This window comes from Pseudomonas sp. GM18, from assembly GCF_000282195.1.
Taxonomy (GTDB): Bacteria; Pseudomonadota; Gammaproteobacteria; order Pseudomonadales; family Pseudomonadaceae; genus Aquipseudomonas.
The window spans coordinates 57,672-113,917 of record NZ_AKJT01000005.1; the positions used below are offsets into that span (position 1 = coordinate 57,672).

The 56,246-nt window shown below is 57.5% G+C and carries 60 protein-coding genes (2 of these 60 cut by a window edge); 16 read left to right on the plus strand and 44 right to left on the minus strand.

The window, feature by feature from the left end; genetic code table 11:
• The 5 genes from PMI21_RS26245 to PMI21_RS26225 form a co-directional block, all read left to right on the plus strand.
• Positions 1-4,233 carry the 3' portion of a DEAD/DEAH box helicase gene (locus tag PMI21_RS26245; protein ID WP_007933658.1) on the plus strand. 99 nt of this gene lie to the left of the window's left edge, so the window shows 4,233 of its 4,332 coding nt (coding positions 100-4,332); its start codon lies off the left edge, out of view; it ends in the stop codon at positions 4,231-4,233.
• Positions 4,234-4,385: 152 nt separating this feature from the next.
• Positions 4,386-5,597 (plus strand): MFS transporter, encoded by a 1,212-nt coding sequence (locus PMI21_RS26240; RefSeq protein ID WP_007933661.1) that lies wholly within the window; start codon positions 4,386-4,388, stop codon positions 5,595-5,597.
• 261 nt (positions 5,598-5,858) lie between these two features.
• Positions 5,859-6,656, plus strand: a complete 798-nt coding sequence (locus PMI21_RS26235) for an endonuclease/exonuclease/phosphatase family protein (protein ID WP_007933663.1) — start codon at positions 5,859-5,861, stop codon at positions 6,654-6,656.
• Positions 6,653-7,939 (plus strand): cardiolipin synthase ClsB, encoded by a 1,287-nt coding sequence (gene clsB / locus PMI21_RS26230; protein WP_007933665.1) that lies wholly within the window; start codon positions 6,653-6,655, stop codon positions 7,937-7,939. Before PMI21_RS26235 ends, clsB begins: the two co-directional genes overlap by 4 nt.
• The gene (locus PMI21_RS26225) at positions 7,936-8,922 is read left to right on the plus strand and encodes a lysylphosphatidylglycerol synthase domain-containing protein (RefSeq protein ID WP_007933667.1); all 987 of its coding nucleotides are present in this window, start codon (positions 7,936-7,938) and stop codon (positions 8,920-8,922) included. Before clsB ends, PMI21_RS26225 begins: the two co-directional genes overlap by 4 nt.
• Before the next feature lie 70 nt (positions 8,923-8,992).
• Here PMI21_RS26225 and PMI21_RS26220 read toward each other — a convergent pair whose 3' ends face one another.
• The gene (locus PMI21_RS26220; RefSeq protein WP_007933669.1) at positions 8,993-9,988 is read right to left on the minus strand and encodes a GlxA family transcriptional regulator; all 996 of its coding nucleotides are present in this window, start codon (positions 9,986-9,988) and stop codon (positions 8,993-8,995) included.
• A 101-nt stretch (positions 9,989-10,089) separates the two neighbouring features.
• Here PMI21_RS26220 and PMI21_RS26215 point away from each other — a divergent pair, with 101 nt between their 5' ends.
• The 10 genes from PMI21_RS26215 to PMI21_RS26170 all read left to right on the plus strand — a co-directional run bounded on the left by PMI21_RS26215 (position 10,090) and on the right by PMI21_RS26170 (position 19,357).
• Positions 10,090-10,638 carry a cysteine hydrolase family protein gene (locus PMI21_RS26215; protein WP_007933671.1) on the plus strand — a complete coding sequence of 183 codons (549 nt, stop codon included), beginning with the start codon at positions 10,090-10,092 and terminating at the stop codon, positions 10,636-10,638.
• Positions 10,639-10,920: 282 nt separating this feature from the next.
• A complete protein-coding gene (locus PMI21_RS26210) occupies positions 10,921-11,502 on the plus strand; it encodes a YjfI family protein (RefSeq protein WP_007933673.1) in 582 nt (193 codons plus the stop codon).
• Positions 11,503-11,526: 24 nt separating this feature from the next.
• Positions 11,527-12,225 (plus strand): PspA/IM30 family protein, encoded by a 699-nt coding sequence (locus PMI21_RS26205; protein ID WP_007933675.1) that lies wholly within the window; start codon positions 11,527-11,529, stop codon positions 12,223-12,225.
• Positions 12,226-12,337: 112 nt separating this feature from the next.
• On the plus strand, positions 12,338-12,901 hold the full coding sequence (locus tag PMI21_RS26200) for a rhomboid family intramembrane serine protease (RefSeq protein ID WP_007933676.1): 564 nt from the start codon (positions 12,338-12,340) through the stop codon (positions 12,899-12,901).
• Between the two features lie 71 nt (positions 12,902-12,972).
• Complete coding sequence (locus PMI21_RS26195; RefSeq protein ID WP_007933678.1) at positions 12,973-14,007, plus strand: ion channel; 1,035 nt, start codon at positions 12,973-12,975, stop codon at positions 14,005-14,007.
• Positions 13,994-14,674, plus strand: a complete 681-nt coding sequence (locus tag PMI21_RS26190; RefSeq protein WP_007933680.1) for a DUF2491 family protein — start codon at positions 13,994-13,996, stop codon at positions 14,672-14,674. Before PMI21_RS26195 ends, PMI21_RS26190 begins: the two co-directional genes overlap by 14 nt.
• Before the next feature lie 14 nt (positions 14,675-14,688).
• The gene (locus PMI21_RS26185; protein ID WP_007933682.1) at positions 14,689-15,117 is read left to right on the plus strand and encodes a DUF350 domain-containing protein; all 429 of its coding nucleotides are present in this window, start codon (positions 14,689-14,691) and stop codon (positions 15,115-15,117) included.
• A 19-nt stretch (positions 15,118-15,136) separates the two neighbouring features.
• Positions 15,137-15,862 carry a DUF1190 domain-containing protein gene (locus PMI21_RS26180; RefSeq protein ID WP_007933683.1) on the plus strand — a complete coding sequence of 242 codons (726 nt, stop codon included), beginning with the start codon at positions 15,137-15,139 and terminating at the stop codon, positions 15,860-15,862.
• A gap of 12 nt (positions 15,863-15,874) precedes the next feature.
• Entirely contained in the window at positions 15,875-17,032 is a 1,158-nt protein-coding gene (locus PMI21_RS26175; protein ID WP_007933685.1) for a glutathionylspermidine synthase family protein, read from the plus strand.
• Positions 17,033-17,152: 120 nt separating this feature from the next.
• Positions 17,153-19,357: an OsmC domain/YcaO domain-containing protein gene (locus PMI21_RS26170; protein ID WP_007933688.1), complete on the plus strand. Its 2,205-nt coding sequence runs from the start codon at positions 17,153-17,155 to the stop codon at positions 19,355-19,357.
• Positions 19,358-19,423: 66 nt separating this feature from the next.
• Here the strand turns inward: PMI21_RS26170 and PMI21_RS26165 are convergent, their stop codons facing one another.
• Both PMI21_RS26165 and PMI21_RS26160 read right to left on the minus strand, forming a co-directional pair.
• Complete coding sequence (locus PMI21_RS26165; protein WP_007933689.1) at positions 19,424-19,945, minus strand: single-stranded DNA-binding protein; 522 nt, start codon at positions 19,943-19,945, stop codon at positions 19,424-19,426.
• A 9-nt stretch (positions 19,946-19,954) separates the two neighbouring features.
• Entirely contained in the window at positions 19,955-21,352 is a 1,398-nt protein-coding gene (locus PMI21_RS26160; protein WP_007933690.1) for an MFS transporter, read from the minus strand.
• A 180-nt stretch (positions 21,353-21,532) separates the two neighbouring features.
• On the opposite strand from PMI21_RS26160, the gene uvrA reads away from it, so the two are divergent.
• The gene (gene uvrA / locus PMI21_RS26155; protein ID WP_007933691.1) at positions 21,533-24,367 is read left to right on the plus strand and encodes an excinuclease ABC subunit UvrA; all 2,835 of its coding nucleotides are present in this window, start codon (positions 21,533-21,535) and stop codon (positions 24,365-24,367) included.
• Between the two features lie 60 nt (positions 24,368-24,427).
• On the opposite strand, the gene bfr is transcribed toward uvrA, so the two are convergent.
• From bfr to nusG, 41 genes are all read right to left on the minus strand, one after another.
• Positions 24,428-24,892, minus strand: a complete 465-nt coding sequence (gene bfr, locus PMI21_RS26150; protein WP_007933692.1) for a bacterioferritin — start codon at positions 24,890-24,892, stop codon at positions 24,428-24,430.
• A 149-nt stretch (positions 24,893-25,041) separates the two neighbouring features.
• Positions 25,042-26,496 (minus strand): catalase, encoded by a 1,455-nt coding sequence (locus tag PMI21_RS26145; RefSeq protein ID WP_007933693.1) that lies wholly within the window; start codon positions 26,494-26,496, stop codon positions 25,042-25,044.
• A 238-nt stretch (positions 26,497-26,734) separates the two neighbouring features.
• Positions 26,735-27,121, minus strand: a complete 387-nt coding sequence (gene rplQ / locus PMI21_RS26140) for a 50S ribosomal protein L17 (RefSeq protein ID WP_007924175.1) — start codon at positions 27,119-27,121, stop codon at positions 26,735-26,737.
• Positions 27,122-27,163: 42 nt separating this feature from the next.
• Positions 27,164-28,165 carry a DNA-directed RNA polymerase subunit alpha gene (locus tag PMI21_RS26135; protein ID WP_003186012.1) on the minus strand — a complete coding sequence of 334 codons (1,002 nt, stop codon included), beginning with the start codon at positions 28,163-28,165 and terminating at the stop codon, positions 27,164-27,166.
• Between the two features lie 22 nt (positions 28,166-28,187).
• A complete protein-coding gene (rpsD, locus tag PMI21_RS26130) occupies positions 28,188-28,808 on the minus strand; it encodes a 30S ribosomal protein S4 (RefSeq protein WP_003176404.1) in 621 nt (206 codons plus the stop codon).
• A gap of 18 nt (positions 28,809-28,826) precedes the next feature.
• Positions 28,827-29,216: a 30S ribosomal protein S11 gene (rpsK, locus tag PMI21_RS26125; RefSeq protein ID WP_002555466.1), complete on the minus strand. Its 390-nt coding sequence runs from the start codon at positions 29,214-29,216 to the stop codon at positions 28,827-28,829.
• Between the two features lie 30 nt (positions 29,217-29,246).
• On the minus strand, positions 29,247-29,603 hold the full coding sequence (gene rpsM / locus PMI21_RS0127825) for a 30S ribosomal protein S13 (protein ID WP_003186020.1): 357 nt from the start codon (positions 29,601-29,603) through the stop codon (positions 29,247-29,249).
• A gap of 130 nt (positions 29,604-29,733) precedes the next feature.
• Positions 29,734-29,850: a 50S ribosomal protein L36 gene (gene rpmJ, locus PMI21_RS0127830; protein ID WP_002555468.1), complete on the minus strand. Its 117-nt coding sequence runs from the start codon at positions 29,848-29,850 to the stop codon at positions 29,734-29,736.
• Positions 29,851-29,877: 27 nt separating this feature from the next.
• Positions 29,878-31,206: a preprotein translocase subunit SecY gene (gene secY, locus PMI21_RS26120; RefSeq protein ID WP_003228718.1), complete on the minus strand. Its 1,329-nt coding sequence runs from the start codon at positions 31,204-31,206 to the stop codon at positions 29,878-29,880.
• Entirely contained in the window at positions 31,207-31,644 is a 438-nt protein-coding gene (rplO, locus tag PMI21_RS26115; protein WP_003228720.1) for a 50S ribosomal protein L15, read from the minus strand.
• 3 nt (positions 31,645-31,647) lie between these two features.
• The gene (gene rpmD / locus PMI21_RS26110) at positions 31,648-31,824 is read right to left on the minus strand and encodes a 50S ribosomal protein L30 (protein WP_003176408.1); all 177 of its coding nucleotides are present in this window, start codon (positions 31,822-31,824) and stop codon (positions 31,648-31,650) included.
• A 2-nt stretch (positions 31,825-31,826) separates the two neighbouring features.
• Complete coding sequence (gene rpsE / locus PMI21_RS26105; protein ID WP_003186035.1) at positions 31,827-32,327, minus strand: 30S ribosomal protein S5; 501 nt, start codon at positions 32,325-32,327, stop codon at positions 31,827-31,829.
• Between the two features lie 3 nt (positions 32,328-32,330).
• Complete coding sequence (gene rplR, locus PMI21_RS26100; protein WP_003186037.1) at positions 32,331-32,681, minus strand: 50S ribosomal protein L18; 351 nt, start codon at positions 32,679-32,681, stop codon at positions 32,331-32,333.
• A gap of 10 nt (positions 32,682-32,691) precedes the next feature.
• Positions 32,692-33,225 carry a 50S ribosomal protein L6 gene (gene rplF / locus PMI21_RS26095; RefSeq protein WP_003176412.1) on the minus strand — a complete coding sequence of 178 codons (534 nt, stop codon included), beginning with the start codon at positions 33,223-33,225 and terminating at the stop codon, positions 32,692-32,694.
• A gap of 12 nt (positions 33,226-33,237) precedes the next feature.
• The gene (gene rpsH, locus PMI21_RS26090; RefSeq protein ID WP_003186040.1) at positions 33,238-33,630 is read right to left on the minus strand and encodes a 30S ribosomal protein S8; all 393 of its coding nucleotides are present in this window, start codon (positions 33,628-33,630) and stop codon (positions 33,238-33,240) included.
• 210 nt (positions 33,631-33,840) lie between these two features.
• Complete coding sequence (gene rpsN / locus PMI21_RS26085) at positions 33,841-34,146, minus strand: 30S ribosomal protein S14 (protein ID WP_003176414.1); 306 nt, start codon at positions 34,144-34,146, stop codon at positions 33,841-33,843.
• Positions 34,147-34,159: 13 nt separating this feature from the next.
• The gene (rplE, locus tag PMI21_RS26080) at positions 34,160-34,699 is read right to left on the minus strand and encodes a 50S ribosomal protein L5 (protein WP_003210069.1); all 540 of its coding nucleotides are present in this window, start codon (positions 34,697-34,699) and stop codon (positions 34,160-34,162) included.
• Positions 34,700-34,719: 20 nt separating this feature from the next.
• On the minus strand, positions 34,720-35,034 hold the full coding sequence (gene rplX, locus PMI21_RS26075) for a 50S ribosomal protein L24 (protein WP_007896770.1): 315 nt from the start codon (positions 35,032-35,034) through the stop codon (positions 34,720-34,722).
• 11 nt (positions 35,035-35,045) lie between these two features.
• A complete protein-coding gene (gene rplN, locus PMI21_RS26070) occupies positions 35,046-35,414 on the minus strand; it encodes a 50S ribosomal protein L14 (RefSeq protein ID WP_002555479.1) in 369 nt (122 codons plus the stop codon).
• 23 nt (positions 35,415-35,437) lie between these two features.
• Positions 35,438-35,704: a 30S ribosomal protein S17 gene (gene rpsQ / locus PMI21_RS26065; protein ID WP_003176419.1), complete on the minus strand. Its 267-nt coding sequence runs from the start codon at positions 35,702-35,704 to the stop codon at positions 35,438-35,440.
• Between the two features lie 2 nt (positions 35,705-35,706).
• Complete coding sequence (gene rpmC, locus PMI21_RS26060) at positions 35,707-35,898, minus strand: 50S ribosomal protein L29 (protein ID WP_002555481.1); 192 nt, start codon at positions 35,896-35,898, stop codon at positions 35,707-35,709.
• Complete coding sequence (rplP, locus tag PMI21_RS26055) at positions 35,898-36,311, minus strand: 50S ribosomal protein L16 (RefSeq protein ID WP_003228729.1); 414 nt, start codon at positions 36,309-36,311, stop codon at positions 35,898-35,900. The genes rpmC and rplP overlap by 1 nt, the downstream gene beginning before the upstream one ends.
• Before the next feature lie 12 nt (positions 36,312-36,323).
• On the minus strand, positions 36,324-37,010 hold the full coding sequence (gene rpsC, locus PMI21_RS26050; protein ID WP_003176422.1) for a 30S ribosomal protein S3: 687 nt from the start codon (positions 37,008-37,010) through the stop codon (positions 36,324-36,326).
• A gap of 13 nt (positions 37,011-37,023) precedes the next feature.
• Entirely contained in the window at positions 37,024-37,356 is a 333-nt protein-coding gene (gene rplV / locus PMI21_RS26045; RefSeq protein ID WP_003103908.1) for a 50S ribosomal protein L22, read from the minus strand.
• 13 nt (positions 37,357-37,369) lie between these two features.
• A complete protein-coding gene (gene rpsS, locus PMI21_RS26040) occupies positions 37,370-37,645 on the minus strand; it encodes a 30S ribosomal protein S19 (RefSeq protein ID WP_002555486.1) in 276 nt (91 codons plus the stop codon).
• A gap of 16 nt (positions 37,646-37,661) precedes the next feature.
• Complete coding sequence (gene rplB / locus PMI21_RS26035; protein ID WP_003186055.1) at positions 37,662-38,486, minus strand: 50S ribosomal protein L2; 825 nt, start codon at positions 38,484-38,486, stop codon at positions 37,662-37,664.
• A 14-nt stretch (positions 38,487-38,500) separates the two neighbouring features.
• Positions 38,501-38,800 carry a 50S ribosomal protein L23 gene (gene rplW, locus PMI21_RS26030; RefSeq protein ID WP_002555488.1) on the minus strand — a complete coding sequence of 100 codons (300 nt, stop codon included), beginning with the start codon at positions 38,798-38,800 and terminating at the stop codon, positions 38,501-38,503.
• Complete coding sequence (rplD, locus tag PMI21_RS26025) at positions 38,797-39,399, minus strand: 50S ribosomal protein L4 (protein ID WP_003228735.1); 603 nt, start codon at positions 39,397-39,399, stop codon at positions 38,797-38,799. The genes rplW and rplD overlap by 4 nt, the downstream gene beginning before the upstream one ends.
• 12 nt (positions 39,400-39,411) lie before the next feature.
• Positions 39,412-40,047: a 50S ribosomal protein L3 gene (gene rplC, locus PMI21_RS26020; RefSeq protein ID WP_003186059.1), complete on the minus strand. Its 636-nt coding sequence runs from the start codon at positions 40,045-40,047 to the stop codon at positions 39,412-39,414.
• 80 nt (positions 40,048-40,127) lie between these two features.
• Entirely contained in the window at positions 40,128-40,439 is a 312-nt protein-coding gene (gene rpsJ / locus PMI21_RS26015) for a 30S ribosomal protein S10 (protein WP_003186070.1), read from the minus strand.
• 158 nt (positions 40,440-40,597) lie between these two features.
• Complete coding sequence (gene tuf, locus PMI21_RS26010; RefSeq protein WP_007933700.1) at positions 40,598-41,791, minus strand: elongation factor Tu; 1,194 nt, start codon at positions 41,789-41,791, stop codon at positions 40,598-40,600.
• Between the two features lie 30 nt (positions 41,792-41,821).
• Complete coding sequence (fusA, locus tag PMI21_RS26005) at positions 41,822-43,927, minus strand: elongation factor G (protein WP_007933703.1); 2,106 nt, start codon at positions 43,925-43,927, stop codon at positions 41,822-41,824.
• Between the two features lie 30 nt (positions 43,928-43,957).
• Positions 43,958-44,428 carry a 30S ribosomal protein S7 gene (rpsG, locus tag PMI21_RS26000; RefSeq protein ID WP_002555493.1) on the minus strand — a complete coding sequence of 157 codons (471 nt, stop codon included), beginning with the start codon at positions 44,426-44,428 and terminating at the stop codon, positions 43,958-43,960.
• 118 nt (positions 44,429-44,546) lie between these two features.
• On the minus strand, positions 44,547-44,918 hold the full coding sequence (rpsL, locus tag PMI21_RS25995; protein ID WP_003186084.1) for a 30S ribosomal protein S12: 372 nt from the start codon (positions 44,916-44,918) through the stop codon (positions 44,547-44,549).
• A gap of 218 nt (positions 44,919-45,136) precedes the next feature.
• Complete coding sequence (rpoC, locus tag PMI21_RS25990) at positions 45,137-49,336, minus strand: DNA-directed RNA polymerase subunit beta' (protein ID WP_007933713.1); 4,200 nt, start codon at positions 49,334-49,336, stop codon at positions 45,137-45,139.
• Between the two features lie 64 nt (positions 49,337-49,400).
• Positions 49,401-53,474, minus strand: coding sequence for a DNA-directed RNA polymerase subunit beta (rpoB, locus tag PMI21_RS25985; RefSeq protein ID WP_007933722.1), 4,074 nt, complete (start codon positions 53,472-53,474; stop codon positions 49,401-49,403).
• Positions 53,475-53,694: 220 nt separating this feature from the next.
• Positions 53,695-54,060, minus strand: a complete 366-nt coding sequence (gene rplL, locus PMI21_RS25980) for a 50S ribosomal protein L7/L12 (RefSeq protein WP_007933723.1) — start codon at positions 54,058-54,060, stop codon at positions 53,695-53,697.
• Positions 54,061-54,140: 80 nt separating this feature from the next.
• The gene (rplJ, locus tag PMI21_RS25975) at positions 54,141-54,641 is read right to left on the minus strand and encodes a 50S ribosomal protein L10 (protein WP_007933724.1); all 501 of its coding nucleotides are present in this window, start codon (positions 54,639-54,641) and stop codon (positions 54,141-54,143) included.
• 198 nt (positions 54,642-54,839) lie between these two features.
• The gene (gene rplA, locus PMI21_RS25970) at positions 54,840-55,535 is read right to left on the minus strand and encodes a 50S ribosomal protein L1 (protein WP_007933725.1); all 696 of its coding nucleotides are present in this window, start codon (positions 55,533-55,535) and stop codon (positions 54,840-54,842) included.
• Positions 55,535-55,966, minus strand: a complete 432-nt coding sequence (gene rplK / locus PMI21_RS25965) for a 50S ribosomal protein L11 (protein WP_007933726.1) — start codon at positions 55,964-55,966, stop codon at positions 55,535-55,537. Before rplK ends, rplA begins: the two co-directional genes overlap by 1 nt.
• Positions 55,967-56,083: 117 nt before the next feature.
• Positions 56,084-56,246, minus strand: partial view of a transcription termination/antitermination protein NusG gene (nusG, locus tag PMI21_RS25960; protein ID WP_007933727.1) — the end only. The gene runs 371 nt beyond the window's last position; 163 of the gene's 534 nt are visible here — the last part of the coding sequence; its start codon lies off the right edge, out of view; it ends in the stop codon at positions 56,084-56,086.

Sequence of the window (56,246 nt, forward strand, 5' to 3'; positions counted from 1 at the left end):
GCCCGGGCGTGGCCGTTGATCCGCCAGCGCCGCTCAACGCTGATTGCCGCGCCCACCGGCTCCGGTAAAACCCTCACCGCGTTTCTGGCCGTGCTCGACGATCTGGTCCATCGCGGGCTGGAGAACCCGGATGGCCTGCCGGACGAAACCCTGGTGGTCTACGTTTCGCCGCTCAAGGCGCTGTCCAACGACATCCGGATCAACCTGCAAACCCCGCTGGCCGGCATCACCGAGCAGTTACGCGTGATGGGCCTGCCCGACGTGCCGATCAGCACCGCCGTGCGCACCGGCGATACGCCGCAAAAAGACCGCTCGGCCATGCGCAAAACCGCGCCGCACATTCTGGTCACCACCCCGGAATCCCTTTACGTGCTCCTTGGCTCTGACTCCGGGCGGCAAATGCTCGGTACCACGCAAACGGTAATCGTCGACGAAATCCACGCCATCGCCGCCAGCAAACGCGGCAGTCACCTGGCCCTGAGCCTGGAACGTCTGCAAGCGCTTTGCCCGCAACCGCTGGTGCGGATCGGCCTGTCGGCCACGCAAAAGCCCATCGAAGCGGTGTCACGCTTTTTGGTCGGCCGCGATCGCGCCTGCGAAATCATCGACATCGGTCACGCCCGCCCACGGGATCTCGATATAGAAGTGCCGCCGGTGCCGTTGTCGGCGGTAATGGCCAATGACGTATGGGAGCTGGTCTACGACCGCCTCGCCGCCCTCGCCCGCGAGCACCGGACCACGCTGATTTTCGTCAACACCCGGCGCCTGGCCGAACGCCTGAGCCGGCACTTGAGCGAACGCCTCGGCAAAGAGGCCGTGGCCGCCCACCATGGCAGCCTGGCCAAGGAATTTCGCCTCGACGCCGAGCAACGGCTCAAGCGCGGCGAGCTGCAAGTGCTGATCGCCACCGCCTCGCTGGAGTTGGGGATCGACATTGGCGACGTCGACCTGGTGTGCCAGATCGCTTCGCCGCGCTCGATTGCCGGTTTTCTGCAACGGGTCGGCCGCTCCGGGCACCAGGTTGGCGGCACGCCCAAGGGCCGGTTGTTCGCCACCACCCGCGACGACCTGATCGAATGCGCCGCCCTGCTCGATTGCGTGCGCCGTGGCGAACTCGACACCTTGCAGATCCCCGAAGCGCCGCTGGACGTGCTGGCCCAACAGATCATCGCCGAGGTCAGCTGCCAGGAATGGCAGGAACAGGCCCTGCTGCAGATGCTGCGCAACGCCTCGCCTTACGCCAGGCTCGACGAAAAACATTACCAATCGCTGCTGCACATGCTCGCCGAGGGCTACAACGGTCGCCAGGGCATCCGCAGCGCTTACCTGCACCGGGACGCTGTAAGCCACACCTTGCGCGGTCGTCGGGGCGCCAAGCTGACCGCCGTAACCAGCGGCGGGACAATTCCGGACAACGCCGACTACAGCGTGTTGCTGGAGCCTCAGGGGCTGAACATCGGCAGCGTCAACGAAGACTTCGCGGTGGAAAGCATCGCCGGGGATATCTTTCAGCTGGGCAATACCTCGTACCGAATCCTGCGGGTCGAAACCGGCAAGGTCCGGGTCGAAGACGCTCAGGGTCAGCCGCCGACCATTCCGTTCTGGCTCGGCGAAGCACCCGGTCGCAGCAATGAACTGTCGTTCGCCGTGGCCCGCCTGCAAGCACAACTCGATGATCTGCTCGCTGCCACACCCGGTAATCTGCAACCGGCGCTCGACTGGCTGACCGACACCCTTGGCCTGAACCTCGCCAGCGCCGAGCAACTGATCGACTACCTGGCCCGGGCCCGCCTGACCCTCGGTGCCTTGCCGTCGCAAGACACACTGGTGATGGAGCGGTTTTTCGACGAGTCCGGCGGTACGCAACTGATCATCCACTCGCCGCTCGGCAGCCGCATCAATCGCGCCTGGGGCCTGGCCCTGCGCAAGCGTTTCTGCCGCACCTTCAACTTCGAATTGCAGGCCGCCGCCAGCGAAGACGCCATCGTGCTGTCGCTGTCCACCAGCCACAGCTTCGAGCTGGACGACGTGTGGCGCTACCTGCACAGCAACAGTGCTGAACATATCCTGACTCAAGCAGTGCTCGAGGCCCCGCTGTTCGGCGTGCGCTGGCGCTGGAATGCCGGGGTCGCCCTCGCGCTGCCACGCTACAGCGGCGGCCGCAAAGTACCGCCGCAGATCCAGCGGATGAAAAGCGAAGACCTGATCGCCAGCGTGTTTCCCGATCAGATCGCCTGCGTGGAAAACCTCGCCGGCGAGCGCGAGATTCCCGACCATCCGCTGGTGGAACAAACCCTCGACGACTGCCTGCACGAGGCCATGGACAGCGAAGGCTGGCTGGCGCTGTTGCGACGTATGGAGCAGGGCGACATTCGCCTGATCAGCCGTGATTTGCCGGCGCCTTCGCCACTGGCGGCAGAAATCCTCAGCGCCCGCCCCTACACCTTCCTCGACGACGCGCCGCTGGAAGAACGCCGTACTCAGGCGGTGCTCAACCGCCGCTGGAGCGATCCGCAGTCCACCGATGACCTCGGCGCGCTGGACGCCGAGGCGATTGCCGCCGTGCGCGACGAAGCCTGGCCAACGCCAACCGGCCTTGATGAAATGCATGAGGCCTTGATGAGCCTGGCGTGTATTACCGAAAGCGAGGCCCAGGCCAACCCCAATTGGCTCGAGTGGCTGAACACCCTGGCCGACAGTGGCCGCGCCAGCCGCTTGCAGATCAATGCCGAGCATTCGCTGTGGTTGGCGCTGGAGCGGCTGACCTGCCTGCGGGCGATTTATCTACAGGCCACGTTGCAGCCAGCGCTGGAGGCGTTGCCGGGTTTCGATGAAATCTGGGAACCGGACGAAGCGGTGCTGGAAGTGATCCGTGCGCGGCTCAGCGCGTTTGGTCCGTTGCCACTGACGGCGATTGCCGAACCGCTTGGATTACCGGCGCTTCAAGTCACTCAGGCCCTGGCGCAACTGGAACGCGAAGGTTACGTGCTGCGCGGGCAATTCAGCCCGGGCGCCCGTGAAGAGGAATGGTGCGAACGGCATCTGCTGGCGCGAATTCATCGATACACAGTCAAACGGCTGCGGCGGGAAATCGAGCCGGTGGCGTTGCAGGATTTCATGCGTTTTCTGTTCGACTGGCAGCATCTTTCCACCGCAAGCCGAGGCCAGGGTAGCGCAGTGTTGCCGGCGATCATCAGCCAGTTCGAAGGCTACCCCGCCGCCGCTTCGGCATGGGACAGCGACATTCTGCCGGCGCGGCTCAAAGACTATTCGGCGAGCTGGCTGGATGAGTTATGCCGCAGCGGCAAACTGGTCTGGACGCGCCTGACTGCGCGCAACAAGAGCACCGGCACGGCATTGCGCAGCACGCCAATTCTGCTGCTGCCGCGTAGTCAGGTCGGGTTGTGGAGCAGCTTGACCGAGCAGACGCCGGTCAGCGAACTGTCGCCCAAAACACAAAAGGTCCATGCAGCGCTCAGCCAGCACGGCGCGCTGTTTTTCGATGAGCTGATGCACGAGGCCCATCTGCTGCGCTCGGAACTGGAAATCGCCTTGCAGGAACTGGTGGGTGCCGGACTGGTAAACGCCGACAGTTTCGCCGGGTTGCGGGCGCTGATCACCCCGGCCAGCAAACGCCAGAATCGTAGCAGCCGACGTGGTCGCGGGGCGTTTGTCGGCGGCATGGACGATGCCGGGCGCTGGGCGTTGTTGCGTCGTGGTACTGCCGCACCGGTTGTGGATAAGCCGATTGTGGATAAACAACGCCCGACGTCCACGCCCACAGAAACCCTGGAACACATCGCCATGACCTTGCTGCGCCGTTACGGCGTGGTGTTCTGGCGCGTGCTGGAGCGTGAGGCGGATTGGTTGCCGAGTTGGCGGGAATTGCTGCGCACGCTCCATCGGCTGGAAGCCCGGGGCGAGATCCGTGGCGGGCGGTTTGTCAGTGGTTTGGCCGGTGAACAGTTTGCGCTGCCCGAGGCGATCCCGTTGCTGCGCGAAGTCAGGCGGCGCCCGCATGACGGCAGTTTGATCGCGGTGTGCGGGGTGGATCCGCTGAACCTCGCCGGCACCCTGTTGCCGGGCGCGAAAGTGCCGGCGCTGGCGAGCAATCGACTGGTGTACCGCAACGGCTTGCCGGCCGCCGCCGAAATCGCCGGCAAGCAGCAGTTCTGGCTGGAGCTGGATCAACAGGCCAGTGCTCAGGTCCGTAGCAAACTGATCCAGCATTGATGTTGTCTGGTCCTGCCCCATCCGCGCCAACACAAATCAGCCCTCGCGATATTTGACCTGCACGCAAATATCAAATGCCCACCCCTGTATTTTTCCGCACGACCCAAACCCCGACACTGCGCTCCATCAATCAATCCACCGGAGTTGCAGCCATGCCCATTGCCTTGCTGGCGCTGACCCTCAGCGCTTTCGCCATCGGGACGACGGAGTTCGTCATCGTTGGCCTGTTACCCACCATCGGCGCCGACCTCGGCGTCAGCCTGCCGTCCGCCGGTCTGCTGGTCAGCCTGTATGCACTCGGGGTGGCCGTCGGCGCGCCGGTGCTGACCGCCCTCACCGGCAAAGTCCCGCGTAAATTGCTGCTGTTGTCGCTGATGGTGCTGTTCACCCTCGGCAACTTGTTGGCCTGGAAAGCGCCGAGCTATGAGTCGCTGATCATTGCGCGGATCGTCACCGGCCTGGCCCACGGGGTGTTTTTCTCGATTGGCTCGATCATCGCCACCAGCCTGGTGCCGAAGGAAAAGGCCGCCAGCGCGATTGCCATCATGTTCACCGGCCTGACCGTGGCGCTGGTCACCGGCGTGCCACTGGGGACGTTTATCGGTCAGCATTTCGGCTGGCGTGAAACCTTCCTCGCCGTGTCTGCATTGGGTGTGATCGCCTTCATCGGCAGCCTGCTCTACGTGCCGAAAAACATCGCCCACAGCAAACCGGCTTCGCTGTTGCAGCAATTGCAGGTACTCAAACAACCGCGCCTGTTGTTGGTGTATGCCATGACGGCGGTCGGCTACGGCGGCTCGTTCATCGCCTTCACCTTTCTGGCGCCGATTCTTCAGGACATTGCAGGCTTCAGCGCCAGTACCGTCAGCCTGGTGCTGCTGGTGTACGGCATCTCGGTGGCCGTCGGCAACATCTGGGGCGGCAAGCTGGCGGACAAACGCGGCCCGATCGGTGCCCTGAAAATCATCTTCGCCCTGCTCGCCGCCGTGCTGTTCGTGCTGACCTTCACCGCCGGCAATCCGTGGCTGGCCCTGGCCACTGTGTTGGTCTGGGGTTCGGTGGCGTTCGGCAACGTGCCGGGCCTGCAGGTGTATGTGGTGCGTCAGGCCGAACATCACACCCCGCATGCGGTGGACGTGGCGTCGGGCCTGAACATTGCGGCGTTCAACCTCGGCATTGCCGGTGGTGCGTGGGGTGGCGGTTTGATCGTAGCGAACATGGGGCTGATCCATACCGCGTGGATCGGTGGCCTGGTGGTGTTGGTGGCGCTGGCACTGACAGCCTGGAGTGGTCGTCTTGATCGGTTGGGCCCGGTGTATGCCGAGCCGGCTGAAGGTTCGACCCGGATCGTTGCCGGGCACTAACCACTGTGGGAGCGAGCAGGCTCCCACAGTTGATCGGTGGTGTTTTGTCGAACGTGTACCGTCCGTAGCCCCGTCGAAACTTTCTCGCTCGCCTCGCAGTCATCAAAAGACAGGGCTGTCCGAGGATGGGAGGCGACATGGCGGCGACTCATATCGGCATTTCAGGCTGGCGCTACACGCCCGTCGCCTGCTTGAGCGCTTCCATCTCGACAAAGACCTTGTCACCGCCCCCGGCGAGCCGGCTGCCGAAGGAGTACTGCCATGAGCATTCCCGATCCGGTCGGCACGACGGATGAACAGCAACCCATCATCAGCACCGTGAGTCGCTTCACCGTGCTGACGGTCAACACCCACAAAGGGTTCACCGCGCTCAATCGACGCTTCATCCTCCCCGAGTTGCGCGACGCGGTGCGCAGTGTGTCCGCCGATGTGGTGTTTTTGCAGGAGGTCCACGGCACCCACGAGCATCATCCCCAGCGCTACAACAATTGGCCGGCGATGCCCCAGTACGAATTCCTTGCCGATAGCCTGTGGCCGCAATTCGCCTACGGGCGCAACGCGGTCTACCCGGCGGGCGATCACGGCAATGCGCTGTTGTCGAAATTCCAGATCGTGCGTCACGACAATCTCGACGTGTCCATCAGCGGCCATGAAAACCGTGGAATCCTGCATTGCGTGCTGCGGATGCCCGGCGATGGCCGGGAAGTGCATGCCATTTGCGTCCACCTGGGGCTGCGCGAAAGCCACCGGAGGGCACAACTCAAGCTGCTGATCCGACGCCTGGAAGAGTTACCGCAGGATGCCCTGGTGGTGGTCGCCGGCGACTTCAACGACTGGCGCCAGCGCGCCGATGCGTTGCTCAAGCCTTGCGGGTTGCGTGAGGTATTCGCCGAGCGGCATGGCAAACCGGCGCGCAGTTTCCCGGCGCGCTTACCGACGTTACGCCTGGACCGTATTTACGTGCGCAACCTTAAGGCCAGCCATCCGCAAGTACTGGCGGCACGCCCCTGGTCCCACCTTTCCGACCATGCGCCGCTATCGGTGGAGATCGAGCTATGAGTAGCCCGTCGATGGAAAAGGCCACGGTCGAACAGGTCTCCCCACCGCCGCCCGTGCGCGAGCCGGCGGCGACTGACGTCGAATACAACTGGCACGGTAACAACCGGGTCCAATTGCTCGAAAACGGCGAGGCGTACTTTCCACGGGTGTTTGATGTACTGCGTCAGGCCCAGAGTGAAATCCTGCTGGAGACCTTCATTCTGTTCGAGGACAAGGTCGGCAATGAGCTTCAACAGATCCTGATTGAAGCGGCGCAACGCGGCGTACGTATTACCGTCAGTCTCGATGGATTCGGCTGTGGCGAACTGAGTACGGCGTTCCTCGTCGCCCTGAGCAATGCAGGTGTGCGCCTGCAAATATTCGATCCCGCTCCGCGTCATCTGGGCATCCGCACCAACTGGTTCCGCCGTCTGCACCGCAAGATTGTGGTGGTCGACGGCGCGATTGCGTTCCTCGGCGGAATCAATTTTTCCGCCGACCATCTGGCCGACTTCGGCCCCGAGGCCAAACAGGATTACTCGGTTGAAGTGCAAGGCCCGGCGGTGGCCGATATTCATCATTTCGCCTTGCTGCAAGGCGGTCGCCCGGCCCGGGCCAAATACTGGTGGCAACGCCGCCGGCAGCGGCATGCTGAACTGGCGGTCGACGATCATGACGGTCAGGTACGACTGGTGTATCGCGACAACGCAGAACACCCAAAAGATATCGAAGAGGTGTATTTACAGGTGCTGCGCAGTGCCCGGCGTCGCGTGGTGATCGCCAATGCCTACTTCTTTCCAGGCTATCGGCTGCTGCACGAGATTCGCAATGCGGCACGCCGGGGGGTCGAGGTGCGCCTGATTCTTCAGGGACAACCGGACCTGCGGGTGGCCAGACTCGCCGCGCGCATGACCTACGACTATCTGCTGCGGGCCGGGGTGTTGATCTACGAATATTGCGACCGCCCCCTGCATGGCAAAGTCGCCCTGGTCGACGAGGACTGGAGCACTGTTGGCTCAAGCAACCTCGACCCGCTGAGCCTGTCCCTGAACCTGGAAGCCAACGTGCTGATCCGCGACCGGGCGTTCAACCGCGACCTGTTCGAGCGTCTCGACGAGTTGAGCAGCAATCACTGCAAGGTCATGTCCACGGACACGGCGCCTCGCGGGCGGATCTGGCACATGACCATCGGCTTTCTGGTGTTCCACTTCCTGCGGCATTTTCCGGCGTGGGCCGGCTGGCTGCCGGCGCATAAACCGCGTCTCAAACCCTTCATTCATCCGACCGGGAGCGCCAAGGCATGAGCCATTCCCGAGCGCAGCCTGCCCCGCACTCCGACACGCCGGGTAAACACCACTGGCACCGCTGGAAAAGACCGCTGACGATGCTGTTTTTCCTGGCGCTAATCGTTTTGTTCACGATGCTCGCCCAGCGCATCGAATGGAACGAAGTGTTCGATACCTTGGCTGATTTCAAAGTGCGTACGCTGATCATCGCCTCCGGTGTGACCCTGGCAAGTTTTCTGGTCTATGCCTGCTTTGACCTGATCGGGCGCACCTATATCCGGCAGAACCTGACCTGGCGACAAATCTTGCCGGTGGGGATCATCAGCTATGCCTTCAACCTCAACCTGAGCGCTCTGGTCGGCGGCATCGCCATGCGTTATCGGCTTTATTCGCGGCTCGGCGTGAGCAAAGGCAACATCGCGAAGATCCTCGGGCTGAGCCTGGCGACCAACTGGCTCGGCTACATGGTGATTGCCGGCACAGTGTTCAGCAGCGGCCTGATGCGAATGCCGCCGGGCTGGAAAGTGAGCAGCAATGCACTGCAAGACGTGGGGGTTTTGTTGCTGCTGTCGAGCATGGGATATCTGGCGGCCTGCCGGTATTCCAAGCGCCGGAAATGGTCGGTTCGCGGCGTGGAAATCATTCTGCCGTCGCTGCGCATGGCAATTCTGCAACTGGCCCTCGGCGCACTGAACTGGTCGCTGATGGCGGCGGTGATCTTCACGTTGCTGCCGAGCAAACTGGACTATCCGCTGGTGCTTGGTGTGTTGCTGCTCAGCGCCATTGCCGGGGTCATCACCCATATTCCGGCCGGGCTTGGCGTGTTGGAGACGGTGTTCGTGGCGCTGCTGCAGCATGAGGTATCGCGGGGCAGCCTGGTGGCGGGGTTGATCGCTTATCGGGCGATCTATTTCATTCTGCCGCTGTTGATCACCGTGGTGATGTATCTGGCGGTGGAAGCCAAGGCCAAGTCGTTGCGGATCTCGAAGAAACCTTCTTGAGAATGATGGTGCGGCGGATGCCGCCATCGCGAGCAGGCCAGCTCCCACATTTTGATCTGGTGTGCTCTGGCTACCGGGCCACAACCGCTGGCGGCGTCACGCCAAACCGCGTCCGGTAATCACTCGGCGCCAGCCCGGTAATCTTTTTGAACGTCGCCCGAAACGCACTCGGGTCTTGATAGCCCACGGTCCAGGCAATGTGATCAATGGTGCCGTTGGTGAACTCGAGCATTTCCCGCGCCTTGCCGACGCGCAGGTGCTGGCAGTACTCGGTGGGTTTCAACCCGGTCGCCGCGCGGAATCGCCGCAGGAAGGTGCGCTCTTCCAGCCCCGCCCGTTCGGCCATCGTCGCCAGCGAGACATCGATCGCCCCGGTGCTTTGCAGCCAATGCTGGACCTTGAGAATCGAGGCATCGCCATGGCTGAGAATCGGTGAAAAATTACTGCCGCACTCGCTCGCGCTGTCGCTGTGCTCCACCACCAGAAACCGTGCCGTGCCGGTGGCAATGCTCGGCCCCAGCAGGCGGTTCACCAGCCGTAACCCCAGCTCTGACCAGGCCATCAGCCCGGCCGTGGTAATCAGGTCACCGTCATCGACGATGGGCGTGTCAGCCTTGAGCTTGATCGCCGGGTAACGCTCGGCGAAGGCTTTGGCCGAGGTCCAATGAGTGGTGGCGCTACGGCCGTCGAGCAGGCCGCTCTCAGCCAACAGGATCGAACCCACGCAAACCCCGCCCAACGTCGCGCCGTTGGCGTGTTGCTGACGAATCCAGCGGATCAGCCCTTGCGGTGCCTGGCCCTCGGAAAAGCCGCCAATCGACGGCGGGATCAACACCGCGACCAACGCACCGGCCGGACCGGGTTGACTGTCGTAGACCCGTTCTGGCGCCTGATCGCCCTCGACCCGCCAATGACTGACCCGCAGCAACGGCAACTGCGCCGTCTGATGCTCGGCGGCAATCCGGTTGGCCACGCCGAACAGATCCGTCAGCCCATGCACCGCCGCCATTTGCGCGCCGGGATAGATCAGCACGCCCAATTCGACGACTGCCCTTTCTACGCCCATTGTCAGTTTTCCCCCTTCTATTGTCGGTGCGGCCAATCCTCGGACGGCCTGCAAAACCTAATACTTGAATCACACCCAACAAGCACTTCGAGGAAACACTCATGGCCAAGCAAGCACTCATCGTAGTCGATATCCAGAACGACTACTTCCCCCAAGGCAAGTGGCCTTTGGCAGGCGCCGATGCCGCCGCAGACAACGCTGCACGGCTGATCCAGGCCTTTCGCGAGGCCGGTGACGCGGTGGTACACATCCGCCACGAATTCACCTCCGACGCCGCACCGTTCTTCACCCCGGGCTCCGACGGCGCGAAGCTGCACCCCAAAGTCCTGAACCGCGCCGATGAACCGGTGGTGCTCAAGCACTTCGTCAACTCGTTCCGCGAAACCGAACTCAAGGACATCCTCGACCAGCAAGGCATCGAGCACCTGGTGGTGGTCGGCAGCATGAGCCACATGTGCATCGACGGCGTCACTCGTGCCGCAGCGGACTTCGGCTACACGGTCACGGTGATCCATGACGCCTGTGCCACCCTTGATCTGGAGTTCAACGGCGTCACCGTCCCGGCCGCCCACGTTCACGCTGCCTTCATGTCGGCCTTGGGTTTTGCCTATGCAAGCGTGGTGTCCACCGACGACTTTCTGGCTGGTTAGATGAGAAGCGGGCTCCCACAGGATTGCGCTTAACTGACTGGCATTGCACAACAGGCCTTCTTTTCATACACCTGCGCAACCGTCGAAAAAATCTCACGCGTGAGCTATTGAGATCCGCAAAAATTGCCTGTAGTGTTTCTCACGCGTGAGTTTTTTCACAACGGGATCAGCACCATGAAAAGCAGCTCTCCATCAGATCCGCCTACCGGGTCTGTTACCGATTCAGCGAGCCGCAAGGGAGAGCGCTCGAAACCCTCCGCGAAAAAACCATCGAGCTTTTACATGAAGCAGATGCGCGCGGGCCTGGGTGCCGCCGGCTATGTGAAACACGAGACTTGGGTGCTTCCCGAAAATCGAAGCCTGCTCAAGCAAATGGAGAAACAGCTACGCCAACCGATTCTGGCTGGCTCATTCATGTCGGAGAATTACATGAGCGCAGGTAATAACTGGAACATCGATCGCCTCTACAGCGCCCTTCAGGCCCTCGACGAAGTGGTTGCGAACGAAATCACCCTCTCCCTCGTTCAAGGCTCCGAGTCCAGCATCAAGCTGGAAATGAACGATTTCGGTGGCTTGCCAATTTACATCGCGGTGGTGGGCGATCAGATCATCGTGGATACGGTCCTGGTCGATGTCGAGTCGATCAACGACATCCCGGCATTCAACGATGCCGTTCTGCGCAGCCGGGAAATGTTCCCGTTGTCCTCGATCGGTATCGAGTCCATGCCCAACGGGCAGATCGTTTACAACATGTTCGGCGCGCTGAGCTCCGACTCCAGCCTGACCAACGTCGTAACCGAGATCAAAACCCTCGTCGACAACGTCCAGCGCGCCAGCGAAGCCTTTGAACGCTTCTTCAATTAATTATTCGGGAACAGGATATATCCAATGACTCAGTCCATCTGGAGCAAATTGTTCACCGCGCTGCGTGGCGGTGCCAACGAAGTCGGCGAATCGATCGTCGACCAACAGGCCCTGCGCATCCTCGACCAGGAAATTCGCGATGCTGACAGCGCGCTGGCCAACGCCAAGCGTGAGCTGGTCACCATCATGGCCAAGCACAAACTGTCGGCTGACCGCGTCAGCGAGTACAACGCCAAGATCAAGGACCTGGAATCCAAGGCCCTGGCAGCCATCCAGGCCAACCGCGAAGACCTGGCACTGGAAGTGGCCGAAGCCATTTCGACCCTGACCAATGAACTGGATGTCGAGCAAAAACAGGCCACCGAATTCGGTGGTTATGCTGACAACATGCGCAAAGACATCACCAAGGCCGAAAACCGCATCAAAAGCCTGCGCCAGCAAGTGGACATGGCCAAGGCTCGTGAAAGCGTACAGAAAGCCCAGGTCAGCGCTTCAATCGCCAGTGGCGGCGCCAACGGCAAGCTGGAAACCGCCGTCGGTACACTGAACCGCCTGCAGGCCAAGCAGCAGCAACGCGCCGCTGAACTGCAAGCCCAGGACGAACTGGCCGATGCTTCGACCGGCACCGACCTGGAACGCAAACTGCGCGAAGCCGGCATCACGCCGGACGAAGGCAGCGCCAATGCGATCCTGGAACGCCTGAAGAAAAAATCGGCCGAGTAATTCTCCAAGCTGTGGAACCTGTGGGAGCGGGCCTGCTCGCTCCCACATGGATTGCGCTTGGCTGACAGGCATTAATTGATCACCCTTCTTTACTGCCGAATCGAGGTCAAGGATGGATGCCCTGAAGGGTTTCAAGACAATCGCCGGCCTGGCCCTCTTCATGGTTGCGCTGCAACTGCTCAATGTTGCGACCGGCTACAGCCTTAACGCCTTCGGCCTGGTTCCGCGAACCTTGCACGGACTGGTCGGCATCATCACCTCGCCTTTCTTGCACACATCTTTTGCGCACCTGAGCGCCAACCTGATTGCCTTTTTGATCCTCGGCACCCTGGTCATTGTCGAGGGGCTCAACCGGTTCATGGCCGTCAGCGCTATCATCATTTTGCTGGGTGGTTCGCTGATCTGGCTGTTCGGTTTTGCCGGCGTGCATATCGGTGCCAGCGGCTGGGTATTCGGGCTGTGGGCGTACCTCCTGTCCCGCGCCTGGTTCCAGAGGAGCTGGAGCAACCTGATAACGGCCAGTGTCGTGGCCCTGCTCTATGGAGGGCTGATTGTTGGCTTCCTTCCTCGCCGGGGTATTTCCTTCGAAGGACATATCTTTGGTGCGATCGCCGGGTTTATTGCAGCCAAGGTACTGTTATCTACGCCGCGCAGCAGGTTTAATGCCGCCCGGTAACCGCACTTGAGCACTCAGGCGCCAGAGCGATTACGTCGCCAGGAATGAGCCCCCAAGGAGTCAGGGATGTAATGTCGATTTTCCTTTTATTGCGCGCGTACGCGGCGTCCTTCTTCCATCGCTTCGGCTGGGCCGGCCTGGCCATTGCGCTGGGCGTACACCTGAGCACGGCCTGGCTGGGTCTGGTGCTTCTGGGCGAACAACACCTCACCGCCCCTGCCACGTTCACCTACTTCTATCTCACCACCACGCTCACCGTCGGCTACGGCGATCTTGCGCCACAGACAGCCGCGGGACGGATTTTCGTGGCTACCTGGATCATGCTCGGGGGCATTGCGCTGCTGACGGCAGCCATCGGCAAAACCACCAGCAGTGTCATCGATGTATGGAGAAAAGGCATGAAGGGCAAAGGCGATTTCACCGGCAAGGTCGGCCATACCGTTCTCATCGGCTGGGAAGGCGCGTCCAGCGAGCGGGTCATTGAATTGTTGCTGCAGGACGAAACGTCCAATGACAACTTGATCGTCATTTGCGATTGCGACCTCGAAGAAAATCCCATGCCGGGCAAGGTGGCCTTTATCAAAGGCGAAAGCCTGTCCTCTGCCGCACTTTTGCTGCGTGCCGGCGTGCCTGACGCCGAACGCGTACTGGTGCGTACCCATTCAGACGATCTGACCCTGGCCACCGTGCTGGCGGTCAATCAACTGAGCCCGGTCGGGCATGTGGTCGCCCACTTCAATGAAAGTGAAATCGCCGCGCTCGCCAGTGCGTACGCGCCCAGCCTGGAATGCACCTCAAGCATGGCCATCGAGATGCTGGTGCGCGCCTCTCAGGATCCGGGCTCGTCAGTGGTCATCAATGAATTGCTGTGCGTGGGCCAAGGCGCCACCCAATACCTGATGAGACTGCCTGAGACCTTCGAAGCCACGTTCGGCGATCTGTACGCACAGATGAAAGAACACCACAACGCGACCCTTATCGGCTACCGCGCCCAAGGTGCCCGACAGCCTTCGATCAACCCGCCCGGCGCCACTCGCGTAAAGGGCGGCGAACTCTTCTACATCGCCTCCACTCGCCTCAAGGAAATCTCCAATGGGATGGTTTAAACAGTTGCTGGGGCTTGAGGCCCCGAACGCGGGCACGAATACCGATTCGAAATGGACAGCCAACGACAACCTGCCAGTCACCGGCCCGCTGGGCCTGGCATTGGGCAAGGGCGTGATGTTCGATACGACCCTGAAATTGTTGCTCGACGAAAAAACCGCAGTGACCATTCCCGGCTCCCAGCAGATCTGGAGCGCCGGCACCATTGATCTCGGGCAGTCGAACTGGCTGTCGCGCTATTACATGAACGACGAAGACTACTGGCTGCAAGTGCACACCACCGGTGACATCGCCGGGCAGGTCGAGTCGGTGATCCTGTTCAATTACCTCAGCTACGTCACCATCAACAGTGAAGCGGAGCTGCGTCGGCTGGCCGGCCCTCAAAGCCTGATCGGGTTGCCGACCTACACCCACAACGGTGTCGAATACACCCGCGAATGGGGCACCGAGAACGGCCAGACCGAACTGGTGCCGTTGAGCGAACACCTGAAGAATCCGGATGAGACCTACAGCATCGGGCACCGTTCGATGTTGTACGCCCGCGAAACCGGCCTGACCGATCGCCGGGAATTCCTGCTGTTTTCCGTCGAAGAAGACGCCGAAGGCACCATCAGCTTGAGCACTTCGCTGGGTATTTCGCTGTACACCACCGACCTGAACACTTTTTAAAAAGGAAGAAGTCCATGCTTGAAGCGCTCTCTATCTCCCTGAACAAAGCCGCCGTGCTCGGGTTTGTTTTGTACATTCTCGGCGCCGCCGTGCTGTTCGCCCTGTTCCAGTTCATCTACACCCGAATCACACCGCACAGGGAATTCGAACTGATCCGTGCGGGCAACGTTGCAGCCGCAATCGCCCTGGGAGGCGCCATCATCGGTTTCGCCATTCCGGCCAGCAATGTGATCGCCTACTCGATCAGCATTCTGGACTTCGTCGTCTGGGCAGTGATCGCCGCTTTCGTACAACTGCTGGCGTTCCTGGTGACCAGCCTGGTGCTGAAAGGCGCCTCTGAGCGCATCAAGAAAGGCGAAATCGCTGCGGGGATCTATGTCGCGGCAGTGGCCATCAGCGTCGGCATGTTGAACGCCGCGTGCATGACCCCTTCCCAGAACTGATTGCGCCACGGAGATCGCGATGAAACGAAGCAAGTACGTTCAGCTCTCGCTGGCGGCGTCAGTCGCCATGGCGATATCAGGCTGCGAGCCGACGGAAAAAACCTACGAGATACACAAAAAGTACAATTTCCAGTCCGTTCAGCAGTGCGCCGATGAAAAGCTCCCGGTCGACATCTGTTCTGACGCCTATATGAAGGCCATGGCCCAGCATCGAAGCATTGCGCCGGTGTACGACAACCAGGCTGATTGCGACGCCGACTTTGTTGCCGACTGGTGCCAGCAGGACTCCGCCGGCAAATTCATCCCCAAACTCGGCGGTTTCGAACTGAGTGCCGATGGCGAGGTGACGCAGTCCGAAGTGGACGCGGCCAAGGCTAAATTGCCTGCATCGGAAGCGAGTGCCGCAGGGTCGGGCTTCTCCGGCAGTAGCCTGCTGACGGGACTGCTGATCGGCAACATGCTCAGCGGCAACCGCAACAGTTACTACTCCGAACCGGTCTACCGCTATCGCGATGATCGCGGTGACTACTCGTCCTCGACACTCAGCCAGCGGGTCTCGACGGGATCGACCTTCAGCAGGTCCAATCAGGCGCGGTACGGCAGCAGCAGTTATAGCGACACAATCGCTCGCAGCAAGCCGGTGTCCGTTGCATCGTCCACCTCCCGCGGCGGCTTCGGCAGCCAGGCCAGCGCACGCAGTGGCTGGGGTGGGTCAAGCAAGAGCTTTGGCGGTTCGAGCAGCTAAGGGAGCAAGGCCATGAAGAAAATCCTCTGCGCCGAGCGTCATGACTGGAAACAGACCGCCGAAAGTCTCGGCTTTCTGTTCCATACCATCGACGATGAGCCCTATTGGGACGAGAGCGCGTACTACCAGTTCACGCTCAAGCAGATCGAGAACGACCTCGAAGACCCGACCACCGAGGTTCATGAGATGTGCATGGACCTGGTGGCGCGAGTGGTGCAAAGCGAAGAGTTGCTGGAGCGCCTGAGCATTCCCGCGCCGTTCTTCGACATGGTTCGCACTTCATGGCTCGAAGGCCACCCGCACCTGTATGGGCGCATGGACTTCTCCTACAACGGCACCGGGCCGGCCAAGTTGCTGGAACTCAACTACGACACGCCGACCAGTCTGTATGAGGCTGCGGCGTTTCAGTGGGGCTGGCTGGAGCAATGCATCGAACGCGGCTTGCTGCCCAGGCATGCAGACCAGTTCAACAGCATCGACACCAAGCTGCATCAGGCCTTTGCTCAACTGCAACTCAAACGGCCTTTCTATTTCGCCTCGATGAAAGACTCGGTCGAAGACAAGGGCACCACCGATTACCTGCGTCTGGTCGCGGAAAAGGTCGGCATCGAATCGCGTCACATCGATATCGAGGACATCGGCCTCACCAGTGACGGACGTTTCGTCGACCTCGAAGATCGCTGGATCCCTCACCTGTTCAAACTGCATGCCTGGGAGTTCATCTTCCACGAACCCTTCGGCGCAGCGATTGCGCAGAGCGACACACAGTTTTTCGAACCGCCCTGGAAATCGATCATCTCCAACAAGGGCATCCTGCCGCTGCTGTGGGAGTTCAACAAGGGTCACCCGAACCTGCTCGCGGCGCACCTGGACGCTGACCCGAGCAAAGCGGTGCCCAAGGGCTGGGTGCGCAAGCCGTTCTTCTCACGGGAAGGCGCGAACATTGAGCTGCAAACCGCTGACGGTCTGATCGTAAAAGAGGACGGCCCCTACACCGACGCGCCGTTTATCCTTCAGGAATTTGCTCCGCTGCCGAAGTTTGGCGACAGCTACACGCTGATCGGCTCCTGGGTGATCGGGGATCAAGCGGCCGGCATCGGCGTGCGTGAGGACAACAGTCTGATTACCAAGGATTCGAGCCGGTTCTTGCCGCATCTGATACTCGACTGACCCCTCCATCGCCCACTAAATAGGCCTGGTGTCGACATATCGTCAGACACCCACAAGACTTACTGCGGAAATGCCGGATAATGGCGGCCATTCGTTTAGCCGTTATTCTGGTAATCCCCCATGGAAATCAAGGTCAACTTTCTCGACAACCTTCGACTTGAAGCCAAGTTCGATGACTTCACGGTGGTGGCCGATCAACCTATCCGCTACAAGGGCGATGGCTCGGCACCGGGTCCGTTCGACTACTTCCTGGCTTCGTCGGCGCTGTGTGCGGCGTATTTTGTGAAGTTGTACTGCGATACGCGCAATATCCCCACGGATAACATCCGTCTGTCGCAGAACAACATTGTTGACCCGGAAAACCGCTACAACCAGATTTTCAAGATCCAGGTCGAGTTGCCGGCGGACATCTCCGACAAGGACCGCCAAGGCATCCTGCGTTCCATCGACCGTTGCACCGTGAAAAAAGTGGTGCAAGCCGGGCCCGAGTTTGTGATCGAAGAAGTGGACAACCTCGACGCCGATGCCCAGGCGTTGCTGATGCCTGCTTCCAACTCAGAGGCAAGCACCTACATTGCCGGCAAGGATCTGCCGCTGGAGCAAACCATCGCCAACATGTCGGCCATTCTGGCGGACCTGGGCATGAAGATTGAAATCGCCTCGTGGCGCAATATCGTGCCCAATGTGTGGTCGCTGCACATCCGCGATGCGCACTCGCCGATGTGCTTTACCAACGGCAAGGGTGCAACCAAGGAAGGCGCGTTGGCGTCGGCGCTGGGCGAGTTTATCGAGCGACTCAACTGCAACTTCTTCTACAACGACCAGTTCTGGGGCGAACACATCGCCAACGCAGAGTTTGTGCACTACCCGGACGAACGCTGGTTCAAGCCTGGCCGTAAAGATGCACTGCCGACCGAAATCCTCGACGAGTACTGCCTGAAGATTTACAACCGCGACGGCGAGCTGCGTGGCTCCCATCTGATCGATACCAACTCGGGCAATGAAGAGCGCGGCATCTGCTCGTTGCCGTACGTGCGCCAGTCGGACGGCGAGGTGGTGTATTTCCCGTCCAACCTGATTGAAAACCTGTTCCTGAGCAACGGCATGAGTGCCGGTAACACGCTGGCCGAAGCCCAGGTGCAGTGCCTGTCGGAGATCTTCGAGCGCGCGGTAAAACGCGAAATCATCGAAGGTGAATTTGCCCTGCCGGATGTGCCGGCTCACGTGCTGGCGAAGTACCCCGGAATACTGGCCGGTATTCAGGCGCTGGAAGAGCAAGGGTTCCCCGTGCTGGTGAAGGATGCGTCCCTGGGGGGTGAATTCCCGGTGATGTGCGTCACGTTGATGAACCCGCGCACCGGCAGCGTGTTCGCCTCGTTCGGCGCGCATCCGAGCCTGGAAGTGGCGCTGGAGCGCAGCCTGACCGAGTTGCTGCAGGGCCGCAGCTTCGAAGGCCTCAACGACTTGCCCCAGCCGACGTTTGAAGGTCATGCAGTGACCGAGCCGAATAACTTCGTCGAGCACTTTATCGATTCCAGCGGCGTGGTGTCGTGGCGCTTCTTCAGTGCCAAATCGGATTACGAATTCGTGGAGTGGGACTTCTCCGGCCAGGGTGAAAACTCGAATACCGAGGAAGCTGCGACCTTGTTCGGCATTCTCGAAGGCATGGGCAAAGAAGTGTACATGGCGGTCTACGAGCATATCGGTGCAACGGCCTGCCGTATCCTGGTGCCAGACTATTCGGAAATTTATCCAGTAGACGATCTGATCTGGGACAACACCAACAAAGCGCTGTTTTTCCGCGCCGACATCCTGAACCTGCATCGCCTGGACGAAGAGGAACTGCAAGCGCTGGTTGAGCGTCTGGTGGAAAGTGAGCTGGACGACTACACCGACATCACCACCTTGATCGGCATCGAATTTGACGACAATACGGCCTGGGGTCAGTTAACGATCCTGGAGTTGAAGCTGCTGATCTATCTCGCCTTGCAGCAATTTGAAGAGGCGAAAGAGGCGGTGGAAATGTTCCTGCAGTACAACGACAACACGGTTGAACGTGGCTTGTTCTATCAGGCCATCAATGTGGTGCTGGAGATGAAACTGGACGAAGACCTGGAACTGGAAGACTACGAGGCCAACTTCCGCCGGATGTTTGGCAACGAGCGGATGGATGCCGCGATCGGATCGGTGGACGGCAGCGTACGCTTCCATGGCTTGACGCCGACCAGCATGAAACTGGAGGGGCTCGATAGACACCTGCGCCTGATCGACAGCTACAAAAAACTGCACATGGCGCGGGCTAACGTGACCAATTTATCCAGCTAACAGCGCCCACAAAAAAGCGAAGCCAGATGGCTTCGCTTTTTTTATTGCTGACTGGATAGCTGCTTCTTAGAACGGAATATCGTCATCAAAGCTGTCGAAATCCGGAGCTGGCTGAGGAGCAGCCTGCGGTGGAGCCGGGCGCGACTGTTGCGGTGCCGACTGCTGCGGACGCGGAGCCTGCTGGCGTGGAGCTGGAGCGGATTGCTGGTAGTTATTGCCCCCGCCTTGTTGATCGCCCTGTTGTGGACGGCCGCCCAGCAGTTGCATGGTGCCTTGCATGTCGACCACGATTTCAGTGGTGTAACGCTTGATACCGTCTTTTTCCCACTCGCGGGTCTGCAGCTTGCCTTCGATGTAGACCTGCGAACCTTTACGCAGGTATTCGCCGGCGATTTCGGCCACTTTGCCGAACATCGAAACACGGTGCCATTCGGTCTTCTCGACCTTCTGACCGGTTTGCTTGTCGGTCCACTGTTCGCTGGTCGCCAGACTCAGGTTGGTCACGGCGTTACCGTTAGGCAGGTAGCGAACTTCGGGATCCTGGCCGCAAGTGCCGACCAATATGACTTTGTTAACCCCACGGGCCATAACGTTCTCCTAGGCTACGCACGCTGCCTCGGCCGGGTTGTTCACCAGGCGCTCAAGGGTCGTGCGATCCAATAGTTCTGTGTCCAATTTGATGTAAATCGCCGCTTCATCAGCAACGATCACCGCATCTGTTACCCCTACGACGGCCTTCAGGCGCTCAACCAGACCCGCTTCGCGGATCGCCTCGGGCGACAACGGCAAGCGCAGGCTCGTGACGTAAGGTGGTTCGCGCATGGTAACAGCAAAGGCCAGCCAAAGTGCAGCCAGCCCGGCACATCCCAGGAACACAACCGACAAACCGCCGTGCTGAAACAACCAGCCGCCGAGGATCCCGCCCAGTGCCGAACCGAGGAACTGACTGGTGGAATAAACCCCCATTGCCGTGCCTTTGCCGCCTGCCGGTGAAACCTTGCTGATCAGCGATGGCAAGGACGCTTCCAGCAGATTGAACGCGGTGAAAAACACCACCGTGCCGATTACCAGAGCCCGCAAGCTGTCGCCGAACTGCCAGAAGAATAGCTCAGTGAGCATCAGCGTCACGACGGCGCCGAGTAAAACTCGTTTCATTTTGCGTTTCTTCTCGCCGTAGATGATGAACGGGATCATGGCGAAGAAGGAAATCAGCAGCGCGGCCAGGTACACCCACCAGTGCTGCTCCTTGGGCAAACCGGCTTTTTCGACCAGCGCCAGGGGCAATGCAACGAAGCTCGACATCAACATCGCGTGCAACACAAAAATGCCCAGGTCCAGGCGCAGCAGGTCCGGGTGCTTGAGCGTCGGTATCAGCGCCTGACGCGCGACACCGGACTCGCGGTGCTGCAATGGCCCGGTGGCGCGTGGCACCATGAACATCACGATGACGATGCCGAGCAGTGCCATCGCGCCGGTGGCGAAGAACAATCCGGACAGGCCGAAGGCACGGGTCAGCAACGGTCCTACGACCATGGCGACAGCGAACGACAGACCGATCGTCATGCCGATCATGGCCATGGCTTTGGTCCGATGCTGTTCCCGGGTCAGGTCCGACAGCAACGCCATGACCGCCGCAGAAATCGCCCCGGCGCCTTGCAGGATGCGTCCGGCGATGACGCCCCAGATCGAATCGGCATTGGCCGCCAGCACGCTACCCAGGGCGAAGACGATCAGCCCCAGGTAAATCACCGGACGTCGACCGATGCGGTCGGAAATGAAGCCAAAGGGAATCTGAAAAATCGCCTGGGTCAGGCCGTAAGCGCCAATCGCCAACCCGATGAGGGCCGGGGTCGCGCCTGCCAGGTCCATCCCATAGGTCGCCAGCACCGGCAACACCATGAACATGCCAAGCATACGGAAGGCGAACACCAGCGCCAGACCGCTTGCCGCGCGGGTCTCACTGCCACTCATGCGTTCGCTGTGGGGATCGTGCATGGAAAAACCTCATGTGAACCGGCGGCGATTCTACCAGTCCCATCGATTGACGGGGTACATCGCGACGCTTTGACGCGCAGCTTTCATGTATGGCTGCGATGCCCTCATTCGATAGTGTGCATCCATCCAGTATTTGGCCGTATACTCCTACGTTTTCGACGCCCGCCGAGCGAGGCCACTTTGGACAAGATCCTGATTCGTGGGGCCCGAACCCACAACCTGAAGAACATCGACCTGACCCTGCCACGGGACAAACTGATTGTTATCACCGGCCTGTCCGGATCCGGCAAGTCGTCCCTGGCCTTCGATACGCTGTACGCCGAAGGCCAGCGCCGCTATGTCGAATCGCTGTCGGCCTACGCCCGGCAGTTCCTGTCGATGATGGAAAAACCTGACGTCGACACCATCGAAGGCCTGTCGCCAGCGATCTCCATCGAACAGAAGTCGACCTCGCACAACCCGCGTTCGACGGTCGGCACCATTACCGAAATCTACGACTACCTGCGCCTGCTTTACGCTCGCGTCGGTATTCCGCGCTGCCCGGACCATGACATTCCGCTGGAAGCCCAGACCGTCAGTCAGATGGTCGACCTGGTGCTGGCGCAACCGGAGGGCAGCAAACTGATGCTGCTGGCCCCGGTGATCCGCGAGCGCAAGGGCGAACACCTCTCCGTCTTCGAAGAACTGCGGGCCCAGGGTTTTGTGCGGGCCCGGGTCAACGGCAAGCTCTGCGAACTGGACGAATTGCCGAAGCTGGATAAACAGAAGAAGCACTCGATCGACGTCGTGGTCGACCGCTTCAAGGTCCGTGCTGATCTGCAACAGCGCCTGGCCGAATCGTTCGAGACCGCGCTGAAGCTGGCGGACGGTATCGCGCTGGTGGCGCCAATGGACGACGAGCCCGGCGAAGAAATCATCTTCTCCGCACGCTTTGCCTGCCCGATCTGCGGCCACGCCATCAGCGAGCTGGAACCCAAGCTGTTTTCCTTCAACAACCCGGCCGGCGCCTGCCCGACCTGCGATGGCTTGGGGGTTAAACAGTTCTTCGACACCAAACGACTGGTAAACAGTGAACTGACCCTGGCCGAAGGCGCAATCCGCGGCTGGGACCGGCGCAACGTCTATTACTTCCAGATGCTTGGCTCGCTGGCTGCCCACTACAAGTTCAGTCTCGAAGTACCGTTCAACGAACTGCCGGCCGATCAGCAGAAATTTATCCTGCACGGCAGCGGCTCGCAGAACGTCGACTTCAAGTACCTGAACGACCGTGGTGACATCGTCAAACGCTCGCACCCGTTCGAAGGCATCGTGCCGAACCTGGAACGCCGCTACCGCGAAACCGAATCGGCTTCTGTCCGTGAAGAGCTGGCCAAGTTCCTCAGTACCCAGCCTTGCCCGGATTGCCGCGGCACCCGTCTGCGTCGCGAAGCGCGGCATGTCTGGGTGGGTGAAAAAACTCTTCCGGCGGTCACGAATCTGCCGATTGGCGACGCCTGTGAGTATTTCGGCGTACTGAAACTAACTGGCCGCCGTGGCGAAATTGCCGACAAGATCCTCAAGGAAATCCGCGAACGCCTGCAGTTCCTGGTCAACGTTGGCCTGGACTACCTTTCCCTGGATCGCAGTGCCGATACGTTGTCCGGCGGTGAGGCCCAGCGTATCCGCCTGGCCAGTCAGATTGGCGCCGGCCTGGTGGGGGTTCTGTACATCCTCGATGAACCGTCAATTGGCCTGCACCAGCGGGACAACGACCGATTGCTGGGCACCCTCAAGCACCTGCGCGACATCGGCAACACGGTAATCGTGGTCGAGCACGACGAAGACGCGATTCGTCTGGCCGACTATGTGGTGGATATCGGCCCGGGCGCAGGTGTGCACGGTGGACATATCGTTGCCGAAGGTACGCCGGACGAAGTCATGGCTCACCCTGATTCGCTGACCGGCAAGTATTTGTCGGGCCGAGTGAAGATCGCTGTTCCAGCCAAACGCACACCCCGTAACAAGAAGTTGTCGTTGTCCCTGAAGGGCGCTCGCGGCAACAATTTGCGCAATGTCGACCTGGAGATTCCAATCGGCCTGCTGACCTGCGTGACCGGCGTGTCCGGCTCGGGCAAATCGACGCTGATCAACAACACGCTGTTTCCTTTGAGTGCTACCGCGCTCAACGGTGCAACGACCCTGGAAGCGGCGGCTCACGACAGTATCAAGGGCCTTGAGCATCTGGATAAAGTCGTCGATATCGATCAGAGCCCGATCGGTCGCACGCCGCGCTCCAACCCGGCAACCTACACCGGGTTGTTCACGCCGATTCGCGAGTTGTTTGCCGGCGTACCGGAATCCCGCTCCCGCGGTTACGGGCCGGGGCGTTTCTCCTTCAACGTGAAGGGCGGACGCTGTGAAGCCTGTCAGGGCGATGGCCTGATCAAGGTGGAAATGCACTTCCTGCCAGACATCTATGTCCCGTGCGATGTCTGCAAGAGCAAGCGCTACAACCGCGAAACCCTGGAGATCAAGTACAAGGGCAAGAGCATCCACGAAACCCTCGAGATGACCATCGAGGAAGCCCGGGTGTTCTTCGACGCGGTTCCTGCCCTGGCGCGCAAGCTTCAGACACTGATGGACGTAGGCCTTTCGTACATCAAACTGGGCCAATCGGCGACGACGCTGTCGGGCGGTGAAGCCCAGCGGGTGAAACTGTCCCGCGAGTTGTCCAAGCGCGATACCGGCAAGACCCTGTACATCCTCGATGAGCCGACTACCGGCTTGCACTTCGCGGATATCCAGCAACTGCTCGACGTATTGCATCGTCTGCGTGACCACGGCAACACCGTGGTGGTAATCGAGCACAACCTGGATGTGATCAAGACCGCCGACTGGCTGGTGGACCTGGGGCCGGAAGGCGGCTCCAAGGGCGGCCAGATCATCGCCGTCGGTACGCCGGAGGATGTGTCGGAGATGAAGCAGTCGCATACTGGCTACTATCTCAAGCCATTGCTGGCTCGCGACAAGGCCTGAACCGGGCCCATGAAAAAGCCCCTGTCACTTTGTCGGTGACAGGGGCTTTTTTGTAAAAGATCAGAACTGCGATTGCAGGTAATTCTCCAGACCGATCAACTTGATCAAACCCAGCTGTTTCTCCAGCCAGTAGGTGTGATCTTCCTCGGTGTCATTCAGCTGAATACGCAGGATCTCGCGGCTGACGTAATCCTTGTGCAGCTCGCAAAGCTCAATGCCTTTGCACAGCGCGGCACGAACTTTATATTCCAGGCGCAGGTCAGCGGCGAGCATGTCCGGCACGGTGGTGCCGACATCGAGATCGTCTGGACGCATGCGCGGCGTACCTTCGAGCATGAGGATCCGACGCATCAGCGCGTCAGCGTGCTGCGCCTCTTCTTCCATCTCGTGGTTGATACGCTCGTAGAGCTCGGTGAACCCCCAGTCCTCGTACATCCGCGAATGGATGAAATATTGATCACGCGCTGCCAGTTCGCCTGTCAGCAACGTGTTGAGGTAATCGATTACGTCTGGGTGACCTTGCATCGCCCTACATCTCCCTGCTTGAAAGTCTGTAGTTTGAACCAAGCTGACCCGAAGGTCACTCGCCCGACGCAATAAAAGCGAAGATATTCTGAGAAAAGCGGTTTAAATAACGCCAAAACCGCCCAAATGAGGGCGGTTCTGCTTATCGTTTAGACTTCGTTAAGCTGTACACCCAACGCCTTTGCGATACCTTCTCCATAAGCCGGGTCAGCCCTGAAGAAATGCTGCAGTTGACGGTCAACCACGTCACCGGAAACCCCGGCCATGGCACCGGCGATGTTGTTGATCAGCAGAGTTCTCTGCTCATCGTTCATCAGACGGAACAGCGCACCCGCGTGGCTGTAGTAGTCGGTATCTTCGCGATGATCGTAACGGTCAGCCGCGCCACTCAAGGCCAAGGCAGGTTCCGCGTAGCGCGGTGCCTGTTTCGGTGATTCCACGTAGCTGTTCGGCTCGTAGTTTGGCGCCGCACCGCCATTACTGCCAAACGCCATCGAACCATCGCGCTGGTAAGTGTTAACCGGACTGCGGGGCGCATTCACCGGCAGCTGCTGATGATTGGTACCCACACGGTAGCGGTGAGCATCCGCGTAAGCGAACACACGCCCCTGCAGCATGCGGTCAGGTGACAGGCCGACGCCTGGGACCATATTGCTCGGACCGAACGCGGCCTGCTCGACTTCAGCGAAGTAGTTCAGCGGATTGCGGTTGAGCTCAAGCTCGCCCACTTCGATCAGCGGGAACTCTTTCTGCGACCAGGTCTTGGTCACGTCGAACGGGTTCTCGTAGTGAGCCGCGGCCTGGGCCTCGGTCATGATCTGAATGTTGACACTCCATTTCGGGAAATCACCGCGCTCAATGGCGCCGAACAGGTCACGCTGTGCGTAATCCGGATCGGTACCGGCCAGGCGTGCCGCTTCTGCCGGAGCGAGGTTCTTGATCCCTTGTTTGGTTTTGTAGTGCCACTTCACCCAGTGACGCTCACCGTTGGCGTTGATCAAGCTGTAGGTGTGGCTGCCGAAGCCGTGCATGTGACGGTAACCGTCAGGGATGCCGCGGTCCGAAAACAGGATAGTGACCTGGTGCAGCGCCTCAGGCGAATGCGACCAGAAATCCCACATCATCTGCGCGCTTTTCAGATTGCTTTGCGGCAGACGCTTCTGGGTGTGGATAAAGTCAGGGAATTTCAGCGGATCACGGATGAAGAACACCGGCGTGTTGTTACCGACGATGTCCCAGTTGCCTTCCTCGGTGTAGAACTTCAGGGCAAAACCGCGTGGGTCACGCTCGGTGTCAGCCGAACCGCGCTCGCCACCCACAGTGGAGAACCGCAGGAAGGTCGGGGTTTGTTTGCCGACGGCCTCAAACAGCTTGGCACTGGTGTACTGAGTGATATCGCGAGTCACAGTGAACGTACCGTAAGCACCCGAACCTTTGGCGTGTACGCGACGCTCCGGGATGTTTTCACGGTTGAAGTGAGCAAGCTTCTCGATCAGGTGGAAATCGTCGAGCAGCAAAGGACCACGAGGGCCGGCGGAGCGGGAGTTCTGGTTGTCGGCGACAGGAGCGCCACTGGCGGTCGTAAGTGTTTTGTTTTGGCTCATGCGATCTCTTCCTCTGTCAGTCTTGAACTGCCGGCTAATCGGCTTGGTGGCAAGTATTGATCATCAACATGACAGCCACAAATTCATTAATTTGCAGACCTCAATAGAAAATTACTAATGATCAACCCACGCATATAGTGCAGACAGGAAAAGGTTTGGAGCTTGTACGTACAGCGCATTTCTTACGGGCACAAAAAACCGGGCACTAAGGCCCGGTTTTTTGTTTCAGACTGACGTCTTACTCAGCGGATACAGCTTCACCGCCAACAGCACGATCAACCAACTCGACGTACGCCATAGGCGCGTTGTCGCCAGCGCGGAAACCGCACTTGAGGATGCGCAGGTAGCCACCCTCACGGGTAGCGTAACGCTTGCCCAGGTCGTTGAAGAGCTTACCAACGATAGCTTTCGAACGAGTACGGTCGAAAGCCAGACGGCGGTTAGCCAGGCTGTCTGTCTTGGCCAAAGTGATCAGCGGCTCAGCAACGCGGCGCAGTTCTTTGGCTTTTGGCAGTGTAGTTTTGATCAGCTCGTGCTCGAACAGCGACACCGCCATGTTTTGAAACATGGCCTTGCGGTGCGAGCTGGTGCGGCTCAGGTGACGACCACTTTTACGATGACGCATGGTTCATTCCTTACCAAACACAACGTTCGGTGATTACGACGATCAGGCAGTCGCCTTGTCGTCCTTCTTAAGACTTGCAGGCGGCCAGTTGTCGAGGCGCATGCCGAGGGACAGACCGCGGGAGGCCAGAACGTCCTTGATTTCAGTCAAGGATTTCTTGCCAAGGTTCGGAGTCTTCAACAGCTCTACTTCGGTACGCTGAATCAGGTCGCCGATGTAGTAGATGTTTTCCGCCTTAAGGCAGTTAGCCGAACGTACAGTCAGTTCCAGATCGTCAACCGGGCGAAGCAGGATCGGATCGATCTCGTCTTCCTGCTCGACAACCACTGGCTCACTGTCACCTTTGAGATCGACGAACGCAGCCAACTGCTGTTGCAGGATGGTTGCAGCACGGCGGATAGCCTCTTCAGGATCCAGGGTACCGTTGGTTTCCAGATCAATAACCAGCTTGTCCAGGTTAGTACGCTGTTCGACACGGGCGTTTTCCACCACGTATGCGATACGGCGAACCGGGCTGAACGAAGAGTCAAGCTGCAAGCGACCGATGCTGCGGCTTTCGTCTTCATCGCTCTGACGCGAGTCTGCCGGTTCATAACCACGACCACGAGCTACGGTGAGCTTCATGTTCAGGGCGCCGTTAGACGCCAGGTTAGCGATTACGTGATCGGGGTTAACGATCTCGACATCATGATCCAGCTGAATATCGGCAGCGGTAACCACCCCCGAACCCTTCTTCGACAAGGTCAGCGTAACTTCGTCTCGACCGTGCAGCTTGATAGCCAGACCTTTAAGGTTCAACAGGATTTCAATTACGTCTTCCTGTACACCTTCGATGGCGCTGTACTCGTGGAGCACACCGTCAATCTCGGCCTCGACTACTGCACAGCCGGGCATTGAGGACAACAGGATGCGGCGCAGCGCGTTGCCCAGGGTGTGGCCGAAACCACGCTCGAGAGGCTCGAGTGTGATCTTGGCGCGGGTTGGACTGACAACCTGCACATCAATATGGCGGGGTGTCAGGAACTCATTTACCGAAATCTGCATGGATGCACCTATTTTCTAGCCCTTACTTGGAGTAGAGCTCGACAATCAGGCTTTCGTTGATGTCGGCGGACAGATCACTGCGAGCAGGAACGTTCTTGAAAACGCCCGACTTCTTCTCAGTGTCTACTTCTACCCATTCTACGCGGCCACGTTGGGCACACAGATCGAGAGCTTGGACAATGCGAAGTTGGTTCTTTGCTTTCTCGCGAACTGCGACCACGTCACCAGCACGAACCTGGTAGGACGGAACGTTTACGGTCTGACCGTTAACGCTGATCGACTTGTGCGATACCAGCTGACGGGATTCGGCACGAGTAGAGCCAAAACCCATACGGTATACAACGTTGTCCAGACGGCATTCGAGCAGTTGCAACAGGTTTTCGCCAGTTGCGCCTTTCTTGCCAGCAGCTTCTTTGTAGTAGCCGCTGAATTGACGCTCGAGAACGCCGTAGATACGACGGACCTTCTGCTTTTCACGCAGTTGGGTGCCGTAATCGGACTGGCGACCGCGGCGTTGGCCGTGGATACCAGGTGCTGCTTCGATGTTGCACTTCGATTCGATCGCGCGCACGCCGCTCTTCAGAAAGAGATCGGTGCCTTCGCGACGAGCGAGTTTGCATTTTGGACCAATGTAACGAGCCATTCTTTACAATCTCCTGGATTACACGCGGCGCTTCTTCGGCGGACGGCACCCGTTGTGCGGGATTGGCGTCACGTCGGTGATGCTGGCGATCTTGTAGCCACAGCCGTTCAAAGCGCGGACTGCGGATTCACGACCTGGACCTGGACCTTTGACGTTAACGTCGAGGTTTTTCAGGCCGTATTCCAGCGCAGCTTGACCAGCACGTTCAGCAGCTACTTGAGCAGCGAACGGGGTGGACTTGCGGGAACCGCGGAAACCCGAACCACCGGAGGTAGCCCAGGAAAGAGCGTTACCTTGACGGTCGGTGATGGTCACGATGGTGTTGTTAAAAGAAGCATGGATGTGGGCGATGCCATCAACCACTGTCTTTTTAACTTTTTTACGAGGACGAGCAGCAGGTTTTGCCATGATTAATTTCCTGTCGATTCGCTGGGGCGATTACTTGCGGATCGGCTTACGCGGACCTTTACGGGTACGCGCGTTGGTCTTGGTACGCTGACCGCGTACTGGCAGACCACGACGATGACGCAGACCGCGATAGCAACCGAGGTCCATCAAACGCTTGATTTTCATGTTGATTTCGCGACGCAGGTCACCTTCAGTGGTGAACTTCGCCACTTCGCCACGCAGCTGTTCAATCTGCTCGTCGCTCAGATCTTTGATCTTTGCCGCTGGGTTTACCCCAGTCACCGCACAAATTTTCTGTGCAGTAGTGCGACCAACACCATAGATGTAGGTCAGCGAGATAACAGTATGCTTGTTATCTGGAATGTTAACGCCTGCAATACGGGCCATTCAGTGGGACTCCAATTGACAGCTACCTACGCCCCGGAAGCCAAGAAATAGGGCGCGAGATAATATCGCTGTAATAACAAATAATCAACCCGGCAGCGCACTAGCTGCCGGGCTTGAAGCACAATCACACTCAGCCTTGGCGCTGTTTGTGACGCGGTTCCGCGCTGCAAATTACTCGAACAACACCTTCGCGGCGAATAATCTTGCAGTTACGGCACAGCTTTTTCACCGATGCACGAACTTTCATCACCAACTCCTCGAACCTTATGGGTACTCAGCGCAACATGCCGCTGCCGTAACCCTTCAGGTTGGCTTTCTTCATCAGGGATTCGTACTGGTGCGAAACGAGGTGCGATTGTACTTGGGACATGAAGTCCATCACAACCACGACCACGATCAGCAACGAGGTCCCGCCAAGGTAGAACGGTACGTTTGCTGCAACCACCAGGAACTGGGGCAACAGGCAGACGGCCGTCATGTAAAGAGCACCGAACATGGTCAAGCGAGTCAGAACGCCATCAATGTAGCGCGCAGACTGCTCACCTGGACGGATGCCCGGAATAAAGGCACCGGACTTCTTCAGGTTTTCCGCTACGTCTTTCGGATTGAACATCAACGCCGTATAGAAGAAGCAGAAGAAAATAATCCCTGCACTAAACAGCAGAATATTCAACGGCTGACCAGGAGCGATCGACTGCGAGATGTCCTGCAACCAGCCCATACCTTCAGACTGACCGAACCAGGCACCCAACGAAGCCGGGAACAGCAAAATGCTGCTCGCGAAAATAGCCGGAATAACACCGGCCATGTTCACCTTCAGCGGCAAGTGGCTGGTCTGCGCAGCGAAGACCTTGCGGCCCTGCTGACGCTTGGCGTAGTGAACAGCAATACGACGCTGGCCACGCTCAATGAACACCACGAAACCGATAATCGCTACTGCCAGCAAACCGATGGCAACCAGGGCGAAGATGTTGATATCACCCTGACGTGCAGACTCGAAAGACTGCCCGATCGCTCTCGGAAGACCGGCGACGATACCCGAAAAAATCAACATCGAGATACCGTTGCCAACACCACGCTCAGTAATCTGCTCACCCAGCCACATCATGAACATCGCACCAGCCACAAAAGTGGATACCGCGACGAAATGGAAGCCAAAGTCACCAGTGAACGCAACGCCCTGCCCCGCCAGACCAATGGACATGCCAATAGCCTGGACGAGAGCGAGGACGACAGTGCCGTAGCGGGTGTACTGGCTGATCTTGCGACGGCCAGCTTCACCTTCCTTCTTCAACTGCTCCAGCTGCGGGCTGACGGCGGTCATCAGTTGCATGATGATCGATGCCGAAATGTACGGCATGATCCCCAACGCAAAGATGCTCATCCGCTCCAGCGCGCCGCCGGAAAACATGTTGAACAAGCTAAGAATGGTCCCCTCATTCTGTCGAAACAGGTCCGCGAGTCGGTCCGGGTTGATACCTGGAACCGGGATGTGTGCGCCTATTCGGTAGACGATAATCGCCAGGAACAGAAAACGCAGACGAGCCCAGAGTTCAGACATACCGCCTTTGCCGAGCGCAGAGAGAGCACCTTGCTTAGCCATTTATTCCTCGAACTTGCCGCCAGCTGCTTCGATAGCCGCACGCGCACCTTTGGTGGCGCCGATTCCCTTTCCGATGGTGACAGCGCGAGTAACTTCGCCGGACAGCATGATTTTCACACGCTGAACGTTGACGTTGATCACGTTGGCATCTTTCAGGGACTGCACGGTGACGATGTCGCCTTCCACTTTAGCCAGCTCGGACAGACGCACTTCTGCGCGGTCCATGGCTTTCAGGGAAACGAAACCGAACTTCGGCAGGCGACGATGCAGCGGCTGTTGACCGCCTTCAAAGCCTGGAGCAATGGTGCCACCGGAGCGGGAAGTCTGACCTTTGTGACCACGGCCACCAGTCTTACCCAAACCACTACCGATACCACGGCCCGGACGATGCTTTTCGCGACGGGAACCCGGCGCTGGACTCAGATCATTGAGTTTCATCGATTAACCCTCGACACGCAGCATGTAGTAAGCCTTGTTGATCATCCCGCGATTCTCGGGAGTATCCTGGACTTCTACAGTGTGACCGATGCGACGCAGACCCAGACCCTTAACGCACAGTTTGTGGTTAGGGATGCGGCCGGTCATGCTTTTGATCAGCGTAACTTTAACGGTAGCCATGATCAGAAGATCTCCTTGACGCTTTTGCCACGCTTGGCGGCAATGGATTCAGGAGACTGCATTGCTTTCAAACCTTTGAAAGTGGCGTGAACCACGTTTACCGGGTTAGTCGAGCCGTAGCACTTGGCCAGAACGTTCTGAACGCCAGCAACTTCGAGGACAGCACGCATAGCGCCGCCAGCGATGATACCGGTACCTTCAGAAGCAGGCTGCATGTACACCTTCGAAGCGCCGTGAGCGGACTTCATTGCGTACTGCAGAGTGGTGCCGTTCAGATCAACCTGGATCATGTTGCGGCGAGCAGCTTCCATTGCCTTCTGGATCGCAGCAGGCACTTCACGCGACTTGCCACGGCCGAAGCCAACGCGCCCTTTACCATCACCAACCACGGTCAACGCGGTGAAAGTGAAGATACGGCCGCCTTTAACGGTTTTGGCTACGCGGTTAACTTGAACCAGCTTCTCGATGTAGCCTTCGTCGCGCTTTTGGTCGTTATTTGACATAACTTAGAACTCCAGCCCAGCTTCACGAGCAGCATCAGCCAGCGCCTTGACGCGGCCGTGGTACTTGAAGCCAGAGCGGTCGAAAGCCACCTGCGAGACGCCAGCGGCTTTAGCACGCGTAGCGACCAGCTGGCCAACCTTAGTGGCCGCGTCGATGTTGCCAGTGGCACCATCACGCAGTTCTTTATCCAAAGTCGAGGCACTTGCCAGGACTTTGTTGCCGTCGGCCGAAATGACCTGGGCGTAGATGTGCTGCGACGAGCGGAACACGCAGAGACGCACGACTTCGAGTTCGTGCATTTTCAGGCGTGCTTTGCGAGCGCGACGCAGTCGAGTAACTTTTTTGTCGGTCATTTGCTATGCCCTACTTCTTCTTGGCTTCTTTACGACGGACGACTTCGTCCGCGTAGCGCACACCTTTGCCTTTGTACGGCTCTGGTGGACGGAAGTCGCGGATCTCGGCGGCCACTTGACCTACCAGCTGCTTGTCGATGCCCTTGATCAGGATATCGGTCTGGCTAGGAGTCTCAGCGGTGATGCCTTCCGGCAGTTCATAATCCACTGGGTGCGAGAAGCCAAGAGCCAGGTTCAGCACTGTGCCTTTTGCTTGCGCTTTGTAACCAACACCGACCAGCTGGAGCTTACGCTCGAAGCCTTGGCTTACGCCTTGGACCATGTTGTTTACCAACGCACGAGTGGTACCAGCCATTGCGCGAGTTTGTTGATCGCCATTGCGAGCAGCGAAACGCAGCTCACCAGCTTCTTCAACGATCTCAACGGACGAATGGATGTTCAGTTCGAGAGTACCCTTGGCACCCTTCACCGAAAGCTGTTGGCCTGCGAATTTGACTTCGACACCGGCTGGCAGCTTAACGGGGTTCTTAGCGACGCGTGACATGCTTATCCCCCCTTAGAACACAGTGCAAAGAACTTCGCCGCCGACACCGGCAGCGCGCGCAGCACGATCCGTCATCACACCTTTGTTGGTGGAGACGATAGACACACCGAGACCGCCACGAACTTTTGGCAGATCATCGACGGACTTGTACTGACGCAGGCCTGGACGGCTAACGCGCTTCACTTCCTCGATGACCGGACGGCCTTCGAAGTACTTCAGCTCGATGGACAGCAGTGGCTTGATTTCGCTGCTGATCTGATAACCCGCAATGTAACCTTCGTCCTTCAGGACTTTGGCAACAGCTACCTTCAAAGTAGAAGATGGCATGCTTACGACGGACTTTTCAGCCATCTGGGCATTACGGATTCGAGTTAGCATGTCCGCTAACGGGTCCTGCATACTCATGGGCTAGACGCTCCTAATACACAAAAAATTAGCCTTGCGGCTACTACGTGTCGCCGAGTACATCCGCGCAAAAAAAGCACGGGCTCAGGCGAGCCGGGTATTCTAGACACACCCCACAAATGAATCAAGCCCCAATAGGGGCTTGATTCAAGTTCAAGGTCACCGATGGTCAGGATCTTGCGACCCTGAACACCGAGACTTTGACAGTGCTTACCAGCTGGCTTTAACCAGACCAGGTACGTCACCACGCATTGCAGCTTCACGCAGCTTGTTACGGCCAAGGCCGAACTTGCGGTAAACGCCGTGTGGACGACCGGTCAGGCGGCAGCGGTTACGCATGCGCGAAGCGCTTGCGTCACGTGGCTGCTTCTGCAGAGCTACTGTAGCTTCCCAACGCGCTTCTGGACTTGCGTTCAGATCAACGATGATAGCTTTCAGTGCTGCACGCTTTTTGGCGTACTTGGCAACCGTGAGCTGACGCTTCAGCTCGCGGTTTTTCATGCTCATCTTGGCCATTTTCCTACTCCAATCAGTTGCGGAACGGGAATTTGAAAGCACGCAACAGGGCGCGACCTTCATCATCGTTCTTGGCAGTGGTGGTCAGGGTAATGTCCAGACCGCGGAGAGCATCGATCTTGTCGTAGTCGATTTCCGGGAAGATGATCTGCTCTTTAACGCCCATGCTGTAGTTACCACGACCATCGAAGGACTTGGCATTCAGGCCGCGGAAGTCGCGAACCCGAGGCAGGGAGATCGACAGCAGACGATCCAGGAACTCGTACATACGCTCACGGCGCAGAGTCACTTTGACGCCGATCGGCCAACCTTCACGGACTTTAAAGCCTGCGATGGATTTCCGAGCGTAGGTCACAACGACTTTCTGGCCGGTGATCTTTTCCAGGTCAGCAACAGCGTGCTCGATGACTTTTTTGTCGCCGATCGCTTCGCCCAGACCCATGTTCAGGGTGATTTTGGTAACGCGCGGAACTTCCATCACGTTCGAAAGCTTAAGTTCTTCCTTAAGTTTCGGTGCGATTTCCTTCCGGTAAATCTCTTTTAGTCGTGCCATGGTCTTCTACCTAGCAGTGTTCAAGCATCAACCGCTTTTTGGGTCGACTTGAAGACACGAATTTTCTTACCGTCTTCTACTTTGAAACCAACGCGGTCAGCCTTGTTGGTTTCGCCGTTGAAGATGGCGACGTTGGAAGCGTGCAGTGGCGCTTCTTTCTCGACGATACCGCCCTGTACGCCCGACATCGGGTTAGGCTTGGTATGACGCTTGACCAGGTTCAGACCACCAACGACCAGACGGTCATCAGCAAGAACCTTCAGCACCTTACCGCGCTTACCTTTGTCTTTGCCGGCGATCACGATGATCTCGTCGTCACGACGAATCTTTTGCATGTCGGATCTCCTTACAGCACTTCTGGGGCGAGCGAAACGATCTTCATGAACTTCTCAGTACGAAGTTCACGGGTCACTGGCCCAAAGATACGGGTGCCGATCGGCTCTTGCTTGTTGTTCAGAAGAACAGCAGCGTTGCCATCAAAGCGGATAATGGAGCCATCTGCACGGCGAACGCCGTGACGAGTGCGGACTACAACAGCAGTCATCACTTGGCCTTTTTTCACCTTACCGCGAGGAATTGCTTCCTTCACGGTAACTTTGATGATGTCACCGATACCAGCGTAACGACGATGGGAGCCACCCAGCACCTTGATGCACATAACGCGGCGAGCGCCGCTGTTATCGGCCACATCGAGCATGGATTGAGTCTGAATCATATAATTTCTCCGACCCCTAGTCCTTAGACTTCCACAGCGCGTTCGAGAACATCAACCAGCGCCCAAGACTTGGTCTTGGCCAAAGGACGAGTTTCACGAATAGTGACTTTGTCGCCGATGTGGCACTGATTGGTTTCGTCGTGCGCGTGCAGCTTAGTCGAACGCTTAACGTATTTACCGTAGATCGGGTGCTTAACGCGACGCTCGATCAGAACGGTGATGGTTTTGTCCATCTTGTCGCTGACAACACGGCCAGTCAGCGTACGGACAGTTTTTTCGGCTTCAGCCATGATTACTTACCTGCCTGCTGGTTGAGCACAGTCTTCACGCGAGCGATGTCACGCTTAACTTGCGAGAGCAGATGAGACTGCCCCAACTGGCCAGTTGCTTTCTGCATACGCAGATTGAACTGGTCGCGCAGCAGGCCGAGCAGTTGCTCGTTCAGCTGCTGTGCGGATTTTTCACGAAGTTCATTCGCTTTCATCACATCACCGTCCGTTTAACAAAGGAGGTGGCGAGCGGCAGCTTTGCAGCAGCCAGGGCGAAAGCCTCACGCGCCAGCTCTTCAGAAACACCCTCGATTTCATACAGGACTTTGCCTGGCTGAATCTGGGCAACCCAGTACTCCACGTTACCCTTACCTTTACCCATCCGAACTTCGAGTGGCTTTTTGGAAATAGGCTTGTCCGGGAATACACGGATCCAGATCTTGCCGCCACGTTTAACGTGACGGGTCAGTGCACGACGCGCTGACTCGATCTGACGAGCGGTGAGACGACCACGAGCAACAGACTTCAGCGCGAACTCGCCGAAGCTGACTTTGCTACCGCGCAATGCCAGGCCACGGTTGTGACCAGTCATTTGCTTGCGGAACTTCGTACGCTTTGGTTGCAACATTTGGCGTACCCCTTACTTAGCAGCTTTTTTACGAGGCGCTGGTGCTTGTGGTTTCAGTTCTTCTTGGCGACCACCAATTACTTCGCCTTTGAAGATCCAAACCTTTACACCGATCACACCATAAGTGGTGTGAGCTTCGTAGTTGGCATAGTCGATGTCGGCACGCAGGGTGTGCAGTGGCACACGACCTTCGCGATACCATTCAGTACGTGCGATTTCAGCACCGCCGAGACGACCGCTCACTTGGATTTTGATGCCTTTGGCACCAATGCGCATGGCGTTCTGAACAGCGCGCTTCATAGCGCGACGGAACATTACGCGACGCTCCAGCTGCTGAGCTACGCTCTGCGCAACCAGCATACCGTCGAGCTCCGGCTTGCGGATCTCTTCGATATTGATGTGCACAGGCACACCCATTTGCTTGGTCAGGTCCTGACGCAGTTTCTCAACATCTTCACCTTTCTTCCCGATAACGATACCTGGACGAGCGGTGTGGATGGTGATACGTGCAGTCTGAGCCGGACGATGAATATCGATACGGCTTACGGACGCGCTTTTTAGTTTGTCTTGGAGATACTCACGCACCTTCAGATCAGCGAACAAATAGTCCGCATAAGTCCGACCGTCTGCGTACCAGACGGAGGTGTGCTCCTTGACGATTCCCAGGCGAATGCCAATGGGATGTACTTTCTGACCCATCTCTTCGACTCCGTTACTTGTCAGCAACCTTGACAGTGATATGGCAAGACCGCTTGACGATGCGATCAGCACGGCCTTTGGCACGTGGCATGATGCGCTTCAGCGAACGCCCTTCGTTGACGAAAACGGTGCTGACCTTCAGGTCATCAACGTCTGCGCCTTCGTTATGCTCGGCGTTGGCTACGGCCGACTCCAGCACTTTCTTCATGATCTCGGCGGCTTTCTTACTGCTGAAAGCCAACAGGTTGAGCGCTTCGCCCACCTTCTTCCCGCGGATCTGGTCGGCGACCAAGCGGGCTTTCTGGGCGGAGATTCGAGCGCCCGACAACTTAGCGGCTACTTCCATCGTTCCTTACCCCTTAACGCTTGGCTTTCTTGTCTGCCACGTGCCCACGATATGTGCGGGTACCGGCAAACTCGCCCAGTTTGTGGCCGACCATGTCTTCGTTCACGAGAACTGGAACATGTTGACGACCGTTATGCACAGCAATGGTCAGACCGACCATTTGTGGCAGGATCATGGAACGGCGCGACCAGGTCTTAACTGGTTTGCGATCGTTCTTTTCCGCCGCCACTTCGATCTTCTTCAGTAGGTGAAGATCAATAAAAGGACCTTTTTTCAGAGAACGTGGCACTGTCGTATCCCTCTATTTACTTGCGACGACGGACGATCATTTTGTCGGTACGCTTATTACCACGAGTCTTCGCGCCCTTAGTCGGGAAGCCCCATGGCGATACCGGATGACGACCACCAGAGGTACGACCTTCACCACCACCATGTGGGTGGTCAACCGGGTTCATGGCAACACCACGAACGGTTGGGCGAACGCCACGCCAGCGTTTGGCACCAGCTTTACCCAGCGAACGCAGGCTGTGCTCGGAGTTCGAGACTTCGCCCAGGGTCGCGCGGCACTCAGCCAGCACTTTACGCATCTCACCAGAACGCAGACGCAGGGTCACGTAGACACCTTCACGAGCGATCAGCTGAGCCGAAGCACCAGCGGAACGAGCGATTTGCGCGCCTTTACCTGGCTTCAATTCGATGCCGTGTACGGTGCTACCAACTGGAATGTTACGCAGTTGCAGAGCGTTGCCCGGCTTGATCGGTGCCAAAGCACCTGCGATCAGCTGGTCGCCAGCACTCACACCCTTAGGCGCGATGATGTAGCGACGCTCGCCATCTGCGTACAGCAGCAGAGCGATGTGAGCAGTACGGTTTGGATCGTATTCGATACGCTCGACAGTGGCAGCGATGCCATCTTTGTCGTTGCGACGGAAATCGACCAGACGATAATGCTGCTTATGGCCACCACCGATGTGACGAGTGGTAATACGACCATTGTTGTTACGACCACCAGACTTCGATTTTTTCTCGAGCAGCGGTGCGTGAGGAGCGCCTTTATGCAGCTCCTGGTTGACCACCTTGACCACAAAACGGCGGCCAGGGGAAGTCGGTTTGCATTTAACGATTGCCATGATGCACCCCTTCCTTACTCAGCACTGCTGCTGAAATCGAGATCTTGGCCTGGCTGAAGGGAGATAACTGCCTTCTTCCAGTCATTACGCTTGCCCAGACCGCGAGCAGTGCGCTTGCTCTTACCCAGAACATTCAGGGTAGTAACACGCTCTACTTTCACGCTGAACAGGCTTTCGACGGCCTTCTTGATTTCCAGCTTGGTTGCGTCAGTGGCAACCTTGAAAACGAACTGGCCTTTCTTGTCTGCCAGAACCGTAGCCTTCTCGGAAACGTGCGGGCCAAGCAGAACTTTAAATACGCGTTCCTGGTTCATCCCAGCAGCTCCTCGAATTTCTTCACGGCCGACACGGTGATCAACACCTTGTCGTATGCGATCAGACTAACTGGATCGGAACCTTGCACATCACGTACATCAACGTGCGGCAGGTTACGAGCAGCCAGGTACAGGTTCTGATCAACAGCGTCCGACACGATCAGAACGTCGGTCAGGCTCATGTTGTTCAGTTTGCCCAGCAGGTCTTTGGTTTTCGGCGTTTCAACAGCGAAATCCTGAACCACGACCAGACGATCAGTACGCACCAGTTCAGCAAGGATGGAACGCATTGCTGCGCGATACATCTTCTTGTTCAGCTTCTGGGAGTGATCCTGAGGACGAGCTGCGAAAGTGGTACCGCCGCCACGCCAGATTGGGCTACGGATAGTACCGGCACGAGCACGGCCAGTACCTTTCTGACGCCATGGGCGCTTACCGCCACCACGAACGTCGGAACGGGTCTTTTGCTGCTTGCTACCTTGACGGCCGCCGGCCATGTAGGCCACGACTGCTTGGTGAACCAGCGTCTCGTTGAATTCGCCGCCAAATGTCAGTTCGGAAACTTCGATCGCTTGAGCGTCATTTACATTTAATTGCATGTCAGCTTCCCCTTAACCGCGAGCCTTGGCTGCTGGACGTACAACCAAGTTGCCGCCAGTAGCGCCAGGAACAGCGCCCTTGACCAACAACAGATTGCGTTCAGCGTCCACGCGCACTACTTCGAGGGACTGCACGGTCACGCGCTCAGCGCCCATATGACCGGACATTTTTTTGCCCTTGAATACACGACCAGGAGTCTGGCACTGGCCGATAGAGCCTGGAACGCGGTGGGATACGGAGTTACCGTGGGTGTTATCTTGCCCGCGGAAATTCCAACGCTTGATCGTACCCTGGAAGCCTTTACCCTTGGACTGACCGGTTACATCAACCAGTTGACCAGCAGCGAAGATTTCAGCGTTGATCAGATCGCCGGCCTGGTACTCGCCTTCTTCAAGGCGGAATTCCATTACGGTACGACCAGCGGCAACGTTCGCCTTAGCGAAGTGGCCAGCTTGCGCAGCTGTAACACGCGAAGCACGACGCTCGCCTACAGTGACTTGCACTGCACGATAGCCATCGGTCTCTTCAGTTTTGAACTGGGTGACGCGATTCGGCTCGATCTCAATGACCGTGACCGGAATGGAGACACCTTCTTCGGTGAAAATACGGGTCATACCGCATTTACGACCGACTACACCAATAGTCATGTTGTAAACCTCATGAGTGTACGGGGCTTTCACCCGCTATGGCCGCCCATTTCAGAGCGTTACACGACTAAGACCGAGTCTTAGCCGAGGCTGATCTGCACTTCCACACCGGCCGCAAGATCAAGCTTCATAAGAGCATCAACGGTTTTATCCGTTGGCTGGACGATGTCCAGAACGCGCTTATGAGTACGGATCTCGTACTGGTCACGCGCGTCTTTGTTGACGTGCGGGGAGACCAGAACGGTGAACCGCTCTTTACGGGTAGGCAGTGGAATTGGACCACGCACTTGAGCACCAGTACGTTTCGCGGTTTCCACGATTTCCTGGGTGGATTGGTCGATCAGGCGATGGTCAAAAGCCTTCAACCTGATACGGATTTGCTGATTTTGCATTGGATTTCAGACTCCGGCTGCTATTCCCACCGGGCGCAATACGCCCGTTAAAAGGAGGCGCAATTCTATAGACGCCCCAGATAGGTGTCAACCCAATAAAAAAGCCCCCGCTGAGCGGGGGCTTTTTCAAAGCATCGAAGCTATCTCAAAAGAGAAGCTTACTCGATGATTTTGGCTACGACGCCAGCGCCGACGGTACGACCGCCTTCACGGATAGCGAAACGCAGACCGTCTTCCATCGCGATGGTTTTGATCAGGGTAACAGTCATCTGAATGTTGTCACCTGGCATTACCATTTCAACGCCTTCTGGCAGCTCGCAGTTACCAGTCACGTCAGTAGTACGGAAGTAGAACTGTGGACGGTAGCCTTTGAAGAACGGAGTGTGACGACCGCCTTCTTCTTTGCTCAGAACATAAACTTCTGCGGTGAACTTGGTGTGCGGCTTAACGGTACCTGGCTTAACCAGAACCTGACCACGCTCCACGTCATCGCGCTTGGTGCCGCGCAGCAGCACGCCGCAGTTCTCGCCAGCACGACCTTCGTCGAGCAGCTTGCGGAACATTTCAACACCGGTGCAGGTGGTGACGGTAGTGTCACGCAGACCAACGATTTCCAGTGGATCCTGAACGCGAACGATACCGCGCTCGATACGACCAGTCACAACAGTACCGCGACCCGAGATCGAGAATACGTCTTCGATTGGCATCAGGAACGGCTTGTCGGTCAGACGAACTGGTTCTGGGATGTAGCTGTCCAGAGTTTCAACCAGTTTTTTGACGGCAGTGGTGCCCATCTCGTTATCGTCCAGACCATCCAGTGCCATACGAGCGGAACCGATGATGATTGGAGTGTCGTCGCCTGGGAAGTCGTAAGTGCTCAGCAGATCGCGCACTTCCATCTCAACCAGTTCCAGCAGCTCAGCGTCGTCTACCAGGTCAGCCTTGTTCAGGAAAACCACGATGTACGGAACGCCTACCTGACGGGACAGCAGGATGTGCTCACGGGTTTGTGGCATCGGACCATCAGCGGCCGAGCAAACCAGGATAGCGCCGTCCATTTGAGCAGCACCGGTGATCATGTTCTTCACATAGTCAGCGTGACCTGGGCAGTCAACGTGAGCGTAGTGACGGATCTTCGAGTTGTACTCAACGTGAGCGGTGTTGATGGTGATACCGCGAGCTTTCTCTTCTGGTGCGCTGTCGATCTTGTCGAAGTCAACACGAGCCGAACCGAAAACTTCGGAGCAGACGCGAGTCAGAGCAGCGGTCAGAGTGGTTTTACCGTGGTCAACGTGACCGATGGTGCCAACGTTGACGTGCGGTAGGGAACGATCAAATTTTTCTTTAGCCACGACAATTAACTCCTTGCCTAAAGGACTGAATCAGCCTTGTTTTTTGGTAACGGTTTCGACGATGTGCGACGGAGCCGTATTGTATTTTTTGAATTCCATAGAGTAGCTTGCGCGACCCTGAGACATGGAACGAACGTCGGTCGCATAACCGAACATCTCGCCCAACGGAACCTCGGCACGAATTACTTTACCGGAAACCGTATCTTCCATACCCAGAATCATGCCGCGACGACGGTTAAGGTCGCCCATCACGTCACCCATATAGTCTTCAGGCGTAACAACCTCTACCGCCATGATCGGCTCAAGCAACTCACCACCACCCTTCTGGGCCAGTTGCTTGGTCGCCATGGAAGCAGCCACCTTAAACGCCATCTCGTTCGAGTCGACGTCGTGGTAAGAACCATCAAACACGGTAGCCTTCAGGCCGATCAGCGGATAGCCGGCAACAACACCGTTCTTCATCTGCTCTTCGATACCCTTCTGGATAGCCGGGATGTATTCCTTAGGAACCACACCACCCACTACTTCGTTCAGGAATTGCAGACCTTCCTGACCTTCGTCAGCAGGTGCAAAACGGATCCAGCAATGACCAAACTGGCCACGACCGCCGGACTGACGAACGAACTTGCCTTCGATTTCGCAGCTCTTCGTGATGCGCTCACGGTACGAAACTTGAGGCTTACCGATGTTGGCTTCGACGTTGAACTCACGGCGCATCCGGTCAACCAGGATGTCCAAGTGCAGCTCGCCCATGCCGGAGATGATCGTTTGACCAGTCTCTTCATCAGTTTTGACACGGAAAGACGGGTCTTCCTGAGCAAGTTTGCCCAGAGCGATACCCATTTTTTCCTGGTCATCCTTGGTCTTAGGCTCTACGGCAACCGAAATAACCGGCTCCGGGAAGTCCATGCGAACCAGGATGATTGGCTTGTCAGCGTTGCACAAAGTTTCACCAGTGGTGACGTCCTTCATGCCGATCAAGGCCGCGATGTCACCAGCGCGCACTTCCTTGATTTCTTCACGGGCGTTTGCGTGCATTTGCACCATACGACCCACGCGCTCTTTCTTGCCTTTTACCGAGTTGATCACGCCGTCGCCGGAGGCCAACACGCCCGAGTAAACCCGAACAAAGGTCAAGGTACCCACGAATGGGTCGGTAGCGATCTTGAACGCCAGAGCCGCGAAAGGCTCGTCGTCGCTTGCATGACGCTCCATTTCCTCTTCCTCGTTATCCGGGTTGGAACCCTTGATAGCAGGAATGTCGGTTGGAGCAGGCAGGAAGTCGATAACGGCGTCGAGAACCAGGGGAACGCCCTTGTTCTTGAAGGAAGAACCGCAAACAGCCAGAACGATCTCACCAGCGATAGTACGCTGACGCAGAGCGGCCTTGATTTCCTCGATGGAGAGCTCTTCCCCTTCGAGATACTTGTTCATCAGCTCTTCATTGGCTTCGGCCGCAGCCTCGACCATGTTGCTGCGCCACTCTTCAGCCAGCTCTTGCAGCTCGGCAGGAATGTCCTTGCGAACAGGGACCATACCCTTGTCAGAGTCATTCCAGTAGACAGCTTGCATGTTGATCAGATCGATCTGACCCTGGAAGTTGTCTTCGGAACCGATAGCCAACTGGATTGGCACCGGAGTGTGACCCAGACGTTGCTTGATCTGACCGATCACGCGCAGGAAGTTAGCGCCAGCACGGTCCATCTTGTTTACGTAAACAAGACGTGGAACGCCGTATTTGTTGGCCTGACGCCATACGGTTTCCGACTGAGGCTCAACACCCGAAGTACCGCAAAACACAACGACAGCGCCGTCGAGTACGCGCAGGGAGCGCTCAACTTCAATAGTGAAGTCTACGTGGCCCGGGGTATCGATAACGTTGAAACGGTGTTCGTGCGAGTACTGCTTCTCAGAACCTTTCCAGAAGGCGGTGATAGCAGCAGAAGTAATGGTAATACCACGCTCCTGCTCCTGCACCATCCAGTCTGTGGTCGCGGCGCCATCATGCACCTCGCCCATTTTGTGACTTTTGCCAGTGTAAAAAAGGACGCGCTCGGTGGTGGTGGTTTTACCAGCATCCACGTGAGCAACGATACCGATGTTACGGTAGCGGCTAATCGGAGTAGTACGAGCCATAAAGCCCTCGCAAAATTAGTGAAGCTAAAATTAGAAGCGGTAGTGCGAGAAAGCCTTGTTGGCTTCAGCCATACGGTGCACGTCTTCACGCTTCTTAACAGCAGCACCTTTACCTTCAGCAGCGTCCAACAGTTCGCCAGCCAAACGCAGAGCCATAGACTTCTCGCCGCGCTTACGGGCGAAGTCTACCAACCAGCGCATTGCCAGCGCGTTACGACGGGACGGACGAACTTCGACCGGAACCTGGTAAGTAGCACCGCCTACACGGCGCGACTTTACTTCGACCAGCGGAGCGATGGCGTCGAGAGCTTTCTCGAAGATTTCCAGGGGGTCGCTGTTCTTGCGTTCTTTAACCTTTTCCAGCGCGCCATAAACGATACGCTCGGCAACGGCTTTTTTGCCGCTTTCCATCACGTGGTTCATGAACTTGGCCAGGATTTGGCTTCCGTATTTTGGATCGTCAAGCACTTCGCGCTTGGCTGCTACGCGTCTTCTTGGCATGGATAAGCCCTCAAACGGTCTTCAGGTTCGCTCGGAATCGGTGCCCTTTCGGGACGCCTCCGACCTTACTCTTATCGACTCAGAAAAATAGAAATCGGTTTTTTGCTGCAAGCGACTATTACTTCGGACGCTTGGTACCGTACTTCGAACGACCTTGGTTACGACCTTTAACGCCGGAAGTATCCAAAGAGCCGCGAACGGTGTGGTAACGAACACCTGGCAAGTCTTTTACACGACCGCCGCGGATCAGTACCACGCTGTGCTCTTGCAGGTTGTGGCCTTCACCGCCGATGTACGAGGAAACCTCGAAACCGTTGGTCAGACGCACACGGCATACTTTACGCAGTGCCGAGTTAGGTTTTTTCGGCGTAGTGGTATACACACGGGTGCATACGCCACGACGTTGCGGGCAGTTCTGCAGCGCAGGCACGTCGGATTTCTCGACGATACGCTTACGCGGCTGACGTACCAGCTGGTTGATAGTTGCCATCTACTAGCTCCACTGTTGTCTTGCGACGCTATTGTCTTGCAAGAAAAGCAAAATGGCAGGAACGAATCCCCGCCAAATTTAGGGGTACAAGAGTCTAAAGAGGATCTTGTCCCCAGTCAAGGCAAGGCCCCGACCTCTCCCCCCATCCAACCTCGACAAATTGTCTCGACTGGATGAACGGAGCGATCAGGGCCTGCACTCATTTACTACCGCAGAACTCAGTTACCGCTCGAGTTCAGCGCTTCGGTCAGTGCAGCTTCCACTTCACTGGCGCTTACGCGCAGCGGTTTGTCAGCATCACGGCGGCGCTTGCGCTCGCTGTGATAAGCCAGACCGGTACCGGCCGGGATCAGACGACCCACGACCACGTTTTCTTTCAGGCCGCGCAGGTAATCGCGCTTGCCGGTTACCGCCGCTTCGGTCAGTACGCGAGTGGTTTCCTGGAAGGAAGCCGCCGAGATGAACGATTCGGTGGACAACGACGCCTTGGTGATACCCAGCAGAACGCGAGTGAACTTGGAGACAAATTTGTCTTCATTGCTCAGACGCTCGTTCTCTACCAACACGTGAGTCAATTCCATCTGGTCGCCCTTGATGAAACTGGAATCGCCGGATTCAGCGATCTCAACTTTACGCAGCATCTGACGCAGGATGGTCTCGATGTGCTTGTCGTTGATCTTCACGCCTTGCAGACGGTAAACGTCCTGGATCTCGTTCACGATGTACTTGGCCAGCGCACTCACACCCAGCAGACGCAGGATGTCGTGTGGATCGCTCGGACCGTCGGAGATAACTTCGCCGCGATTTACCTGTTCGCCTTCGAAGACGTTCAGGTGACGCCACTTCGGAATCAGCTCTTCGTACGGATCGCTACCGTCGTTCGGGGTGATAACCAGACGGCGCTTGCCCTTGGTCTCTTTACCGAACGCGATGGTGCCGCTGACTTCAGCCAGGATCGAGGCTTCTTTCGGACGACGGGCTTCGAACAAGTCGGCAACACGCGGCAGACCACCGGTGATGTCACGGGTCTTCGAAGTCTCTTGCGGAATACGAGCGATAACATCACCGATCGCGATCTTCGCACCGTCCGCTACACCGACCAGGGCGTTAGCAGGCAGGAAGTACTGAGCAATTACGTCAGTACCCGGCAGCAAGAGATCCTTGCCGTTGTCATCAACCATCTTCACAGCAGGACGGATATCTTTACCAGCAGCTGGACGGTCTTTGGCGTCGAGTACTTCAATGTTGGTCATACCGGTCAATTCGTCAGTCTGACGCTTGATCGTGATGCCTTCTTCCATGCCCACGTAGGTCACGGTACCTTTCATTTCGGTAACGATTGGGTGAGTGTGCGGATCCCACTTGGCCACGATCGCGCCAGCGTCGACCTTGTCACCTTCTTTAACCGAAATTACAGCACCGTACGGCAGCTTGTAGCGCTCACGCTCACGACCGAAGTCATCAGCGATTGCCAGCTCACCGGAACGGGACACAGCAACCAGGCAGCCATCCACTCGCTCAACGTGCTTCAGGTTATGCAGACGGACGGTACCGCCATTCTTCACCTGAACGCTGTCGGCTGCGGAGGTCCGGCTTGCCGCACCACCGATGTGGAACGTACGCATGGTCAGCTGGGTACCCGGCTCACCGATGGACTGGGCAGCGATAACGCCGACCGCTTCACCGATGTTCACCTGGTGACCACGAGCCAAGTCACGGCCGTAGCACTTGGCGCAAATGCCGTAGCGGGTTTCGCAGCTGATCGGCGAGCGCACGATCACTTCGTCGATGCTGTTCAGCTCGATGAACTCGACCCACTTCTCGTCTACCAGAGTGCCGGCAGGAACGATAACTTCCTCGGTACCTGGCTTGAATACGTCACGGGCAATGACACGACCCAATACGCGTTCACCCAACGGCTCAACAACGTCACCGCCTTCAATGTGCGGAGTCATTACCAAGCCATGTTCGGTGCCGCAATCGATCTCGGTCACAACCAGATCCTGCGCCACGTCTACCAGACGACGAGTCAGGTAACCGGAGTTCGCCGTTTTCAACGCGGTATCCGCCAGACCCTTACGAGCACCGTGAGTAGAGATGAAGTACTGAAGTACGCTCAAACCTTCACGGAAGTTCGCAGTAATCGGCGTTTCGATGATGGAACCGTCCGGCTTGGCCATCAGGCCACGCATACCGGCGAGCTGACGGATCTGCGCAGCAGAACCCCGTGCGCCCGAGTCGGCCATCATGTACATCGAGTTGAAGGATTCCTGGTCGACTTCGACGCCATGACGGTCGATGACTTTCTCTTTCGAGAGGTTGGCCATCATCGCCTTGGAAACTTCGTCGTTCGCCTTGGACCAAAGGTCGATCACTTTGTTGTACTTCTCGCCCTGGGTTACCAGGCCGGAGGCGTACTGACTTTCGATCTCTTTCACTTCGTCGGTGGCTGCACCGATGATGCGGGCTTTTTCATCCGGGATAACGAAGTCGTTAACACCGATGGAAACGCCGGAGATGGTCGAATAGGCAAAACCGGTGTACATCAACTGGTCAGCGAAGATCACGGTCTCTTTCAAACCAACCACGCGGTAGCACTGGTTGATCAGTTTGGAGATCGCTTTCTTCTTCATCGGCAGGTTGACGACGTCGAAGGACAGACCTTTTGGCACAACCTGGAACAACAGCGCACGGCCGACGGTAGTGTCGACGATACGAGTGTTGGTCACGCTACCGCCATCACGATCGTTCACGGTTTCGTTGATCCGCACCTTGACCTTGGCATGCAGTGCGGCCTCGCCGGCACGGAACACACGGTCAACTTCCTGCAGATCCGCGAACACACGACCTTCGCCCTTGGCGTTGATCGCTTCACGAGTCATGTAGTACAGACCCAATACAACGTCCTGCGACGGAACGATGATTGGCTCACCGTTGGCTGGCGACAGAATGTTGTTGGTCGACATCATCAACGCACGCGCTTCCAACTGGGCTTCCAGTGTCAGCGGTACGTGCACGGCCATTTGGTCGCCGTCGAAGTCGGCGTTGTACGCAGCACAGACCAGAGGGTGCAGCTGGATAGCCTTACCTTCGATCAGTACCGGTTCAAACGCCTGGATACCCAGACGGTGAAGGGTCGGTGCACGGTTGAGGAGAACCGGGTGTTCGCGAATCACTTCAGCGAGAACGTCCCAAACTTCTGGCAGCTCGCGCTCGACCATCTTCTTGGCCGCTTTGATGGTGGTAGCAAGACCACGCATTTCCAGCTTGCCGAAAATGAACGGCTTGAACAGCTCGAGAGCCATCTTCTTCGGCAGACCGCACTGGTGCAGACGCAGGGTCGGACCAACGGTAATTACCGAACGACCGGAGTAGTCAACACGCTTACCGAGCAAGTTCTGACGGAAACGACCTTGCTTACCCTTGATCATGTCAGCCAGGGATTTCAGAGGACGCTTGTTGGAACCGGTGATAGCGCGGCCACGACGACCGTTGTCGAGCAAGGCGTCGACGGCTTCCTGCAACATACGCTTTTCGTTGCGCACGATGATGTCCGGAGCGGACAGATCAAGCAGGCGCTTCAAGCGGTTGTTACGGTTGATTACTCGACGATACAGATCGTTGAGGTCGGAAGTCGCGAAACGACCGCCATCCAATGGGACCAGTGGACGCAGATCTGGCGGCAGGACCGGCAGAACGGTCAGCACCATCCACTCTGGCAAGTTGCCGGAACCCTGGAAGGCTTCCATCAACTTCAGACGCTTGGACAGCTTCTTGATTTTGGTTTCGGAGTTGGTTTGCGGAATTTCTTCACGCAGACGGCCAATCTCGTGTTCCAGGTCGATAGCGTGCAGCAGTTCACGGACAGCTTCGGCACCCATGCGGGCATCGAAATCGTCGCCGAACTCTTCCAGCGCTTCGAAGTACTGCTCGTCATTGAGCAGCTGACCTTTTTCAAGGGTGGTCATGCCTGGATCGATAACGACATAGCTCTCGAAGTAGAGAACGCGTTCGATATCACGCAGGGTCATGTCCATCAGCAAGCCGATACGGGACGGCAGCGATTTCAGGAACCAGATGTGAGCTACTGGCGAGGCCAGTTCGATGTGCGCCATGCGCTCACGACGAACTTTTGCCAGCGCGACTTCAACGCCGCACTTCTCGCAGATCACACCACGGTGCTTCAAGCGCTTGTACTTACCGCACAGGCACTCGTAATCCTTTACCGGGCCAAAGATCTTGGCGCAGAACAGGCCGTCACGCTCAGGTTTGAACGTACGGTAGTTGATGGTTTCCGGTTTTTTAACTTCACCGAACGACCACGAACGGATCATCTCAGGCGATGCCAATCCAATACGGATGGCGTCGAACTCTTCGACTTGACCCTGGTTTTTCAGCAAATTCAGTAGGTCTTTCAAGGCCTTTCCTCCTGGCGGAGCAGAGAGCGGGCAATCCTGCCCCGCTCTCGATTCGCGTCACGTGTTATTCGGTTTCCAGATCGATATCGATGCCGAGGGAACGAATTTCCTTGATCAACACGTTGAAGGACTCGGGCATGCCCGGCTCCATACGGTGATCGCCGTCCACGATGTTTTTGTACATCTTGGTCCGGCCGTTCACATCGTCCGACTTCACTGTGAGCATTTCTTGCAGAGTGTAAGCAGCACCGTATGCTTCCAGTGCCCAGACCTCCATCTCCCCGAAACGCTGACCACCGAACTGCGCCTTACCACCCAGCGGCTGCTGGGTAACCAGGCTGTACGAACCGGTAGAACGAGCGTGCATCTTGTCGTCTACCAAGTGGTTCAGCTTCAGCATGTACATGTAGCCAACAGTAACCGGGCGCTCGAACTTGTTGCCGGTACGGCCGTCGGTCAGCTGCATCTGGCCGCTTTCTGGCAGGTCTGCCAGTTTCAGCATGGCCTTGATTTCGCTTTCCTTGGCGCCGTCGAACACTGGAGTGGCCATTGGAACGCCGCCACGCAGGTTCTTCGCCAGATCCAGGATTTCCTGGTCGGAGAAGCTATCCAGATCTTCGTTACGACCGCCGATCTGGTTGTAGATCTCGTCCAGGAAGGTGCGAAGTTCAGCAACCTTACGTTGCTCTTCGACCATCCGGTTGATCTTCTCGCCCAGACCTTTGGCCGCGAGGCCCAGGTGGGTTTCAAGGATCTGACCAACGTTCATACGCGAAGGTACGCCCAACGGGTTGAGGACGACGTCGACCGGGGTGCCATTGGCATCGTGCGGCATGTCTTCAACCGGCATGATCACGGAGACCACACCTTTGTTACCGTGACGACCGGCCATCTTGTCGCCCGGCTGGATGCGGCGACGGATTGCCAGGTAAACCTTGACGATTTTCAGCACGCCTGGAGCCAGGTCATCGCCCTGCTGCAGCTTGCGCTTCTTGTCTTCGAACTTGTCGTCCAGCAGACGGCGGCGATCAACGATGTAGGCCTGAGCCTTCTCGAGCTGCTCGTTCAGAGCGTCTTCAGCCATGCGCAGTTTGAACCACTGGCCGTGCTCAAGACCGTCGAGAACTTCGTCGGTGATTTCCTGACCTTTCTTCAGACCGGCGCCGCCTTCGGCTTTGTGGCCGACCAGAGCGGAACGCAGACGTTCGAAAGTGGCGCCTTCAACGATACGGAACTCTTCGTTCAGGTCCTTGCGGATCTCGTCGAGTTGAGTCTTCTCGATCGACAGTGCGCGAGCATCACGCTCAACGCCGTCGCGGGTGAAGACCTGTACGTCGATGACAGTACCCTTGGTGCCGGTAGGCACACGCAGGGACGTGTCTTTAACGTCGCTGGCTTTTTCACCGAAGATCGCACGCAGCAGTTTTTCTTCCGGAGTCAGTTGGGTCTCGCCTTTCGGAGTGACCTTACCTACCAGGATGTCGCCTGCGCCTACTTCAGCACCTACGTAAACGATACCGGCTTCGTCCAGCTTGTTCAGTGCAGCTTCACCCACGTTCGGGATGTCTGCAGTGATTTCCTCTGGCCCAAGCTTGGTGTCACGCGCCACACAGGTCAGTTCCTGGATGTGGATCGTGGTGAAACGGTCTTCCTGAACAACACGCTCGGACAGGCAGATGGAGTCTTCGAAGTTGAAGCCGTTCCATGCCATGAACGCGATGCGCATGTTCTGACCCAGAGCCAGTTCACCCATATCGGTGGACGGACCGTCGGCCATGATGTCGCTGCGCTGAACCCGATCACCCTTGCTCACCAGCGGACGCTGGTTGATGCAGGTGTTCTGGTTGGAGCGGGTGTACTTGGTCAGGTTGTAGATGTCGACACCAGCTTCGCCGGTTTCAACTTCATCATCAGCAACACGAACCACGATACGGCTGGCGTCGACGGAATCGATCACGCCGCCACGACGAGCCACGACGCAAACGCCGGAGTCGCGAGCCACGTTACGTTCCATGCCGGTACCTACCAGCGGCTTGTCAGCACGCAGGGTTGGTACAGCTTGACGCTGCATGTTCGAACCCATCAACGCACGGTTGGCGTCGTCGTGCTCGAGGAACGGGATCAACGACGCAGCAACCGAAACTACCTGCTTCGGCGATACGTCCATCAAGGTGACGTCTTCCGGCGCCTTGACGGTGAACTCGTTCAGGTGACGAACAGCTACCAGCTCGTCGACCAGGACTTTCTTGTCGTTCATCGTGGCCGAAGCCTGAGCGATCACGTGATCGGCTTCTTCGATGGCGGACAGGAACACGATCTCGTCAGTGACCAGAGCGTCTTTCACCACACGGTACGGGCTCTCGAGGAAACCGTACTGGTTGGTGCGCGCATAGGCGGCCAGGGAGTTGATCAGACCGATGTTCGGACCTTCCGGCGTTTCAATCGGGCATACACGACCGTAGTGAGTCGGGTGTACGTCACGGACTTCGAAGCCAGCACGCTCACGAGTCAAACCGCCAGGGCCGAGTGCAGAGACACGACGCTTGTGGGTGATCTCGGACAGCGGGTTGTTCTGGTCCATGAACTGGGACAGCTGGCTGGAACCGAAGAACTCTTTCACCGCCGCAGCCACTGGCTTGGCGTTGATCAGGTCTTGCGGCATCAGGCCTTCGCTTTCAGCCATCGACAGACGCTCTTTGACCGCACGCTCAACACGCACCAGGCCAACGCGGAACTGATTCTCGGCCATTTCGCCTACACAGCGAACACGACGGTTACCCAGGTGGTCGATGTCATCGACGATGCCTTTACCGTTACGGATGTCGACCAGAGTCTTCAGTACCGCGACGATGTCTTCTTTGCACAACACGCCCGAACCTTCGATCTCGGTACGACCGATACGACGGTTGAACTTCATCCGGCCGACCGCAGACAGGTCATAGCGCTCAGGACTGAAGAACAGGTTGTTGAACAGTGTCTCGGCAGCGTCCTTGGTTGGCGGCTCGCCTGGACGCATCATGCGATAGATCTCGACCAGCGCTTCCAATTGGTTGCTGGTGGAGTCGATCTTCAGGGTGTCGGAGACGAACGGACCGCAGTCGATATCGTTGGTGTACAGAGTTTCGATGCGAACAACGCCCGCCTTGGCAATTTTTGCCAGGATTTCGGTGTTCAGCTCGGTGTTGCACTCTGCCAGGATTTCGCCGGTAGCCGGATGCACGATGACCTTGGCGGTAGTGCGACCCAGGACGTAGTCCAGAGGCACTTGCAGCTCTTTGATCCCGGCTTTTTCCAGCTGGTTGATGTGGCGAGCAGTGATACGACGACCCTGCTCGACAATAACCTTGCCTTTGTCATCCTGAATATCGAGGACAGCAATTTCACCACGCAGGCGCTGAGGCACCAGTTCCAGGCTGAGGTTTTCACCCTGCACATGGAAGACGTTAGTGGTGTAGAACGCGTCCAGCACTTCTTCAGTGGTGTAGCCCAGCGCGCGCAGCAGTACCGATGCAGGCAGTTTGCGACGACGGTCAATACGCACGAAGACGCAATCTTTCGGGTCGAACTCGAAGTCCAGCCACGAACCGCGGTAAGGGATGATGCGCGCGGAGTACAGCAGTTTGCCGGAGCTGTGCGTCTTGCCACGGTCGTGGTCGAAGAACACGCCCGGGGAACGGTGCAGCTGGGAAACGATTACACGCTCGGTACCGTTGATTACGAAGGTACCGTTCTCAGTCATCAGGGGGATTTCACCCATGTAGACTTCTTGCTCTTTGATGTCCTTGATCGCTTTGTTCGACGACTCTTTGTCGAAAATGATCAGGCGCACTTTTACCCGCAAAGGTACGGCGTAAGTTACACCGCGCAATACGCATTCTTTGACATCAAATGCCGGTTCGCCCAGGCGATAACCGACGTACTCCAGCGCAGCATTGCCAGAGTAGCTGATGATCGGGAAAACGGATTTGAAGGCCGCATGCAGGCCCACGTCGCGGAACTGATCTTTAGTCGCTCCCGCTTGCAAGAATTCACGATACGAATCCAGCTGGATGGCCAGGAGGTACGGCACATCCATGACGTCCGGCAACTTGCTAAAGTCCTTGCGGATACGTTTTTTCTCAGTATATGAGTAAGCCATCAGCGTTCCCCAGCTTGGTCACCTGCTTGTTTGGCCCCTCCCGACGGGAGCAGCCAGAAAATCGTGCAAACCCCATGGTTTGCGCCACCACATCGGGTGGATACAGCTCGTTACCAGCACCGACCCAGTCGGCTGCCAATAACGGAAAAAGGCCGGTGGCAAGAGCCACCAGCCATCAGCCTTTCGCTTAACGCTCGGGCTGGAGGAGCAAAGTCGATGCTTACTTCAGCTCGACTTTAGCGCCTGCTTCTTCCAGAGCTGCTTTGGCTTTGTCAGCTGCGTCTTTGGCAACAGCTTCCAGAACCATGGCAGGAGCGCCGTCAACTACAGCCTTGGCTTCTTTCAGGCCCAGACCGGTCAGTTCACGTACAGCCTTGATCACGTTAACTTTCTTCTCGCCAGCTTCGGTCAGCATGACGTTGAATTCAGTTTGTTCTTCAACAACGGCAGCAGCAACAGCTGGGCCAGCGGAAGCAGCAGCAGCGGAAACGCCGAACTTCTCTTCCATTGCCTTGATCAGCTCAACGATTTCCATTACGGATTTTTCGCCGATTGCTTCGATGATTTGCTCGTTAGTCAGAGACATGACTATTAATTCCTGTATTGGGGTGACAGCCTACGCGGCTATCGAAATAAACAATAAACGCTGAAAGGAGTCGCTCAGCCTTAGGCTGCGGCAGCTTCTTTCTGGTCGCGAAGTGCCGCCAGAGTACGAGCCAATTTGCTGGTTGCGCCTTGAATCACGCTCATCAGCTGAGAAATTGCTTCGTCACGGGTCGGCAGAGTTGCCAGCACGTCGATTTGGTTAGCTGCGAGGAACTTGCCCTCGAACGCAGCTGCCTTGATCTCGAACTTATCCTGACCTTTTGCAAACTCTTTGAAGATACGAGCAGCAGCGCCCGGATGTTCTTTCGAGAATGCAATCAAGGTAGGGCCGGTGAACACGTCGTTGAGAACACTGTACTCAGTGTCAGCAACGGCGCGCTTGAGCAGGGTGTTACGTACGACACGTACGTAAACGCCAGCTTCACGAGCCTCTTTACGGAGTCCGGTCATCGCGCCTACTGTTACGCCACGGGCATCAGCCACGACAGCGGACAGAGCGACTTTGGCAGCCTCGTTGACTTCAGCGACGATGGCCTTCTTGTCTTCGAGTTTAATTGCCACGGGTTTAACTCCTGCTTGTTACCGTTTCATCCAGTCGAAACCGGATGTCGTTTTGGTGTCTGATTCGGTAAGGAACCGGGAGCACCATCTGCGTAGGCTTGAGGTTTAAGACTTGCGTCGCCTACGGTCTTGGACAGCCCCCGCCAGGCAGGGACCCCAATCTTTCAATTGGCGCAATCGCTTGCGCCAACCTGTGTCTTACGCGTCGAGCGAGCCTTGGTCGATGACCAGACCTGGACCCATGGTGGTGCTCAGGGTAACGCGCTTGACGTAAATACCTTTCGAGGAAGCTGGCTTGATACGCTTCAGATCAGCGATCAGGGCTTCAACGTTTTCCTTCAGCTTGACGGCATCAAAGCCGACTTTGCCAACGGAAGTGTGGATGATGCCGTTTTTGTCGGTGCGGTAACGAACCTGACCAGCCTTGGCGTTTTTAACCGCGGTAGCTACGTCTGGAGTCACAGTGCCGACTTTAGGGTTAGGCATCAGACCACGTGGACCAAGGATCTGACCCAACTGACCTACAACGCGCATTGCATCCGGGGATGCGATTACTACGTCATAGTTCAGGTCGCCGCCTTTCATTTCGGCAGCCAGGTCGTCCATACCTACACGGTCAGCGCCGGCAGCCAGAGCGGCCTCGGCAGCTGGACCCTGAGTGAACACAGCAACGCGAACGGTCTTGCCAGTACCGTGCGGCAGCACGGTAGCGCTACGAACGACCTGGTCGGATTTACGCGGGTCAACACCCAGGTTCACAGCAACGTCGAACGACTCGCTGAACTTGACAGTCGACAGCTCGGACAGCAGAGCAGCAGCGTCTACAAAGTTGTAGGCCTTGCCCGCTTCGATTTTGCCGGCGATAGCCTTTTGACGCTTGGTCAGCTTAGCCATTACACACCCTCCACGTTAAGGCCCATGCTACGAGCAGAACCGGCGATAGTACGCACGGCTGCTTCCATATCAGCTGCAGTCAGATCCGCGTTTTTGGTTTTCGCGATTTCTTCCAGCTGAGCACGAGTCACAGTGCCAACCTTAACGGTGTTCGGACGAGCGGAACCGCTAGTCAGACCAGCAGCCTTCTTCAGCAGAACCGAAGCAGGGGTGGATTTGGTTTCGAACGTGAAGCTACGGTCGCTGTAGACAGTGATGATCACTGGAGTCGGCAGACCCGGCTCAAGACCCTGAGTACGGGCGTTGAAAGCCTTGCAGAATTCCATGATGTTCACGCCGTGCTGACCCAGAGCAGGACCAACAGGTGGGCTTGGGTTAGCCTGAGCGGCCTTCACTTGCAGCTTGATGTAAGCGGTAATCTTCTTGGCCATGAGGCACTCCAATTACGGGTTCAAACGCCTCGAAAGGCTCCCCGGTTACTTGCGCGTTTATCCCAGTGACGACAAAACCCCACAGCCTAGGGCTGCGGGGTTGGGATGCTTGCTCAGCTAGACCTTTTCGACCTGGCTGAACTCCAACTCTACCGGAGTAGAGCGACCGAAAATGAGCACCGCCACTTGGATCCGGCTCTTTTCGTAGTTAACTTCTTCAACCGTGCCGGTAAAATCAGCAAACGGCCCGTCGTTGACACGTACCGACTCACCCGGCTCG

What these genes read in the sequence shown, in the direction of transcription:
- PMI21_RS26240 (WP_007933661.1), top strand. Translation starts at nt 4,386, where the DNA reads ATGCCCATTGCCTTGCTGGCGCTGACCCTCAGCGCTTTCGCCATCGGG.
- rplR (WP_003186037.1), bottom strand. Translation starts at nt 32,681, where the DNA reads ATGACCGACAAAAAAGTTACTCGACTGCGTCGCGCTCGCAAAGCACGC.
- secY (WP_003228718.1), bottom strand. Translation starts at nt 31,206, where the DNA reads ATGGCTAAGCAAGGTGCTCTCTCTGCGCTCGGCAAAGGCGGTATGTCT.
- rpsC (WP_003176422.1), bottom strand. Translation starts at nt 37,010, where the DNA reads ATGGGTCAGAAAGTACATCCCATTGGCATTCGCCTGGGAATCGTCAAG.
- rplX (WP_007896770.1), bottom strand. Translation starts at nt 35,034, where the DNA reads ATGCAAAAGATTCGTCGTGACGACGAGATCATCGTGATCGCCGGCAAA.
- PMI21_RS26210 (WP_007933673.1), top strand. Translation starts at nt 10,921, where the DNA reads ATGAAGCAGATGCGCGCGGGCCTGGGTGCCGCCGGCTATGTGAAACAC.
- PMI21_RS26175 (WP_007933685.1), top strand. Translation starts at nt 15,875, where the DNA reads ATGAAGAAAATCCTCTGCGCCGAGCGTCATGACTGGAAACAGACCGCC.
- rpsD (WP_003176404.1), bottom strand. Translation starts at nt 28,808, where the DNA reads ATGGCTCGTTACATTGGTCCAAAATGCAAACTCGCTCGTCGCGAAGGC.
- PMI21_RS26135 (WP_003186012.1), bottom strand. Translation starts at nt 28,165, where the DNA reads ATGCAGATTTCGGTAAATGAGTTCCTGACACCCCGCCATATTGATGTG.
- PMI21_RS26185 (WP_007933682.1), top strand. Translation starts at nt 14,689, where the DNA reads ATGCTTGAAGCGCTCTCTATCTCCCTGAACAAAGCCGCCGTGCTCGGG.
- rplN (WP_002555479.1), bottom strand. Translation starts at nt 35,414, where the DNA reads ATGATTCAGACTCAATCCATGCTCGATGTGGCCGATAACAGCGGCGCT.
- PMI21_RS26170 (WP_007933688.1), top strand. Translation starts at nt 17,153, where the DNA reads ATGGAAATCAAGGTCAACTTTCTCGACAACCTTCGACTTGAAGCCAAG.
- rplV (WP_003103908.1), bottom strand. Translation starts at nt 37,356, where the DNA reads ATGGAAGTAGCCGCTAAGTTGTCGGGCGCTCGAATCTCCGCCCAGAAA.
- rpsN (WP_003176414.1), bottom strand. Translation starts at nt 34,146, where the DNA reads ATGGCCAAGATGAGCATGAAAAACCGCGAGCTGAAGCGTCAGCTCACG.
- rplK (WP_007933726.1), bottom strand. Translation starts at nt 55,966, where the DNA reads ATGGCCAAGAAGATTACCGCTTACATCAAGCTGCAAGTGAAGGCCGCT.
- rpmC (WP_002555481.1), bottom strand. Translation starts at nt 35,898, where the DNA reads ATGAAAGCGAATGAACTTCGTGAAAAATCCGCACAGCAGCTGAACGAG.
- rpsG (WP_002555493.1), bottom strand. Translation starts at nt 44,428, where the DNA reads ATGCCAAGAAGACGCGTAGCAGCCAAGCGCGAAGTGCTTGACGATCCA.
- rpsH (WP_003186040.1), bottom strand. Translation starts at nt 33,630, where the DNA reads ATGAGTATGCAGGACCCGTTAGCGGACATGCTAACTCGAATCCGTAAT.
- rpmJ (WP_002555468.1), bottom strand. Translation starts at nt 29,850, where the DNA reads ATGAAAGTTCGTGCATCGGTGAAAAAGCTGTGCCGTAACTGCAAGATT.
- rpoB (WP_007933722.1), bottom strand. Translation starts at nt 53,474, where the DNA reads ATGGCTTACTCATATACTGAGAAAAAACGTATCCGCAAGGACTTTAGC.
- PMI21_RS26190 (WP_007933680.1), top strand. Translation starts at nt 13,994, where the DNA reads ATGGGATGGTTTAAACAGTTGCTGGGGCTTGAGGCCCCGAACGCGGGC.
- rplO (WP_003228720.1), bottom strand. Translation starts at nt 31,644, where the DNA reads ATGAAACTCAATGATCTGAGTCCAGCGCCGGGTTCCCGTCGCGAAAAG.
- PMI21_RS26180 (WP_007933683.1), top strand. Translation starts at nt 15,137, where the DNA reads ATGAAACGAAGCAAGTACGTTCAGCTCTCGCTGGCGGCGTCAGTCGCC.
- PMI21_RS26225 (WP_007933667.1), top strand. Translation starts at nt 7,936, where the DNA reads ATGAGCCATTCCCGAGCGCAGCCTGCCCCGCACTCCGACACGCCGGGT.
- PMI21_RS26195 (WP_007933678.1), top strand. Translation starts at nt 12,973, where the DNA reads ATGTCGATTTTCCTTTTATTGCGCGCGTACGCGGCGTCCTTCTTCCAT.
- rpsM (WP_003186020.1), bottom strand. Translation starts at nt 29,603, where the DNA reads ATGGCCCGTATTGCAGGCGTTAACATTCCAGATAACAAGCATACTGTT.
- rpsE (WP_003186035.1), bottom strand. Translation starts at nt 32,327, where the DNA reads ATGTCAAATAACGACCAAAAGCGCGACGAAGGCTACATCGAGAAGCTG.
- fusA (WP_007933703.1), bottom strand. Translation starts at nt 43,927, where the DNA reads ATGGCTCGTACTACTCCGATTAGCCGCTACCGTAACATCGGTATCGTT.
- rplB (WP_003186055.1), bottom strand. Translation starts at nt 38,486, where the DNA reads ATGGCAATCGTTAAATGCAAACCGACTTCCCCTGGCCGCCGTTTTGTG.
- rplP (WP_003228729.1), bottom strand. Translation starts at nt 36,311, where the DNA reads ATGTTGCAACCAAAGCGTACGAAGTTCCGCAAGCAAATGACTGGTCAC.
- PMI21_RS26215 (WP_007933671.1), top strand. Translation starts at nt 10,090, where the DNA reads ATGGCCAAGCAAGCACTCATCGTAGTCGATATCCAGAACGACTACTTC.
- rpsK (WP_002555466.1), bottom strand. Translation starts at nt 29,216, where the DNA reads ATGGCAAAACCTGCTGCTCGTCCTCGTAAAAAAGTTAAAAAGACAGTG.
- rplE (WP_003210069.1), bottom strand. Translation starts at nt 34,699, where the DNA reads ATGGCACGACTAAAAGAGATTTACCGGAAGGAAATCGCACCGAAACTT.
- rplC (WP_003186059.1), bottom strand. Translation starts at nt 40,047, where the DNA reads ATGACTATTGGTGTAGTCGGTCGTAAATGCGGTATGACCCGTATTTTC.
- PMI21_RS26200 (WP_007933676.1), top strand. Translation starts at nt 12,338, where the DNA reads ATGGATGCCCTGAAGGGTTTCAAGACAATCGCCGGCCTGGCCCTCTTC.
- rpsL (WP_003186084.1), bottom strand. Translation starts at nt 44,918, where the DNA reads ATGGCAACTATCAACCAGCTGGTACGTCAGCCGCGTAAGCGTATCGTC.
- PMI21_RS26220 (WP_007933669.1), bottom strand. Translation starts at nt 9,988, where the DNA reads ATGGGCGTAGAAAGGGCAGTCGTCGAATTGGGCGTGCTGATCTATCCC.
- rplD (WP_003228735.1), bottom strand. Translation starts at nt 39,399, where the DNA reads ATGCAATTAAATGTAAATGACGCTCAAGCGATCGAAGTTTCCGAACTG.
- PMI21_RS26205 (WP_007933675.1), top strand. Translation starts at nt 11,527, where the DNA reads ATGACTCAGTCCATCTGGAGCAAATTGTTCACCGCGCTGCGTGGCGGT.
- PMI21_RS26145 (WP_007933693.1), bottom strand. Translation starts at nt 26,496, where the DNA reads ATGAGCCAAAACAAAACACTTACGACCGCCAGTGGCGCTCCTGTCGCC.
- PMI21_RS26165 (WP_007933689.1), bottom strand. Translation starts at nt 19,945, where the DNA reads ATGGCCCGTGGGGTTAACAAAGTCATATTGGTCGGCACTTGCGGCCAG.
- rplW (WP_002555488.1), bottom strand. Translation starts at nt 38,800, where the DNA reads ATGAACCAGGAACGCGTATTTAAAGTTCTGCTTGGCCCGCACGTTTCC.
- rpmD (WP_003176408.1), bottom strand. Translation starts at nt 31,824, where the DNA reads ATGGCTACCGTTAAAGTTACGCTGATCAAAAGCATGACCGGCCGCATC.
- rplL (WP_007933723.1), bottom strand. Translation starts at nt 54,060, where the DNA reads ATGTCTCTGACTAACGAGCAAATCATCGAAGCAATCGGCGAAAAATCC.
- rplA (WP_007933725.1), bottom strand. Translation starts at nt 55,535, where the DNA reads ATGGCTAAGCTGACCAAGCGTCAAAAGGCTATCGCCGGCAAAATCGAA.
- rpsQ (WP_003176419.1), bottom strand. Translation starts at nt 35,704, where the DNA reads ATGGCTGAAGCCGAAAAAACTGTCCGTACGCTGACTGGCCGTGTTGTC.
- rplF (WP_003176412.1), bottom strand. Translation starts at nt 33,225, where the DNA reads ATGTCACGCGTCGCTAAGAACCCCGTTAAGCTGCCAGCCGGTGTCGAA.
- PMI21_RS26160 (WP_007933690.1), bottom strand. Translation starts at nt 21,352, where the DNA reads ATGCACGATCCCCACAGCGAACGCATGAGTGGCAGTGAGACCCGCGCG.
- rpsJ (WP_003186070.1), bottom strand. Translation starts at nt 40,439, where the DNA reads ATGCAAAATCAGCAAATCCGTATCAGGTTGAAGGCTTTTGACCATCGC.
- bfr (WP_007933692.1), bottom strand. Translation starts at nt 24,892, where the DNA reads ATGCAAGGTCACCCAGACGTAATCGATTACCTCAACACGTTGCTGACA.
- clsB (WP_007933665.1), top strand. Translation starts at nt 6,653, where the DNA reads ATGAGTAGCCCGTCGATGGAAAAGGCCACGGTCGAACAGGTCTCCCCA.
- rplQ (WP_007924175.1), bottom strand. Translation starts at nt 27,121, where the DNA reads ATGCGTCATCGTAAAAGTGGTCGTCACCTGAGCCGCACCAGCTCGCAC.
- PMI21_RS26235 (WP_007933663.1), top strand. Translation starts at nt 5,859, where the DNA reads ATGAGCATTCCCGATCCGGTCGGCACGACGGATGAACAGCAACCCATC.